This is a genomic window from Pelagerythrobacter aerophilus, from assembly GCF_003581645.1.
GTDB classification, from domain to species: Bacteria; Pseudomonadota; Alphaproteobacteria; order Sphingomonadales; family Sphingomonadaceae; genus Pelagerythrobacter; species Pelagerythrobacter aerophilus.
In genome coordinates this window covers 111352-168793 of the sequence record NZ_QXFK01000019.1, presented here as the reverse complement: position 1 = coordinate 168793, position 57442 = coordinate 111352, and the positions used below count along the sequence as shown (strand labels likewise).

Here is a 57442-nt window from a genome sequence, read left to right as displayed (position 1 = left end):
GGGGCATAGGCGGCGGTCACCATCAGCATGATCGCGAGAATGATCGCGACGACGAGCGGACGGTTGATCTTGGCCGGATCGGCTTCGCTCGGATAGCCGGCGGCGAGCAGCTCTGCGCCGATGCGCTGCTCGAAAGCGCCGATCGCGGTTTTCAGTTCCGCGCCCGACAACGTGTCGGGGTCGGGCGCAACAACCACCGTATCGCCGATGCGGACCTCGGCGGTCGCGCCGGCCGATGCCTCGACATTATCGTAGTTGATGCCGTTCTTCGCCAGATAGGCCTTGGCGATATCGCAGCTCGTCTTGTCGAAAGTGTTGTTGCCGACCGGATCGAACTGGAACGAGCACGTGTCCTCGTGCGCGACGACGGTGACCGGCGCGTTGCGCACCGCGTCGGCAAGATCGGGATTGGCCGCGTGGGTCAGCGCCTTGAACAGAGGGAAGAATGTCAGCACCGCGAGCACGCAGGCGGTCATGATGATCTTCTTGCGGCCGATCTTGTCGCTCAGCCAGCCGAAGAAGACGAAAGTGGGCGTGGCCAGGATCAGCGCGATGACCAGCAGCACGTTCGACGTCGCCGGATCGACGTCGGCGATCCGTTCCAGATAGAACAGCGTGTAGAACTGCCCGGTATAGCCGATTACCCCTTGCCCCGCGGCCGCGCCGAACAGTGCGAGAAGCACGTACTTGAGGTTGCCCCAGCGCGCGAACGCCTCGGTCAGCGGCGCTTTCGAGGTCTTCCCTTCGTCCTTCATCTTCTGGAACACCGGGCTTTCGGCGAGTTGCAGGCGGATCCACAGCGAGATCGCGAGCAGGAAGATCGAGAGCAGGAACGGGATCCGCCAGCCCCAGTCGGCGAAGGCGTCCTCGCCCATCAGCGCGCGCAGGCCGATCACCAGCAGAAGCGCGGCGAACAGGCCGATCGTCGCCGTGGTCTGGATGAAGCTGGTGAAGAAGCCGCGTTTCCCTTTCGGCGCATGCTCGGCAACGTAGGTCGCCGCGCCGCCATACTCACCGCCGACGGCGAGGCCCTGAAGCAGCCGGAGGAAGACGAGGAGAACCGGCGCCGCGACGCCGATCGCGGCGTAGCTGGGCAGCAGGCCGACCGAGAAGGTCGAGAGACCCATGAGCACCATCGTCACGAGGAAGGTGTTCTTGCGCCCGACGAGGTCGCCGATCCGCCCGAAGACGACCGAGCCGAGCGGCCGGATCGCAAAGCCCGCGGCGAAGGCGGCGAGCGCGAGGATGAAGGCGGTGGTCTCGTTGACGCCGGAGAAGAACTGCGCGGAAATATAGCTCGCGAGCAGGCCGTAGAGGTAGAAGTCGAACCACTCGAACATCGTGCCGAGCGAGGATGCGACGATGACCTTCACCTCGCTCTGCTTGATGTCCTGTTCCGCTGCGGCGGACGTGCCCTGCGCACTCATGCGATCCTCTCCTCCATCCTTCGCCTGGCGGGTGTTTCCCGCTCTTCCGGCTGTTCGTTCGTCGCGGCGAGGGCCGCCAGCGGGCGGCCTCGCGGCGAGTGTGTTCTAGTGCGCCACTGCCACGGCGTCGCCGCCGCATCCCGCGCTGGCGATCTCGCGCTCGGCCTGGGTGAACCCGTAGGCGGGGACGATCTCCCTCGCGCGATCGGCGATACGACCCCATTCGTTCGCTACGCGCGCCGCCGCGTCGTCCGCGGCGCCAATCTGGACGCCCGCCGTGAGCGTGACGTTGGCAGCGGCAAAGTGACCCGCCCCCGCGCACAGGATCGCGCGAGTCGGCGCGTCCTCGCTCACCAGATGCACGAGCCCGGGGCTGACGAGGGCCGGATCGAGGCACGCGAGGGCGTCTTCCGACAGCACCCCGCCGGTCATCTGCGTCGCGGCTGTCGGCGCGAGACAGTTGACGCGGATGCCGTATTTCTCGCCCTCGATCGCGAGCGTCTGCATGAGGCCGACAAGCGCCATCTTGGCCGCGCCGTAGTTCGCCTGCCCGAAATTGCCGTAGAGACCCGACGAGGACGTGGTCATTACGATCCGGCCGTACTTCTGCTCTCGCATCGCTTCCCACACCGCCTTGGTGCAGATCGCGGCGCCCATCAGGTGGACGTCGACCACTAGCCGGAAATCGTCGAGATCCATCTTGGCGAAGCTGCGGTCGCGCAGGATGCCGGCGTTGTTGACCAGAATGTCGATGCGGCCCCAGGGGTCCAGCGTATCCGCCACCATCGCAGCGACAGCGGCCTCGTCTGTCACCGAGCCGGCGAACGCCATGGCCTCGCCGCCTGCGTCAAGGATTTCCTGCACCACGGCATCGGCGGCGTCGCGATCGAGGTCGTTGACGACGACTTTCGCGCCCTGGCGAGCGAACTCGAGCGCATGGCAACGGCCCAGCCCGCCGCCCGATCCGGTGACGATGGCAACGCGGTCCTGCAGCTTTGCACCGATGGTCAACGCGTTCTCCTCCCTTTCTTATTAACTCTCACGCGAGTTAATAACGTGGTCATGCTTCCGTGGGAAGTCTTTTTGCGCCGCCGCGTTCAGTCGGCGGCGCTTCCCGTGTTCTTCGGCGTGCAAATGGCGTTGAAGCCGGCGGCCATGAACGTCGCCATGCGCTCCTTCACCGCGACGAAGTCCTCCGAATTGCAGAGCCCGCCCGAAAGCTTGTCGATGCGTCCCGTGCGCGCGAGCGTCAGCATCAGCGCGCCGGTGACGAAGTGGTAGCCCCAGAACACGTCGACCTTGTCGGCTTCGGGCAGGGCGCGGTTGATGATGTCGATCAGCCGCAGCACGACCGGATCGAAATGCTCGTCCATCATTTCCGCGCCCCATTGCGGGGTATTGGCGACCTGCGAGGCGAGGGCGCCGTAATTGCGCCAGCCTTCGCCGCCGTTGATGTAGAGGTCGAGGTCGGTGTCGAGGAACGTGTGCAGTGCACCTTCGACCGTCAGATTGCCCGCGTTTGCGCGCTCGTAGTCGTCGAGCGCCTTCATCCGGCGCTCGTTGGTCACCGCCGCCCGGCGCGCGAAGACCGCGTCGAACAGCTTCTGCTTGTCGTCGAAATAGTAGTTGAGCAGCGTGTGATGCACGCCGACCCGCTTGGCGACGTCCTTCAGGGTCACACCGTAGAGGCCGTGACGCGAGAAGAGGTATTCGGCCGCGTCGAGGATCTGCTCGGTTGTTTCCGCCCTGCGTTCCGCCTTGGATTGCGGTTTACTTCGCGGTTTTCTGGCTGCCGGCAAGTTTGCGCCCCCTTCAGGTCTGGCCGCGTACGCGGCCGCAAGATCGACGTGGTCGGTCATGCCCTGCTATATTCGGTTCTCAAGCGCAACTTGTCGATCTTGCCGGTCGCGGCGAGCGGCATCCGCGGCAGGCGGACCACTTCGTCGGGGATCCACCAGTTGGCGACCTGCCCCCGCAAGGGGGAGACGAGGTCGTCGTCGCTCAAGCTTGCATCCTCGCGCAGTTCGACCAGCAGCAACGGTCGCTCGCCCCATTTGGGATCGCTTCGCCCGATCACCGCAGCCAGCGCCACGTCGGGCAGGGCGGCGACCAGCGCTTCGATCTCCGCCGGATTGATCCACTCGCCGCCCGATTTGATCAGATCCTTCGAACGCCCGGTGATCTGAAGATTGCCCTGCTCGTCGATCGCCGCGAGATCGCCGGTGCAGAACCAGCCGCTTCGCGTCGCAGGCTCGCGCTCGCCGAAGTAACGTTCCACCACCGAGGGCCCGCGCACCCACAGGTGCCCTTCGGCGCCGCGCTGTTCCGCCAGCGGCTCGCCGGTGTGATCGGTCAGCAGGAGATCCATGCCCTGCGCGGGCTTGCCCGACAGCGCCGGATTGCGCTCCGGAGCGCCGGGCGTGGTGGCGGTGCCCAGCGGGGAGATCTCGGTCATGCCCCAGGTGGTCTGCACCTCGACGCCGCGCGCCTCGATCCGCGCCATCAGCGCCGGCGGCATGGGCGCGCCGCCGACCATGACCCGCTTGAGCGACGGCACCTCGGCGCCTGTCTCGTCCAGGTGATCGAACAGGCCCAGCCAGACGGTCGGAACGCCGACGGCGATCGTCACGCCTTCGTCGGCGATCAACCGTGCGAGGCTCGCTCCGTCGGCATGCCGCCCGGGCAGGACCAGCTTGGCACCGGTGGCCGGCGCGGCGAAGGGCAGGCCCCAGGCGCTGGCGTGGAACATCGGCACGACCGGCATGACCACATCGCGCGAGGTTATCCCGGCGACGTCCGCCTGCAACTGCCGCAGCGTGTGAAGATAGTTGCCGCGGTGGGTATAGGTGACGCCCTTGGGTGCGCCGGTCGTGCCCGAGGTGAAGCACAGGCCGCACGGCGCGTTCTCGTCGAATCCGCCCCAGACCGCGTCCTCATGCGCAGTTTCCAGCGCGTCTTCGAGCGGGCGTCCAAGGTCCGCCGCTTCCCCATCGATCACGAGCACGTGGTGCAGGCTCGGGGCGTGGTGCACGATTTCGCTCGCGAGGGGAGCGAGGTCGGCACTGGCGATCAGGATCGCTGCTTCGGACTGTCCCACCATCCACGCAAGCTGCTCGGCCGTCAGGCGCGGATTGAGCGTGTGGCAGACCGCGCCCATACCCATGATCGCATACCAGCTTTCGAGATGCGCCTGCGTGTTCCAGGCCAGCGTCGCGATCCGATCCCCGCGCCGCGCGCCAAGCTGCGCGAGCACGGCCGAGACGCGATTCGCGCGTCGCCTGAGTTCGGCGTAGCCGATCCGGCGCGTCGAGCCGTGGTCGAGTGCGGTCACGACCTCTGTGGCCGGATGCCACTTCGCAGCGTGGTCGAGGAACTTGTCGAGGGTAAGGGCGAAATCCTGCATCGCGCCGTCTGTCATCGGCATTGCGGCGCCTTTGCCGGCAGCGGTGGAGAGATCACACCCACATTCCAGTTCCATTGCTGATCGCCTGCGGCGCGGCGGCGGCAGACGGTTTCCTCGTAAAGTTCGTAGCGATCGCCCAGCACGTCGTTCACGACGAACGGTTTGCGATCGAACACCATGTAGGCCTCATCGTCGCCGAACCTCGGCCAGCCGGGCCGGCCTTCCGCGTGGGGCACTCCGCTCCGCGCGAACGATATCCAGTAATCGACCATCGCGTCGGACAGCGTGCGCTGCTCCTCGGTCCGCGGGATGCGCGGCCAGTTGTCCGTGGTTTCCCAGATCGTGCCGAACATGAACGGTATCTCGGAGGCGTGGAACGCGTGGAGCCCCGCTTCGTCGGCCGCCGGGTAGCCGTGATCGAACAGATAGAGATAGGCCGGCGCGCCGATCGCTGCCTGCTTCCGCCCGATCCGCTCGGCGGTCCAGCCGTAGAGAGCGTCGCGCGTGGCGGCGAGCATGCTCTCGTCGATCGTGTCGGAGGGGTAGATTGCCAGGAAGCGGTCGGCGAGATCGCCATAGGCAGCGCGCACTTTCGCCTCGTACTCCTCGGCATCGGCCGGTGCCGGCGGCAGCAGGCGGCGCAGCGAGCGGATTTCGCCGCTGTTGAATCCCGCCAGCACGGGCACGGGCGCCTGTTCGCCGCGGTCGAAGCTCTCGGCGATCTGGTGGGGGATGACCTTGCCGTCGACCGTGCCCCAGGTCGGGTATCCCGCAGCGGTCGCTTTCGCGACGAGTTCGCGCGGACCGAGCGCGCGCAAGTCGGCAAGATCGTCTGCCTCGAGCTTCTCCTCCAGCCAGAGACCGAGCGATTCCGCCGATGGATGACCGTGCTCCGCCTCCTTCAACGCCGGGGTGGAGATCATGTACGAGCTTTGCATGACCGCCTTGTCGAACAGCTCGCGTGCGAGCGGCGAGGTCATCAGGTACATGACGCTGAGCGCCCCGGCGGATTCCCCGGCGATCGTCACATTGTCGGGATCGCCGCCGAAGGCCGCGATGTTGCGCTCGATCCAGCGCAGCGCCTCGATCTGGTCGAGAAAGCCGTAGTTGCCCGAGATGTCCTGCTCGGACTCGGCGCTCAGCTCAGGATGCGCAAGGAAACCGAGTACGCCCAGGCGATAGTTGAGCGAAACGACGACCACGCCCTCTTCGGCCAGATGCGCGCCGTCGTACATGCCGAAGCTGCTTGCCCCGGCGACCAGTGCGCCGCCGTGAATCCACACCAGGACCGGTGCGTTCGCCGCGTCGTCTGGCGCCCAGACGTTGAGGGTGAGGCAATCTTCGCTCATCTTGCCGAGTTCCTCGGCGTAGATGTTGTTGGCGGCCCCGCGCGCTTCGGGCTGGAAGCAGGGCGGGCCGAACGCCCTCGCATCCCGCACGCCTTCCCAATGCGCCTTTGCGACCGGCGGTTGCCAGCGCCGCTCCCCTACCGGGGCTTCGGCGTAGGGGATACCGCGGAAGATCGCGATCCCATCCTCCTGCGTGCCGCGAACGATACCCGCCTCCGCCCTGACCACCGGCGGCTCTCCGGCCTGGGCCGATGCCGCCAGCACCGTGCCGGCAACCCCCGCCAGCACGCCGGCCGCGCGCGTCAGAGCCGCTCTCGCCCGGATGCGAGCCGCGATCATGCCTGCACCTCTCGTCTGTTCCTCGTGCATACGATCAGAAATCGATGCCGAGTCGAACGCCGAAGGTGCGGGGCCGCAGCCTCGCGTATCGTGCGTCGAGGAACGCTTCGGGATGGACGTAAGTGATCGCGTTGTTGTCGAACACGTTCTCGACATAGGCAGTCAGCGAGACCTGGCCGAGATCGGCACCGGCGACGAAGTTGGCCACGGTGTAAGCCTCGGTGAAATCGTAGGTCGGATTGATCACGTCGGGCTGGCCGGCGACGTTCGGGAACAGCCCGGGGAATTTGCCGACATGTGCGACATTCCCCGAGACGAACGCGTCGGCGTTTGCGCCCAGCGCGAAGTCGTAACGAACGGTGGCCGAACCCTGGAAGTGCGGCGAGGCGAGCTGGATGCCTTCTTCTGCGCCGGACATCGCAGCTTCGGCGGGGGTCAGTTCGGTCACCTCCGAATCGTTGAACGAGCCGTTCAGCGAGAAGCTGAGGCCGCGGACGGGGCGTGCGGCGAGTTCGAACTCGATGCCCTTGCTCACCGCCGCGCCGATGTTGGTCGCGAACTGGACCTGATCGGAGAGGCGGTTGGCCTGCACCTGAATGTCGCGCCAGTCGATGTAGTAGAGCGCGACCGCGGCCGTCAGTTTGCCGCCGAGCCAATTGCCCTTGAGCCCAACCTCGTAGTTGGTGAGGCTATCCGAATCCGCGCCATCGGGAATGATGATGTCGGTCGGATCGGCAACGCTTCCCAAACCTGCGCGAGCATTCACGACGGGTGAGCGGAAGCCGGTGGCGATGGTGGCATAGGCAGTCAGCGATTCCGACGGCTTGTACGATGCGCTGGCCTTGTAGGAGACCTTGTTCGCCTTGACTTTGAGCCCTTCGGCCGGGGCAATCGGCACGACAGTGATGGGCACGTCCTCCACACCGCCGAGCGCCAGTGCGAGATAGTTGCTGTTGTAGCCCCAGTCCTCGGTGAACGACTGGACTTCGGTGGTCGTGTAGCGGAGCCCGCCAGTCAGCCAGAAATTGTCGGAGAAGCGGTAGGTCAGCTCGCCGAACCCTGCCATCTCCGTCTGGTTGGTGTGTCCGCCGAAGCGCTGGTAGTACTCGTCATCGAGCCCCGTCAGGCCGCGCTCTTCGAGGAATTCGATCGACGAGCGGTAGTTGTAATCCACGTCGCGCCGCTTGTCGTAGAAGAAGCCGCCGACGATCCAGTCGAACCGGCCTCCGCCCGCCGAGGCGAGACGCACTTCCTGCACGAAGATGTCGTCGTAGGCCAGGGCGTCGAGTGCGAAGGGAATGGTCTGGGCAAATGTGCCCGCGAGATCGACGATGAAGGTCTGGTCGAAGGTGGAAAGGGTCGACGAACTGGTGAGGTTCGCGAAGCCGAGATCGTAGTCGAGCGTGAAGTTGTAGCTCGTCAGCTTCGCATGAAACAGGTCCGGCCCCTCGCTGAGACGCACGAACTCACCGCGATCCGGGTTCACCAGCCCTGAGTCGCGCGGCTTGCTGTTCTCGTGCATCACCATTGCGCGCATCGAGAGACGGTCGGTCGGGTCCCATTGCAGCATGGCGCGTCCGCCGGCCGACTCCAGCGTATTCGCGTTGTCCCGCCCGGTGCCGATATTATCGACCCAACCGTCTTCGTGCCGGTAGAAACCGACCGCGCGGAAGGCGAGCTTGTCCTCGACCAGCGGGACGTTGATCATCCCGTTGTAGCGTTTGCGGAACGAGTCATTGCCGGTCAGGCCGTAGTCGACCAGCAGCTTGCCTTCGAACTGGCTGGCATCGGGGCTCTTGGTCAGGATGCGTACCGCGCCGGCGAGCGAGTTGGAGCCGAACAGCGTGCCCTGCGGGCCGCGCAGGAATTCGACCCGCTCGACATCGAACAGGGTAGGATCGAGGATCGTCGAGTTGCCGTTGGCAGAGATCGGCAGTTCGTCGATGTAGATCGCGACGGTGCCCTGCAGGTTCGCGCCGTAGCCGTTGGTGGCGATGCCGCGCGCGGTGAAGTTGTTGAAGTTGGCAGTCGGCTTGTTGACGACGACGCCCGGCGTCTCGCGCGCGAGCCCTTCGTAGCCGACGATGCCTTTCTCCGTTAGCTCTTCCTGCTGGTAGGCGGTAACGCTGAGCGGGACGTCCTGCAGGCTCTGCTCGCGCCGGGTCGCGGTGACGATGATGACGCCGCTGTCGGTATTCTCTTCGGCGGCTGGCGCCGACGCCTCCTGGTCCGCGGTGTCCTGTGCAAAGGCCACGCCGGGCAAACCCGCAACCGCCACCGCCGACGCGGAAGCAAACAGCCATCCCTTCATCATCACTCTCCCGTCCTGTCGCACCCTTCACGAGGTGCTTGTGTGGCGCGCAAACTATCTCCGAACGGCCCGATGTCAATATTCACTATCGTGAGTGTGAATAAAAAAGGTGACGTGCTCGGTGGTGTACGGAAGGCGGGGCCGGCGCAGCGAGAAACCCTTTGCAATCGCGCCTCCGCTCCGCGATCGCGCACCGCAATGGTCGACGAGATTCTCTCTCCCTGCCGCAATGTCTGCCGCGTCTCCGCAGCAGGCGACCTGTGCGAAGGGTGTGGGCGAACGCTGGAAGAAATCGGCCGCTGGGCGGCGGCAAGCGACGCGGAAAAGCGGCGGATCGTCTCAGCCGCGCGCGAGCGGCTTAGGGAGTCGGTTCGACCGGAATCCCGGCATCGGCCGGGCGAGGGCGGAACGTGATATCGAGCGGAGTCAGGTGCCCATCCTCGCGCACGCGGATGCGGACCACGCCCTGCAGCTTGGGATCCGCGAGCTGGCGCTGAAGCTCCGCAGCGCGTTCCTGCGAGACGTAGAGGCGGCCGCTCGCCAGTCCGCCTTCGGGATCGTTCCAGCCGCCGCTCGCCCGGACGGAATGCACGCAGGCTTCCTCTTCCGGTAGATGCACGCGCGTCAGATTGGGCGCGCGCCCCTCGAGGCACAGCATCCGCTCGCCGGAGAGGTCGGCCGACCCGCCTTCGAGACCCGGCCAATCGTAGGTGTAGATCACGTAATGGCCGCGCAGCAGGTCGCGCGGATCGTAGCCGCCGATCGGGACGAGCCATTCGGTGCCCCGCTGCGCCGCTCGGTGCGTCGTAGCCCAGCTCGTGGCGAGGCCGGCGAGCGGGAGCGCCAGCGCCAGGGTCAGAGCGAGTCGGCGTTTCATGGCGCGGTCTCCTCGGGCGGAGCAAGCCGGCGCGAGACCCGCACCGCGATCCATGCCACCGCGAGGATCAGCAGCCCGGCAGCGATCAGCCCTGCGCCGCTGGTCAGCAGATCGCTAGCCAGTTCGAAGCTGAGGATCACCAGACGCACGGCGATCACGGCGACGGCGAGCTGGAAGATCCGCCGCCACCCCGCCTGGAGCGCAGCGAACGCGACGCCGACCCACAGCGCCATGAACAGGATCGCGCCGCCGAGCATGCTTCCGTCGACGAGATGCGCCGCGAGCAGCACGAGCGCCGCCCCGCCGATGACGCAGCCGGCGGCACGTCCCGAGGTGCTGCGGCGGGCAGCGATTACCAGAGCGGCTGCGCCAAGGCCGATGGCAGCCTGCACGATCTGCGTCCCGAGCGCGAGGAAACGCTCCGTCTCGCCGTCGAAGTCGTCGAGCCCGCTTGCGGTCGCGATCAGCGAGGCACAGCCCAGCGCGTAGGCGAAGCCGAGCTGCTCAAGGCGCCGCCAGAAGTCCGTCCGCCTGCCGCGCCCGCGCATCCACGCGCCCAGCGGGGCGAGCAGCACGGGCAGGGCGGTCGCAATTCCTATGACGAGCCCGGGACGCTGCCCCCGGTCGAGGCCGAATAGCGGCCGCGTCGGGTCGGCGAAATCCCAGCAGGCGTAGACGAGCACGACGGCGAGCAAGGCGGCGGCAAGCCAGCTCGATCCGCGCAGCAGGACCACCGGCGCGAACAGCGCAAGCCACAGAGCAAGCGGCTGCCACAGGGGCGAGCTCGTCTGATAGACCTGACCCAGATGCCCGAAGAAGGTGAGCCCAAGCACCGCGAACACGAACAGCAGGGCCTCATGCGCCCAGGGCCGTTCGGAAAGCAGCACCCCGCCCCGCCACCAGAGCGCCGCGGCCAACAGGGCGAGCAGCGCGAAATGGGCCGCGAGCCGCACCGTTCCCGGTATCGCCTCCCAGTTGGCGGCAACGACCGAGACGAGGCCCAGACCGATCGCCAGCGCGCCGATCCCAACCACCGCCCACAGCGCGAGAGGCCGCGAATGTTCCGCTTCGTAGGCGCGGATCGACGCCGTGGTTCCAGCATCAATCAGCCCGGCCTCCTGCCAGGCGGCGAGTTTGCGTTCGATCATCCGGAAGCGACGCTACTTCGAGCTCAGATATCGGGCAAGCGCTGTTCGGCGAAACCCCAGCCGGCGAGCGCCTTCGATTCCGCCCGCTTGTGCAGCGCCTTGGCGTCGGAGATCGAGAACGGCTGCGCATTCGCGAAGTCGTCCAGTTCCTTCCAGGAGATCGGCACGGCGACCGGTGCACCCGCCCGCGCGCGGGCGGAATAGGGCACGACTGCGGTGCTGCCCCGCTGGTTGCGCAGATAGTCGATGAAGATCTTCCCCTTGCGCTTGGCCTTGCTCATCGTTGCGACGAAGCGCTCGGGTTCGGCCATGCTCAACGCCTCGGCGAAGCGCTTGGAGAAGTCCTTGTGCTCATCCCACGAATGGCCGGGGGTGAGGGGGACCACGACGTGCACCCCTTTGCCGCCCGAAAGCATGGCGAAGCTCGTGAGGCCGAGGTCGGCGAGCTTCTTGCGAATGTCCTTGGCAGCCTGCTTGACGTCGCCGAAATCGAGCCCTTCGTCCGGGTCGAGATCGAACACCATTCGGTCGGGTTGCTCTACCTCGGTGCTGCGCGCGCCCCAGCCGTGAAACTCTATCGTGCCCATCTGCACGCAGGCGAGCAGGCCCGCGGCATCTTCGACATAGAGATAATCCTCGGTCCCCCCCTTCTTTTCGGCGATCGGCACGTGATGAACGTGCGGTCCGAACGAGCCGGAATCGTGCTTCTGGAAAAAGCACTTCCGTGCCCGCCCCTGTGGGCAGCGGACCAGGCTGACCGGGCGGAACGCCGCGAAGGGGAGCATCAGCGGCGCGATGTCGGCGTAGTAGTCGGCGAGGTCGCCCTTGGTCTGGCCACCATCGGGGAAGATCACCCGGTTGCGGCTGGAGATCTTCACCGCGTCCGCCACGTCCTCCTGCGGAGCCTCGTCCGGTTCCTCCGGCGTCACCTCCTCGGCGGGCTTGTCGCTTCGCAGGCCGAGGAAGCTCGCATGGCGCACGTTCCCTTCGGCGGTGAATTCGGCGAAGGCGATCTCCGCGACCAGTTCGGGCTTGAGCCAGGTGACCCCGCGCGCCGACACCCTGTCGACTTCGGCGGCCGCTTTCTTGCGCTCCAGCCGCGCCATTTTCTGCGCCAGATCGGCCAACGCGTCCTGGTTGAAGCCAGTGCCGACATTGCCCTTGTAGACGAGTTCGCCGTCTTCATGCTGCGCCAGCAGGAGCGAAGAGAAGGGCCGCGCCTTGGCGCTCGACTTCTTCCAGCCGATGATCACGAATTCCTGCCGCAGCGTGCACTTGACCTTGACCCAGTTTCGCGTCCGCGTGCTGCGATAGGGGGAGTCCACCGCCTTCGAGATGATCCCCTCCTGCTTCGCCTGGCACATGGCGCGGTAGAGCTTCTCGCCCGCGCCAATCACGTGGTCGGCGACATGGATCGGCGGCTGGGCGTTCCTGAGCAGCGCCTCCAGCCGCTCCTTGCGCTCGATGTTCGGGAGTTTGGCGAGGTTCTCTCCCTCGACTTCGAGCAAGTCGAATGCGTGGAAGGTCAGCGCATCGCCCTCCCCTTGCGAGCCGTGCCCGCGCTTGAGGACTTTCTGAAGCGACGAGAAATCGGGATTGCCGTCCTTCCCGTAGGCGACGATCTCGCCGTCGATCAGGCATGACGGAAGGTCCAGCGCTGCGAAGTGCGCGACCAGCGGGGCGAACTTCTCGCTCCAGTCCTTGCCGCTGCGGGTATAGACGCGCACGTCCTCCCCCGCCGCGGCGATCAGCGCGCGGTAGCCGTCGAACTTGATCTCGTGCATCCAGCCGTTGCCGGTCGGCACCGCATCGACCAGCGTGGCGAGCTGGGGCGGACGGAACTTCGGCGGCTTTTCGGCAGCGGCCTTGCGCCTGGGCTTGGCCTTGCGGGCGTTGTGCTTGGCTGCCTTCTCCATCTCGCTGGCGAAGGCCTTGCCCTTCTTCCCCTTCAGCGAGTGCTCGCTTTTCACATCGGCGGCGATCTCCGCCATGGATCGGCCGGTGAGGACGCTGGTCAATTCCCGCTCGACCAGCGGATCGCCTTCCTCGGCATATTCGTCGGCCACCTTGCGCAGCAGCCAGTTCTCGCGCTTCTCCCCGGGCCGTTTCTTCATGCGCACGAGCAGCCATTCGCCGTTCATGCGCTCGCCCCGAAGCGTGAAGTGAAGATGGCCCTTGTCGATGTCCTTCCAGCTCTTGCCCTCGACGGGCGCCCAGGTGCCCCGATCCCACAGCATGACCGTGCCGCCGCCATATTCGCCCTTGGGGATCGTGCCTTCGAATTCGGCATAGGACATCGGGTGGTCCTCGGTCCGGACCGCCAGACGTTTGATGTCGGGGTCGGGCGAGGGCCCCTTGGTCACCGCCCAGGACTTGAGCACGCCGTCCGCCTCCAGCCGGAAATCCCAGTGAAGCCGCGTGGCGTCGTGCTTCTGGACGATGAAGCGGTTGCCGCCGGTGCTGCTCTCGCGCTTGCCCGCAGGTTCCGCCGTGCGGGCGAAATCCCGCTTGCGGTTGTATTCGGTGAGCGGATCACGCTTCGCCATCGCGCGGCTCCCGTTTCCTGCCGAGCACACGGCCGTCGTCCTTGTCCTCGACCAGCCGCAGCAGCGTGAGCAGGAGGAGGCTGACGATCGCGGCGACCACTACCAGCGGCCACTGGGCCGCGCCGCAGGCGATGCCGATCACCGCGGCCACCCACAGGTGGGCGGCCGTGGTCAGATTATGGACCTGCCCTCTACTGAACACGATCAGGCCGGCCCCGATGATGCCCACAAAGGCGCCGGTGGCCTCGAATATGCGCAGCGGGTCCATCCTGGTACCGTCGAGCTGGCCGTAGAGTGCGATGATCGAGACGGTCATCGCCGCTGCGGCGAAGCAGATCAGCGCATGTGTGCGCATGCCGGCCTCGTGGCCGCGCAGTTCGCGGTCGAGGCCGAGGAGAATGCCGAGAATCGCGGCCGCGCCCAGGCGCGACAGCAGATCCCAATCCATCCAGTGGATCAGAACGGGGTCGTTGAGCTCCATCAAGCGCGCTTCCTCGCCTTGGAGCTGGAGGATTTCTTGGCTGAAGCTTTCTTCGATGAACTCTCTGCCGCCGGCTTGTCTTCCTTCACCGACTTCTTGAGCGCGGCCATCAGATCGATGACGTTGGACTTGCCGGACGGCGCCGGTTCCTCGACATCTTCCAGTACCTTCTTGCCCTTCGCCTTGGCCTTCTTGTCGATCAGCTTGCGGATCGCATCGACGTAGCGATCGCGGAACTCGCCCGCGTCGAAGGGCGCGCTCTTCTTGTCGATCAGCGTGCCCGCAAGCTCGAGCATCTCCTTGTCGGGCTTGCTGTCGGGAATGTCCTTGAAATAGGTCTGCGCGCGGCGGACCTCGTCCTCGTAACGCAGCGTTTCGAGCACGATGCCCTTGCCGCAGGGCTTGAGGCTGACGAGCGTCTCGCGTCCCCGCACCGACAATTGCCCGAGCGCAACTTTCTTCTTCTGCCGCAATGCCTCTCGCAGAACGACGAAGGCTTCCTCGGCGAGCTCGTCCTGTGGCACGACGAAATAGGGCTTCTCGAAGTAGAACACGTCGATCTCGTCCGCATCGACGAACTGGACCAGTTCCAGCGTCTTGCGGCTCTCGATCTTGACCGCCTCGATCTCGTCTTCCTCAAGCAGGACATAGTTCCCTTTCGAGATCTCGTAGCCCTTGACGATGTCGTCGCGGTCTATCGGACCAAGGCCCTGCACGACTTTCTCGTACTTGATCGGCTTTCCGCTCGGTTCATGGATCTGGCGGAAGGATATCGAGGCACCGCTCTTGGTCGCGGCGTAGACTTCGACGGGTATCGAGACCAGCGCCAGCCTGATCTGCCCCTGCCAATAGGCGCGTGCCGCCATCGTTCTTGTCCCCTTTCGCGCCGATTCAGCGCTTGGCGCGGGGATTCGTTTCCGGGCATGCGAAAAGGGCGCCGTCTCCGGAGAGACGGCGCCCCTACTTTGGCGCCGGTGAAACCGGGGTTATTCGAACTCGTCGCCGGTCATCGCGGTGTGCTGCGTCGCCGCTTCGAGGTTCCTGGCCATGGCGTCGCTGGGCGAAGGGACCAGACCGATCTTCGCGAGCGGGCCGTCCTTGCCCCAGCTACGGGTCCACTCGGCGATGAATTCCTTCAGGCCGGGAATCGCGTCGAGATGCGCCTTCTTGACGTAGACGTAGAGCGGGCGCGCACCCGGATACTCGAAGCTCGAGATGTTCTCGTAAGTCGGTTCGACTCCGTTCATCGGCAGGCCCTGGACCTTGCCCGCGTTCTCTTCGAGATAGGAGTAACCGAATACGCCGACCGCCTTGGGATTGTTGCCGATCTTCTGGACGATCAGGTTGTCCTGCTCGCCCTGGTCGACATAGGCGCCGTCCGAACGGACTTCGGTGCAGATCTGGGTGTGACGATCCTCGTCGCTTTCCTTGAGCTGGTCCATCGCCGGATTGGCGTCGCAGCCGACCTCGAGCACCAGTTCCTTGAGCGCGTCGCGCGTGCCCGAGGTGGACGGCGGGCCATAGACCAGGATCGGCTCGGCCGGCAGCGAGGGGTCGACGTCGGCCCAGGTCTTCGCCGTCTGCTCTTCGCCGTAAGGCTGCGCGGCGAGCGCCTTGTAGACGATCTCGGGCGTCAGGTTCATCACGATGCCGCCCTGCGCGGAGGCGAAGGCGATCCCGTCGAGGCCGACCTGCAGCTCGATCACGTCTTCCACGCCGTTCGCCTGGCAGGTTTCGAACTCGCTCTTCTTCATCCGGCGCGAGGCATTGGCGATATCGGGCGTCGTCGGCCCCACGCCCGCGCAGAACAGCGCGATGCCGCCGCCGGTGCCCGTCGATTCGATCAGCGGCGATTTGAAGTCCGGGTTCGAGCGGGCGAAGTTTTCCGCGACCACCTTGGCGAACGGATAGACGGTCGAAGAGCCGACGGCGCGGATCGAGTCGCGCGTGCCCCCGGCACCCGGTGCGTCGCAGGCGGAAAGCGAAAGCGCCGCCGCGGCGGCAAGGCATAAAGAGATGGTGGTACGCATAGTCTTACCCCTCGGGTTTCAGGATCGCATCGCCGATATGGGCGATCTGTGACAAGTGCATGACAAGCAAGGTCACGTGCTCAGAAATCGATCTGCGCGCGCACGCCGAAGGCGTCGACGCCGTACGACGTATCGCCGCCCGCGGCAGGGATGGTCGCATTGTCATACTGCATGCGGCCGTAGTTCATCATCAACCGTGTATAGTCGGTCGGCGTCCAGACCAGCGAGACGGCATAGCCGTTCTGCGTTCCGCCGACGATTCCGGCATCGGTGAGGTCGAGATAGTCGTAGCGCAGGTTCACCTGCACCGCGCCGAAGCCGCCCTCGCCGACCGGATTGGCCGGCTTCACGCGGTCGAACGTGCCGCGCTTGTAGCCGCGCGTGTCCCCTTCGGTGAGGAACATGCCGACTTCGGCATAGCCGCCGAAGAACGTCGGGTCCGCCAGCGCGCCGGGCCGGTTTGCCTTCTGCCAGAAACCCTCGGCCGCAGCGTGGAAGGGGCCGGCGATGGCGGCGGTTTCCAGCCCCAGGCCGAGTTCGCTCGCCGCGCCGAATTCGTCGGTGTCGATGAAGCGATCGTCGGTGAAGTGGAGAAATGGTCGCTGGCGGTAACGCAGCGTCGTTCCGGCTTCGTAGTCGGCGTAGTGAACCGAGCCGCCGAGATGAAGCTGCGTTCCGCCCAGCTTCGGCATGAAGACCGCGCGCCCGTCCGCGCTCCAGTTCTCGTTCGACAGGTCGTCCACGTTGTCGCTGAACAGGCCGCCCTGGACCAACCAGTCGCGGCCCGCATATTGCGCCGAGAGACCGACGCGCCGCTCGAACCCGAAGGCATCGGTGAAGGCGGCGCGTTCCATCGTGGAGATGAAACGGCTGCTGGTCAGCTCCTCCAGACCCTGGAAACCGTTGTGCTGCCCGGCGGAGATCGTCAGCCCGCCGGTGCCGTAGGTGAGGATTGCGTCCGAGAGCTCGACTTCGTTGCCTGCGAAGTCGGCTTCGAACTTGTAGCCGAAGCCGCCGGGCATATCGCCCTCGACACCCAGACGCGCGCGGCGGATCTCGTTGCCGAAGCCGTCGTCGGCCCCGGTCGAATCCGGCGCGCCGATCACGCCGGCATCGATCTGCAGGCGGCCGCGCGGCTTGAAGCTCCAACCACTTTCGGTTTCGATCACGGGCGCACCCTTCCAGGTGATCCTGGTTTCATCGCCGCGCTCCGTTTCCAGCGGCGCTGCCGCGGGTGGGGCCGATTCGGCGGGTTCCGCCTCTGCCGCGGCCAGATCCGCTTCGAGCGCGGCGATACGCGCGGCCATGCGCGCCATCTCCGCCCGCATCGCGGCTAGTTCGTTCTGCATGGCGGCATCGTGGTCTTGCGCCATGGCGGGCGCGGCGGTGCCGATCGCTATCGCCAGTGCGGAAACGCGAAGCGCGTGTTTCATTTGGGTTACCTGTAGCTGACAGTTGTTCGACTGATGGATGACGCCGCTATGCCGTTTGTGTGACAGGCCAATGACAGTGCTCTGTGAATGCGTCGCCCGGCTCGATCGATCGGGGGAAGACAGCGCGCCGCGCGGTAGTTACAGACGCAACGGTGTCGGCAATGAGGAGTTTCATCCATGCGCATCGGCTGCCCCACGGAAATCAAGAATCATGAATACCGCGTCGGCCTGACGCCGGAAAGCACGCGCGAGCTGGTCGCGCACGGGCACGAGGTCTGGATCGAGAGCGGGGCGGGCAACGGGATCGGCGCCGATGATGCCGAGTATCGTCAGGCCGGCGCCGTTATCAAGGACGGGCCGGAGGCGATCTTTGCCGAGTGCGAGATGATCGTGAAGGTCAAGGAGCCGCAGGCGCAGGAGCGTGCACGGCTGCACGAAGGGCAGGTGCTCTACACCTACCTGCACCTTGCGCCTGACGCGCCCCAGACCGCCGATCTGGTCAAGAGCGGCGTGACGGCGATCGCTTACGAAACGGTAACCGGACCCAACGGTTCGCTCCCGCTGCTGAAGCCGATGAGCCAGGTTGCCGGTCGCATGAGCATCCAGGCGGGCGCCACCGCGCTGGAGAAAGCGCACGGCGGGCGCGGCGTGCTGCTCGGCGGTGTGCCGGGCGTGCTTCCGGGCAAGGTCCTCGTCATCGGCGGCGGCGTGGTTGGCTTCAACGCCGCGCAGATGGCAGTCGGGCTGGGTGCGGACACGACGATCCTCGACCGTGATCCGGCGGTGCTCGAGCGGGTCGGCATCCACTTCGAAAGCCGGGCCAAGACGCGCTTTTCGAACAAGGCGAACCTTGAGGATGCGGTCTGCGAGGCCGACCTGGTGATCGGTGCCGTGCTGATCCCCGGCGCCGCCGCGCCGAAGCTGGTCACGCGCGAGATGCTCAAGTGCATGCAGCCCGGCGCGGTGCTGGTCGACGTCGCGATCGACCAGGGCGGCTGTTTCGAGACGAGCCGCCCGACCACGCATGCGGAGCCCACTTACGTGATCGACGACGTGGTGCATTACTGCGTCGCCAACATGCCCGGTGCGGTTGCGCGCACCAGCACCTATGCGCTCAACAACGTCACGCTTCCGCATGCCTTGCAGATTGCCGAACTGGGCTGGAAGGAAGCGATGCGCCGCGATCCGCATCTCGCCGAAGGGCTCAACGTCCACGCCGGTCAGGTGACCTACAAGGCGGTGGCGGATGAGCTGGGGTACGAGTACCGGCCGATTGGCGAAGTGCTGGGCTAGCGCCGATTCGGGCCTCGCTGCGCGGGCGTTTAAGGCGAAGATAATAATTATTGCATAGCGCGCGGAGCATGGCTCGACATGCGCTCCGGGGACTGCTGGCGATTGTAGCCGCCGCGCTGGCGCTGCTCGCCGCGTCCGCCGCCCACGCGCAGCCGATCGCCCCCGCGTGCCAGGCCACGGCGACGCTGTCGTCCGATCCCGCAGGCGCCGGAGCGACGGCGCCGCACTGGCGCTGCGACGGGAGCATTGCCGACTACCGCGCGCCGCGCGCGCTGCTTCGCTTCGACCTTCCGCAGACGGGAGAGCCGCCGGCCTACTTCACGACGCGGGCGAGCACCTTTGGCCACATCGTCGTCTCGGTGGTGGATCGCGGAGGCGCAGTGCGCAGCGTGCGGTATGGCATGAGCGATGCGGAGCTGATCGGGAGCGGGCTGAACTTCGTTCTGCCACTGCCCCGGATCACCGAGAGTTCGGATCACGTCGTTGTCGCGATCGACGGGGCGTGGGTCGCGCCGGTCGTGTCGGACGGACGCCTCGTCACCTCGCCGGACGATGTGCGCTGGCCGCTCGAGACGATGCTCGCGCTGGCCGCTATCTGCGGCCTCCTGTGCATGCCGCTGCTGTTCGACCTCGCCTTCTACCGCATCCTCAAGGCGCCGTTCCTGCTCTGGCACCTCCTGTCCGTCCTGGGCATGTTGGCGTTGACGCTGGTTTCCTCGGGGCTGGTGCTGCACCTTGCCGACCTGACGCTATGGCAGGTCTCCCTGCTTCTGCCGCTGACGTCATCGATCGGAGTCGGCGCCGCAGCAGTGTTCGCCGCCGACTTGTTCGAGAAGGGATGCCTGCCCCAACGCACGCGCCGGCTCCTGCGCTGCTTCGCCGGGATCACCGCGGCGACTTCGCTCGTCCAGGCCACCAGACTGCCCATGCTCCGCGAGTTCGGTTCGGATGTCTTCTACTTCGCGTTCGTGCCGCTGATCGCGCTGTTCTCCCTGGCGCTGGGGCAGGCGGCCCTCCGCGGTAGCCGTGCTGCGCGGTATCAGTTCGTCGCCTGCATGCCGATATGGGCGATCGCGCTGGAGCGGATATTCACCAACCTCGGCTTCGGCGATGCCCCGCATGACCAGATCTTCGCCTTCAGCGCAGCGGTCGCGTTCCAACTGGTCGTCACCTCGCTCGGCGCGGCGGACCGTTTCATGATCCTCAAGCACGAGCGTGACCGCGCCCGCGAGCAGTCGCTCGCGATGGAAGCCATGGCCGAGCGCGACCCGCTCACCGGCCTGCTCAACCGCCGCGCGATCGAAGCGCGTTTCGCCGAGCTCCAGCGGCAGGGCTTCGATACGATGGCGCTGATCGATCTCGATCACTTCAAGCGCGTGAACGACACGCACGGCCACCAGGTGGGCGATGAGGTGCTGCGCGTCTGCGCCCGTGTGCTCCGCGCGGACGGCGACCGGGACGCGATCGCGTTGCGGCTCGGCGGCGAGGAATTCATGGTCCTGCTACGCGGTTCGGGAACGCGGCAGCGGGCCGAGCACTTGCGCCGCGCGATCACCCAGCGCGTCGCGGCCGATCTCGAAGGTCTCGACGCCCCCGTCACTGCGAGCATGGGCGTGATCGAGGTGCCGGCCGCGGGGCTGGAAGGCACGAGCTTTGCGGACCTCTACGCCCGGGCGGACAAGCTGCTCTACGAAGCGAAGGAAGCGGGCCGCAATCGCACGATGCACGAACGCCTTACCCTGTTCGGCGGCGGCGAGCGCGTGCACCGCGCGGCTGTCGCCTGATCTAGAGCGGATTCCCGTCGCGGTCGCGATAGATGTCGCGGCGGCCGACGTGGTTGGCCGGTCCGACCAGCCCGTCTTCCTCCATCCGTTCGATCCACTTGGCGGCCGTGTTGTAGCCGACGCCCATCTGGCGCTGGAGCCACGAACCGCTGGCCTTCTGGTTCTCGAACACGATCTGGCACGCCTGGCGGTACTTGCGTTCGTCCGGATTGTCGCTCGCGGTCAGTTCATCGTCGAAGCTGAAGCCGCCGTCTTCCGGTTCCTCGGTCACGGCATCGACGTATTCGGGCTTGCCCTGCGCGCGCCAGTGGTCGGCGACCGCCTCGACTTCCTCGTCTGACACGAACGGGCCGTGCACGCGCTTCATCGCGCCCGACGACGGCTTGTAGAGCATGTCGCCCTTGCCCAGGAGCTGCTCCGCACCCTGCTCGCCCAGGATCGTGCGGCTGTCGATCCGGCTGGTGACGTGGAAGCTGATCCGCGTCGGCAGGTTGGCCTTGATCACGCCGGTGATGACGTCGACCGAGGGGCGCTGCGTCGCCATGATCAGGTGGATGCCCGCGGCGCGGCTCTTCTGGCTGAGGCGCTGGATCAACACCTCGATCTCCTTGCCGACCGTGACCATGAGATCGGCGAGCTCGTCGACGATCAGCACGATCTGCGGCAGCGGCGTATAGTCGAGCTGCTCTTCCTCGTAGAGCTCCTCGCCGGTCTCGGGGTCGAACCCGGTCTGCACGCGCCGGCCGAGCGGCTTGCCCTTGGCGATCGCGGCCTTCACGCGCTCGTTGAACGAGTTGATGTTGCGCGAGTTGATCGAGCTCATCATGCGGTAGCGCCGCTCCATCTCCTCGACCGCCCACTTGAGTGCGCGGACCGACTTGTGCGGCTCCGTCACCACCGGGGAAAGCAGGTGCGGGATGTCGTCGTAGCTCTTGAGTTCGAGCACCTTGGGATCGACCAGGATCATCCGGCACTCTTCGGGCGTGAAGCGGTAGAGCAGGCTGAGCAGGATGCAGTTGAGGCCGACCGACTTGCCCGAACCGGTGGTGCCCGCCACGAGCAAGTGCGGCATCGCGGCGAGATCGGCGACGATCGGCTCGCCCGCGATATCCTTGCCGAGGATGATCGGCAGGTTGCCCTTGGCATTCGCGAATGCCTCGCACGCGGCGAGTTCCTTGAACGCGACCGTCTGGCGATGCGCGTTGGGCAGTTCGATGCCCATCACGGTCTTGCCCGGGATCGGGCTGACGCGGGCACTGATCGCGCTCATGTTGCGCGCAATGTCCTCGGCCAGGCCGACCACCCGGCTGGCCTTGATGCCGGGTGCGGGTTCGAGCTCGTACATCGTCACCACCGGCCCGGTGCGGACCGCGGTGATCTCGCCCTTGACGTTGAAGTCGTCGAGCACCGTTTCGAGCAGGCGCGCGTTGCGCTCCAGCGCAAGCTTGTCGAGCTTGGGGCCCTTGTCGGCGGGCGGTTCTTCGAGAATGTCGAGGCTGGGCAGCTCGTAGGCGGCGAACATGTCGCGCTGCGCGGGCTTGGCGGGCGTGGCCTTCCTCGGCGGCGCGGTGCGTTCTGCGATTTCGGGGCTGCGGCGAGGGGGGGAGGCGGTCTGCTCCGCGCCCTCGTCGTCATCGGTGGAAGGCCTGGCTTTCGCCTGCCGCCGCTGTTTCGGCAGGAAGGGAATGTCGGCCTGCTTCAGGGCGGGCGCGCGCTTGAGGAACAGCGGCAGGGTCAGCAGGGCGCGCCAGTCGATCGCGAACACGCGGGTCAGCAGCGCAACGCCCAGCGCAAGGCTGGCCAGTGCGATACCGAGGATCGCCCAGCCCTGGGCGCCTTCCGGCAGGCGGCTGGCGATCCCCTCGACGGCGGCCGCGCCGAGCAGGCCGCTGATCCCTCCCATCGAGGCAGGCAGCGCCCAGCCGGGCCCTTCGAACGCGAGCGCCAGCACGGTGGATAGCAGCACCATCGCCAGCAGCAGCATGCCGACCGGACGCAGCCAGTGCGTGTCGGTGTCGCGGTCCTCCTCCTCGACATCGCGCCACAGTTTGCGCGCGCCGATGTAGAGCAGCGGGAGCAGGAGCACCGCGCTGAGGCCGAACAGGAACAGCGCACGCTCCGCCGCCCAGGCGCCGCTCGCGCCCATCCAGTTGGCGATGTCCGTGCCCGAAGCGGCCGTCGAGGGGCTCGGGTCGGTATGCGTATAGCTGACCAGCGACAGCGTGAGGAACACGGCGGTCGCAAACAGCACGGCCGCGCCCACCATCTGCGCGGCGCGGCGCAGCGAGCGGCGCAATGCAGCGCGCCAGTCGGCTGTCGGCGATTTCCCGATTGCACGGGTGGCCATCGTCGTTCCCCTACTTCCCGTGAGTGCGGGCATCATGCGCCCGAGCGGACTCCTGCGTCAAGAATCCTGCGGCAGAGTGCGTATTTAACCGATATGGTTCGTTTTGTCAAGAGGGAACGCAGCCCCCTTCGTGATGCCCCTTCACCCGTCAGGAAAGCCCGTCGATCGCCGCCCAGCGCGGCCAATCGAGTTCCCGCGCGCGCGCCGCGGTCATTCCGCCGAGCGCGATCACCGGCATTCGGGCAAGCGCCGCCAGCGCGCGAAATCGCTCAGGGCCCAGCGCCGGTGCATCCGGGTGCGAGCGTGTGGCGAAGACGGGCGAGAGCATCACGGCGTCGGCGCCGATCGCATTGGCTGCCTCGATCTCGGCGCGGTCGTGCGCGGTGGCGATCCGCAGCCTCGGCCCGCCGGGTCCGATGCAGCCGGCCGGGCCGTAGAGGCCGTCCGCGCGCCAGCGTTCCGCTTCGCCGGCGCTGCCCGAAAGGATCGCCGCGTGCCCGCATCCCCGAGCGACCTGCGCCAGTTCCTCGAACCGCCGCCGCCTGGCGTCGGATGCGAGGTGATAGTGGCGGAAAACGAACCCCGAGCCTCGCGGCAGCGCGCGCAGCGCCTGCTCGAGCCGCGCATCGTTACGCGCGTCGGAGAGCAGCCACAGGTCGGGCAGGGGGGCAGGACGGGTCTGGCGTCGGGGCACGTGGACGCTATAGCGCGGCACGATGGAAAACCCAGAGACCCCGCTCGAACAGGTCCGCGCGAACATCGCGAAGGCGTGCAAGGTGGCGCGGCGCAAGCCCGACGACGTCACGCTCGTCGCGGTGAGCAAGACGCACCCGGCCGGCGCCATCGAACCGCTGCTGCGGCAGGGGCAGCGCGCGTTCGGAGAGAACCGCGTGCAGGAGGCGCAGGGCAAGTGGCCTGCACTCCGCGAGGCGAACCCGGCGGTGCAGCTCCACCTCATCGGGCAGCTTCAGTCGAACAAAGCGGACGAGGCCGTCGCGCTGTTCGACGTCATTCACTCGCTCGACCGCTCCAGCCTGGTGAAGGCGCTTGCCAGGGCCATGGACAAGGCGGACAAGCGCGTGTCGTGCTTCGTCCAGGTGAACATCGGGAGCGAGGAGCAGAAGGGCGGCTGTCCGATCGGCGAACTGCCGCAACTGCTGAAGCAGGCTGGCGAGGCCGATATCCCGGTCGCCGGCCTGATGTGCATTCCGCCGCTGGAGATCGAACCCGCCCCGTTTTTCGCCCTGCTCGACAAGCTGGCGCGCGACCACGGGCTGGACGGGCGCAGCATGGGCATGAGTGGCGATTACGAGACCGCCATCATGCTCGGCGCGACCCACGTGCGGGTGGGCACGGCGCTGTTCGGCACGCGCACGTAATGAAATGAAAAAGGGGCGCCCGAGAGCGCCCCTTCCTTCGTTCGTATCTTTGCTGCGCGTCAGAACTCGCCGCGCACCGTGATGCCGTAGGTCCGCGGCTCGGCGAGGAAGGCCGAGTAGGTCTGCTGTTCGGCAATGAACGGGGTGTTGAACGCGACCTGGGTGTAGTTCTTGTCGAACAGGTTCTGCACCCACCCTTCGATCGAGAAGCGATCGGCGATATTGGTTATCCCGACGCGGCCGTTGACGACGACGTAGCTGTCCTGCTCCTTGCCGTAGAGCAGGTCTGAGCCAGTGTTGTAATCGTCCGACAGGCGCGCGTTGAAGAACACGAGGCCACGCATCCCGCTCGAACCCAGCTCTGGCGTCCACGAGATCGACGAGGTCGCGACCCACTCCGGCGCGTTCGACATGTTGTCGCCCGGCAGGAGGCGCAGCGCCGGATCGAGCGGCGCACCGCTGTCGTCGCCGATCAGGTTGTCCTCGTAGCTCGTGTCGGAATAGGTCACGCCCAGGGTAACCGCGAGATCGCGGGCGGGGTTGAGCGAGCCTTCGATCTCGATGCCCTGCGCGACCACGCCCGGCTGCACGTTCTCGGGCGTGCAGGCGCCAGTCGCCGCGCTCCCATCGCGATCTGCTCCGCCGAGATCTTCCGAGCAGGCGTTGATGTTCTGGACCAGGAAGACCGAGCCGTTGAACGTGTTGAGCTGGAAGTTGGAGAACTCCTGCCGGAATGCGGCGACGCTCAGCCCGAATTCGCGGGTCGAGTACTTGGCGCCGATTTCGAACGCGTCGACCGTTTCCTCGTCGAACTGAAGCGCGCCGACGTCGATGGTGTCCGGGTCAAACAGAACCGGATTGGAAAGCGCCGAACGGTCGAGATTGAACCCGCCGGCCTTGTAGCCGCGCGAGTACGAGCCGTAGAGAAGGAGGTCCGGTGTCGGCTTCCAGCTCAGCACGGCGGTGCCGGTGAACTCGTCCTCGTCACGCGTGTCGCTGAGCGTTACCCCGTCGAGTTCCGAGGTCGAGTTGCCTTGGCACGAAAGCGAGATGATCCCGCCTGCCAGAGGGGCCAGCGCCGGCACGCCGAGCAGCCCGCCGAGAAGCGCGCGGTTCGTAGGGCAAACCGTGTTGTCGTTGCCGAACGCCGCATCGAAGTCCTTCGTTTCATTGGTGTAACGAAGGCCGAGAGTGAGATCGACCGTGTCGGTGACGTGGAAGATGTTATGCGTGAAGAGCGCGAAGTTCTTGCTCTTCTGATTGTAGACGTCGCCCGTCCCGCCAAGGTCGTTGAGTTGGGCGAGGTTGTCGAGACCAGCGAAGATGAGAGGCGTCGCCGGCCCGAAGGCACCGGCGCCGCCGTTCGCTGCGAGCAATACGGCGCGGCCGCCGGCGCTGAGACACCCGCTGCTGGTAGGCGAAGCGAGGGCCGGGTTGACCGCGTTGACCACACGGCACGGCGCGAACGCGCCGTAGTCCTCGCCGAACCGGAGATTGTCCCGCACCCGCAGCTTCTCGTTGGCGTAGAAACCGCCGACCAGCCAGTCGAGCCTGTCGTCGAACGCGCTGCCCTGGAGCCGCAGTTCCTGGGTAAAGGTCTTGAATGCGCGTGCCCCGGCGAAATCGCCCGGCTCACGGTAAAGGATGTCGAGCTGGGTGTAGTCGGTGTCCGACCCCTGCGTGTTGGAATATTCGCGATAGGCGGTGATCGACGTGAGGGTGACGTTCCCGAGCTCCCAGTTGAGCTCGCCCGAGATACCGTAATCCTCGGTCTCGCCCGCGTAGCTCCGCCCGGGGGTGACATAGATGTCGCGGTTGAACGTGCCTTGGGTCAGCGCCCGCGGATCCTGGCCGAGCGCGAGAAGGATCGGAATGATCGGGTTCTCGGTGCTCGTCAGCGCGGGTGTGCTCGTCCCCGGATAGTCGAACTTCGCCTCGGCCGAAGTGGCCGGCAGATCGTCGCTCAAACGCGCGAGCGGTGCGAAGTCGGTCTGCACGAAGGTCGAGGCGCAGCACGCCTCGTCCTTTTTCGAGTAGTCGCCGACCAGGCGGAAGCTGAGCGTGTCGCTCGGTTCGAACAGGAGCTGTCCGCGCACGAGGTAGCGGTCGCGATTGTTGACGGTCGTGTCGTTGTTGACGTCGTTGTAGAACCCGTCACGCTTGAAATAGACGCCGTCGACGCGCGCCGCAACCGTCTGGCCCAGCGGCACGTTTATCCCGCCTTCGACGCGGATCGCATCGTAGTTGCCGTAGGTGAAAGCGCCGTAGCCGCTCATCTCGAACTCGGGCGGGGCGGTGTAGATGCTGATCAGGCCGGCGGAGGCGTTGCGGCCGCCCAGCGTGCCCTGCGGCCCGCGCAGGATCTCGATCCGGTCGATCGGGCCGAGCTCGCTCAGCGCATTGCCCGAGCGCGAGCGGTAGACGCCGTCGACGAACACCGCGACCGAGCTTTCGAGGCCCGGGTTGTCGCCGACTGTGCCGATGCCGCGGATACGCGCCGAGCCGTTGGCCTCGTTGCCGGTGGAGGAGACGAGCAGCGAAGGGGCCACCTGGTTCAACTCGCGAATGTCGTTGGTGCCCGACTTCTCCAGCAATTCGCCGGAAACGGCCGAGACGGCGACCGGAACGTCGGCCAGCGACTGCTGGCGCCCTTGCGCGGTGACGACGATGACCGGGCCGGTCGCCTCGGACGCAGCTTCGGTTTCCGCGGCCGGTTCCTGAGCGCCGGCGTCCTGCGCGAGTGCCGCCTGGGGAAGCAATGCAATGCTTGCCCCGGCGAGGGCGAGCGCACGAAAGGATATCGTATTCTTCATGTTGTTCTCCTCCACCAAAACTTGACGCTTTCGTTAACGTGAGCAGGGGCTGGAGGAAACATCGTTTCCACGAACGACCGAATTCGGTCGCTCTGTGTTGCATTCACGTCGCTTCCAGCTCGGCCTGCCGCCGGTCGCTCGCGGCATCTAGGAGCGCGCTCTCGATCGCGGTGATGCGCTCGGTCGCCTCGACTTTCTCCCCCAGCAGATCGGTCACGTAGAACGTGTCCGCTGCACGCTCGCCGTAGGCGGTAACGTGCGCGGAGTGGACGACCAGCTGACAATCGAACAAGGCGCGGGCGAGCCGGTTGAGCAACGCGGGCCGGTCGCGCGCGTTGACCTCGACCACGGTGAAGCGGTTCGACGCCTTGTTGTCGACGATCACCCGCGGGCGCACGTCGAACGCCTTGGCGCGGCTGTGCGACAGCGGCCGCTTGGCCAGACGCGGGACCAGTTCGATGCGGTTGGCGAGCGCGTCGCCGATCGCGGTCTCGATCCGTCGGAGTTGCTCGGTTTCGTAGAACGGCTGGCCGTGCGGGTCCTGGACGAGAAAATTGTCGACCGCCCAGCCGGCGCGGGTGGTGTGAATGCGCGCGTCGATGATGTTCGCGCCCGCCAGATGGATCCCCCCCGCGATACGGTAGAAGAGACCCGGGTGGTCCGCCGCGATCACGCTCACCAGCGTCGCCCCGCGCGAGGGATAGACCTCGCAATGCACCGACAGGTCGTGCTGTTTGCGCCGTGCGGCAACGAACTGGCGCAAGTTGAGCGCGATGATGTCCTCGGGCTCCGCGATCCAGTAGGGATCGCCGAAATCCGCGGCATATTGCCCGACGAGTTCGGCATCCGCGCCCAGAAGCTCGCCGACGGCCTCTTTCTTCGCGGCCACCCGCTCCGTACGGCCGTGCCGCATATGGCCGAGCCGCAGGCGCTCGTGCGCCGCGTCGTAGAGCTCGCCGAGCAACTGCCGCTTCCAGCTGTTCCAGGTGCCAGGGCCGACCGCGCGGATGTCGACCGCGGTCAGGATCAGCAGGTGTTGAAGCCGCTCGACGCTCTGCACCTCGGCAACGAAGTCCTCGATCGTCTTGGGATCGGTCAGGTCGCGCTTGAAGGCGGTCGCGCTCATCAGCAGGTGCTGGCGCACGAGCCAGGCGACGAGGTCGGTCTCGTTCTCGCTCAGCCCGAACCGCGGGCACAACTCGCGCGCGACGCCTTCGCCGAGCACCGAATGGTCGCCCCCGCGCCCTTTCGCGATATCGTGCAGCAGGACTGCGACATAGGCGGCCCGGCGCGAGGCCAGCTTGTGGATCAGCCGCGTAGAGCGTGGATGATCTTCGGCCAGTTCACCCTTTTCGATCCGGCTCAGCAGCCCGATCGCGCGGATCGTGTGCTCGTCCACCGTGTAGTGGTGGTACATGTCGAACTGCATCTGCGCGTTGACCTTGCCGAAGTCGGGCACGAAGCGGCCGAATACGCCGGCCTCGTTCATCCAGCGCAGCGCGGTTTCGGGGTCGTTGCGCCCTGCGAGGAGCTCGAGGAACAGCGCATTGGCGCGCGGGTCGTCGCGCACCTCGGCGGTGATGAGGCGCGAATCGCGATCGGCCTGACGCATGGTCGCGGGCTCGATTTCGAATCCCTCGGCCTCCGCGATCCGGAAGATTTCGATCAGCCGCACCGGATCCTTGCGGAACCAGTCGTCGTGCGGCGCACCGATGCGGCCTCCGAACACGCGATAGCCTTTGAGGCTGCGGGGGCGGGCCTTGAATCCGGCGAGTAGGCCCTTGCGCGCGTGCTTTTGTGCGAACTGCTCATCGATATGGGCAAGGAACACGCCCGTCAGGCTGCCGACCCGTTTGGCCTGGAGGAAGTAGAACTGCATGAACCGCTCGACCTGGCTCTTGCCCGGGCGGTCGACGAAGTTCATCCGCATGGCGACCTGCCGCTGGAGATCGAAGGTCAGCCGGTCCTCGGCGCGGCCGGTGATCATGTGCAGGTGGCAGCGCACCGCCAGCATGAAGCCTTCGGCGCGGCGGAAGCTGCGATATTCCGGCGCGGTCAGCAGGCCGACGTCGACCAGCTCCGCTGCGCTCCTGACCTTGTGAATGTATTTCCCGAGCCAGTAGAGCGTCTGCAGGTCGCGCAGGCCGCCCTTGCCGTCCTTGACGTTGGGTTCGACGACGTAGCGGCTATCACCCATGCGCTTGTGGCGCGCGTTGCGCTCCGCCAGCTTTTCGGCGACGAACTGGCGCTCGGTGCCGTTCACCACTTCCGCCCAGAAGCGCCGACGCGCTTCGTCGTAGAGCGCCTGGTCGCCCCAGACGTAGCGTCCTTCGAGCAGCGCGGTGCGGATGGTGACGTCTTCCTTGGCCATGCGCACCATGTCGTCGGGGGTGCGGCTGGAGTGGCCGACTTTCAGCCCCAGGTCCCACAGCAAGTAGAGCATGGCTTCGATGACCTGCTCGCACCACGGTGCGCGGCGGGTGGGGGTGAGGAAGGCGATGTCGACGTCCGAATGCGGCGCCATCTCGGCCCGGCCGTAGCCACCGACCGCGAGGATCGCGAGCCGTTCCCCTTCCGAACGATTGCCGACCGGATAGACGTGCTCCACCACGTAGTCGTGGATCAGCCGCACCATCTGGTCGATCAGGAAGGCATGGCCCGCGACGCATTCATGGCCGGCGTGAGGTTTGGCCTCGAGCCGCCGGCGCAGTTCCTCGCGGCCCTTGTCCAGAGCATCGCGGAGGGCTTCGACCACCCCGTTGCGGGCGTCCGCCCCCCGATCCTCCACCAGCCCGGCGATTGTTTCAGCCAGGGCGCGCCGGTCGAGGATCGCGCGCTGCTTGGGGACGCGGACCTGGTTCAAGCGTCGAGCAGCTCCTTTCCGAACGCCGCGCGCACCGCACGCTTGTCGATTTTCTGCGTGCCGAGCCGGGGCAGCGGCTCCTCCGCCTGCCAGATGCGTTCCGGGATCTTGAACGGTGCGAGCCGGCCGGTGAGGAATTCCCGCAGGTCCTCGGGCGTCAGGGTGCAACCGTCCTTGCAATAGTAAACCGCCGCGGGAACTTCTCCGAACCGCGGATCGGGCAACCCGAAAACCGAGCATTCGGCAACGGCATCGTGCCCGTAGATCGCCTGCTCGACGTCGATGCACGAGATGTTCTCACCGCCGCGGATGATGATGTCCTTCTTCCGGTCGACGATGAAAAGATAATCGTCCTCGTCGAGGTAGCCCAGATCGCCGGTGCGGAAATAGCCGTCATCGAAGAACGCGGCGGCTGTCGACGCGTCGTCCTTCCAGTAGCCGCGGAAGTTCGCGATCGAGCGGATGCAGATCTCGCCCACCGCGCCCTGCGGCTGCGGGCGTCCGTCGTCGTCGAGAATGGCAAGATCGACCAGCGGCCGGCTGGGGCGCCCGGTCGAACCGGGCTTGGCCATGTAGTTCTCGTTGAAGTTGCCGCAGCCCACGCCGTTGGTCTCGGTCAGGCCATAGCCGAGCAGCGGGAAGCCTTCGGGGAAGGCCTCCTTGATCTTGGTCACGTGGTCGACCGGACGCGGCGCGCCGCCGGCGGCGAAGCTCTTGCAGGCGGTGAGGTCGAATTTATCCCGCTCGGGATGCGTCGCGATCTCGTAGCTCATCAATGGCACGCCGACGAAGTAGCTGACCTTCTCCTCCTCCATCAGGCGCATGGCCTCGCGTGCGTCCCACTTCGGCATCAGGACCAGCTTGCGCGCGATGGCGTAGCTCTGGAGATAGAGCGGGACTTCGCCGGTGACGTGGAACAGCGGCACGGCGATCAGCGCGCAAGCTTGCCCGGCCGGCGCGTCGCCACGCTCGGTGAGAAGCTGCGCGGCCATCGCGCTCTGCGAGACGTAGCTCATCGTGCCGTGGACGACGCCCCGATGGTCGGACCACGCGCCTTTCGCCTTGCCGGTCGAGCCCGAGGTGTAGAGGATCGTCGCGAGGTCGTCCGGCCCCAGTTCACCGAGCATGCGCATGGCGACGTCGCCTTCGCCCCAGATCGGCGCAAGCCCTTCGGACGGCGGCAGATCGTGTGAGATCGTGACGATCGTGGCCGGGTGATCGGTCCCGTCCAGCCGCCGCGCCCGCTCCTCGTCGGCCAGGACGAGCGAGCACTCGGCGATGCGCACGCCGTAGGCGAGTTCCTCGCCCGTCCAGAACCCGTTCAGCAGGGTGGCGCAGCCGCCGCCCATGATCACGCCCATGTAAGCGACGATCCAGTTGGCCGAATTGCGCGCGGCGATGCCGATGCGGTCGCCCTTCTTCATCCCGTGCTGTTGGACCAGACCGGCGGCGACATGGCTCGCGGCCGCCCAGCATTCGCCGAAGGTCAGTCTGCCGCCGGCGTCGACGAGGAAGGGCAGGTCCTTATGCTCGTTGCAGTAATGCGCGAAATAGTGCGCGAGCGTCGGCGGCGCGTTCTTGAACGCGGGGATCGTGCGGCCGAACTGTTCGAACGGCTCGGTCTCGAACGGCATACCCGGCCCGGTCAGCACGTCCATGATCCGCTCGAGATCGTCGTCCAGCTCGCTCGGCATTCGTTTTCTCTCCTCTCGCCATTGGCCTCGCGGTTCGGCTGCGATAAAATCGCTCCGGCCGCCTGAACGCAGGGTTTAACCCCGTCTCGCTCTATGCCAAAAGCCGCGCGAATTCCCGCGCGGCGGGAGCTTTTGATAAGGGGTTCGCCTAGTGCTGTCACTACTTGCCGCCACGGCAAGCGTTGCCGATCCGATCCAATGGGCGGAGCTGGGCCTGACGCCGGGAATCGATCTCGGCTTCTTCACGCTGCGCTGGTATTCGCTCGCCTATCTCGCGGGCATCGTGCTGGGCTACTGGCACTTGTCGAAGATGATCAAGGCGCCCGGCGCCCCGATGGCGCAGCGCCATGCCGACGACCTGTTCTTCTACTGCACGCTCGGCATCATCATCGGCGGGCGGATCGGCTATGCGACGTTCTACGAGCCGTCTCTGTGGACCAGCCTCAGGTTCTTCCAGTTGTGGACCGGCGGGATGAGCTTCCACGGCGGACTGGCCGGTGTGCTGGTGGCGATCGGGTTCGTGTCGTGGCGGGGAGAGCTCTCATTCCTGCGCGTCGCCGACTACATCGCGGTCAACGTGCCTTTCGGCATGATGTTCGGTCGCCTGGCCAACTTCGTAAACGGGGAGCTCTGGGGCCGCCCGTCCGACGTTCCGTGGGCGATGGTGTTCCCGGGCGCCGGACCGCTTCCGCGCCATCCCTCTCAGCTCTACGAAGCGGCGCTCGAAGGGGCGCTGCTGGTGATCGTGCTGTTGTTCCTGTTCTGGCGCACGCGGGCACGCTACCGCCCCGGGCTGCTGGTCGGCGTTTTCACTGCCGGCATTGCGCTCGCCCGCTTCACGGTCGAATTCTTCCGTGAGCCGGATGCGCAGCTCGCCGAATTTGCGGCGGACACCGGCCTGTCGATGGGGCAGTGGCTGACGATTCCGCTGATCGTGCTGGGCGTTGCGGTAACCGTGCGCGCACTGGCGCGGCCGCCGCTCGCGAGCGGCCAGGCGGCATCCGGAGCGGCATGACCGCCGCTCGCGACGGCGACCTTGCGGCGATCTTCCGCCGGCTGATCCGCAATACGGGCCCCATCTCGCTCTCGCAGTTCATGGGCGAGAGCAACGCCCGCTATTACGCCAACCGCGACCCCCTCGGCAGCGAGGGCGACTTCGTCACGGCGCCCGAGATCAGCCAGATGTTCGGCGAGCTCATCGGGTTGTGGCTGGCCGACATGTGGATCCGGGCAGGTCGCGAGGAGCCGGTGCTCTATGTCGAGCTCGGCCCGGGCCGCGGCACGCTGGCGAAAGACGCACTGCGGGCGGGTAAGCGCTACGGGTTCGCGCCGGAAGTGCATCTGGTAGAGGCCTCGACCGCGCTTCGTGAAGTGCAGGAGGACGCCGTGCCGGGCGCGATCTGGCATGCCGATCTTTCGACCGTGCCGCAGGATGCGCCGATGTTGCTGGTGGGCAACGAGTTTCTCGATGCGCTGCCGGTACGCCAGCTCGTCCGCACCGCCGCAGGCTGGCGCGAACGGATGGTCGGGCTGGATGGCGACAGCTTCGTCTTCGGCGCCGGCGCCCAGCCGATGGATGCCGCGGTCCCGGACGAATGGCGCGAGGCGCCGCAAGGTACCCTGCTGGAAACCAATCCCGGTGCGGCCGCGGTCGTTTACGAGATTGCCGGGCGGCTTGCCGAACAGGGCGGGGCGGCACTGCTCATCGACTACGGCAGCGACGAGGTACGCGCCGGATCGACGCTCCAGGCCGTCCGCGCCCATACCAAGATCGATCCCTTCGCCGCGCCGGGGGAGGCGGACCTCACCGCGCACGTCGACTTCGCGACCCTCGCACGGATCGCGCAATCGCGCGGTGTGCGGCACCTGGGGACGGTGACGCAAGGAGACTGGCTGCGCGCCCTCGGCATCGACGTCCGCGCACGGACGCTCGCCGCACGCGCGCCGCACTACGCCGAGGATATCGAGGTCGCGAAACAGCGGCTGGTCGCGAAAGACCAGATGGGCGAGCTGTTCAAGGTCATGGGCCTGGCGGCACCCGCCTGGCCCGACGGCGGCGGCTTCGGGGCGGATTAGGCGATATACCTATATCTTACTTAGTCTTACCTAATACTTTGATCCGCTCCCTCAATTTACATCCGCAGCGGGAATCCTGCCGGGCGGGACTATCGTTATCGGCCGCCGCTGATGATCAACACGGGCATCTTCATCCTGCCCGACAAGCTGTGGCCGGGGGCCGAGGAGATCGGATGGCTGGAGAACCTCAAGATCTCGCTCGACATCGAGAACCTTCTCGACACCTATCGCAGGGTGACGCTGGGCGATGGCAGCGTGCCGCCCGGCTTCAGCCGGCACCAGATCGATCCGCTCGGGCGGACGGTGGAACTGTCGGTGCGGAAAAGGTTCTAGGGCATGAACGCCCAGGCCCGCGCCGCCGTCAGCCGATGGCCGGGGGAATGCCCGAGGGGATCAGGAACAGCGGAAGGATGCGCGCGATCAGGTCACGCATCGCGTCGTCGTCCTGATCGAGCATCTCGCGCACATGCGGGCCGATCAGAGCGTCACCGAAGGCGCTGACCGCCATCATCAGCACCGCGGCGCGGACGCGTTCGGGCGCCGCATCGTCGGTGGACTGTCCGACGATCGCTTCGACCAATGCGCGCACCGCCTCGCGCACGGGTTCGAGCTGCTTCACATCGCCCGATAGGATGATCCACGCGGCGAGCTGTCCGGCGCCGCCCTTGTCGAACGCGTCGAACACTTTGTCCGCCACCGTCCGCGGCGCCGCCGCATCGGTCTTGAGCAGTTCCACCACGTTGTCGAGCGCCGAGGTCAGATCGCGGATCATCGATCCCATCAGGGCCGACTGCAGGCTCGCTGCCGATCCGAAGTGATGCAACACGTTGGCATGCGACATGCCGATCTCGCCGCCCACGTTCGCCAGCGTGACCGCCGCAGGGCCCTTGTCGAGGAGCAACTTGCGTGCCGCGACGAGCGCTTCGTCGCGGACCTCGTCGCCCATTCGCTTGCGCCGCCGGACCCGTTCCTCCTTCGGCTGTGCCATTCCCGTCCTCCATATGCGGCCCTGCCGCCTTCGTAGAGATACCACATACAGATGTGCGAAGGCGCGTCACCCCAGATCGTCGCCTGCGGCACCTCTATCCTTCGAATGTTATTTATACTGACATCAATGTCAATTAAGGAGGGGCGACAATCAGGAGGATTCGACAATGCCCTCAGCCCGAACCCCCCGAAGATATCGCGATTCACAAGCGCAACTGGAAATTCGGCCGGAACGAGCCCGCCCACCGCTGGTGGCACGGTGGAGATCCCGGGCGCACCGCATTCTTCAATGCGCTGTCATCGACCTTTCCCGTGGGCGAGAAGTTCTTCATGACCACGGTGCGCCATTACCGTGACGACGCGCCCGAGGCGCTGCGCGCGCAGATCGACGATTTCGTCTATCAGGAATCGATGCACACGCGCGAGCACGTGTTCTTCAACAAGCAGGCGCGCGATGCGGGATACGATATTCGCCCGGCGGAGGATCGCGCGGCACGCACGATCGCCTGGGCCAAGCGCCGCAAGCCCGTGATGCAACTCGCGGCGACCTGCGCGCTCGAACACTTCACCGCGACCCTGGCCAATGCCGTTCTCTCGAACCCCGAACATCTCGCCGGCGCAGAACCGGAGGCGCAGCGCATGTGGCGCTGGCATGCGATCGAGGAGATCGAGCACAAGGCCGTCGCCTACGACACCTGGCTTCATGCCACGCGCACGTTTCCCCGGTGGCGGCGCTGGCTCGGGCGCTCGTTCGCGATGGCGGCAGCGACGGTGCGGTTCCACTATGTGATCTTTCGCAACACCGCCGGCTTGCTCGAACAGGACGGCAGGAACGACTTCGCCACCTGGCGCAAACTGCTACACTATCTCTACGTTCGGCCCGGCGCGATGCGCCTGCTGGTGAGCAGCGCCATCGGCTATATGCGTCCGGGCTTCCACCCGTGGCAGCATGACGACCGCGCTCTCGTCGCCAAGGCGCTCGATACGCTCACGCCGCCGGCCGATGCGGAACTCGCGTCGTGAGAGCGGCGATGGTCATGTTCGCCCTGCTGCTCTCGGCAGCCGCGCCGGCGATGGCGGCGGACGGCAGCCGCATCCTGGGCGTCTGGGCGACCGGCAGCGAAGGCGGCCGGGTCGAGATCTACCGCTGCGGCGAGGCCTTGTGCGGCAAGATCGTCGACGCGACCCGGCTGCGTGCCAATCCAGACCTGCGCGACGTGCGCAATCCCGACCGCTCGCTCAGGGATCGCAAGCTCAAGGGGCTGGTGGTGTTGCGCGGCTTCACCGGCGGTCCTGCCGAATGGAAGGGCGGCCCCGTTTACGACCCGGAATCGGGCGACGGAGCCGCCAACGGCTATCTGACCCTGCGCCGCGACGGCAAGCTCGAGGTCAAGGGCTGCGTCGCCGCGATCTTCTGCCGCACCAAGGTCTGGACCCGCGTGCGCTGATCCTTTGAGAGCTCCTCACAAGGGACGAAAGTCGCATCCGTCCCTTGCGCGCCCGCGACGCCCATGGGTGCCGCGGGCGCCTTTTTATGCAGAAGCAGGCGAAAGTCTCCTCAGCGCAGCCGACCTGTTCCGAAGCTGATGCCCTGCATGGCGCTCAGCCGAGGATGGCGACGCTGCGCAGGATCAGGCGGACCAGCTCGGTCTGGCGGCTGACGCCCACCTTGGCGAAGATCCGCTTGGAATAGGAGCGCACGGTGCTTTCGGTCAGACCGAGTTCCTCGGCCGCTTCCGTCAGCGAGAACCCTTGGGTGAGCAGGGCGGCGAGGCCGGCTTCGGAGGGCGAGAGGTCGAACAGCGCGGCGATCAGCTGCTCGAACGTAGCACCCGGCGCCGGGTCGGTCGCATAGACGATCGCCCCGGGGCTGGCGTCGATCGGCGCCGCACGCTCGCGCTCGATAGCGCGCACCAGAATGCCGAGACCCTCGTTGGCGGGATCGGCGCAGCGGAAGGCGCGGACGAGACCGGCCCCCGTGCTTTCGATCCGGCTCAGCAGCGCTTCCTTCAAGATCCGCTCGAACTTGCGCGAGTCGGTTCGACCCCCGACCGCGAGATGCCGATCGGCGAGGCGAAAGGTCTCTCCCCGATCGATCTTGGCCTCGGCCGCCTTGTTCATTCGCAGCACGCGGCCTCGACCGTCGAGAATGAAGGTCGCGATGGTGAGGCGGTCGAGGGTGGAGGTGAGAACGCCGATCTGGCTCTCGTCGCGCTGGATGCGCGAGAACAGCTCCAGCGCGATCTGCACATGCGGCCGCAGCGCCGCCATCAGCGCCTTGTGCCGCGCCGTGAAGCGAAAGCTTTCGGAATGGGAGACAAGGCCGAGATTGCACTCGATCCCACCCGGCTCCGCGACATACATGCCGAGCGCCTGCGCGATGCCGTAAGGCTTCATGACCTCCAGGTAGAACTCGTCACGCTCCAGCCCCTCGCGCGGGGCGACTTCCTCGAGCAGGAGGATCTCGCCGGTGCGCTTCAGCGCATTGCTCATCGGATCGAGGTCACCCAGCGCAGCCTGGCGCGAGTGAATCGTGCGCGCCACTTCCGGATCGACCGCTGGAGGCTCCGCCCACAGCGTGACCGACGCAAGACCCTTGCGGCTGAGCTGGAGCGAGATCGCCGCGTTGTCGCACCCCGCCGTCTCCGCCAGCGCGCGCAGGAAGGCGCGCCAGGGTTCGAGCTCGATCGGGCCGCGATAGAGCGTTGCCAGCAGCTCGGGATCGAGTGCCATTGTTTCGGTCTTCGCTCGCGCCGTCATCCGCCGCCATCCTGTGCGAGAGCCAGGAAGGCAGGAATCTCGCCTCCGCCGTGCAGCTCGATCGCCGCGCCCGAGACGTAGGCAGCCTCCGCCGAGGCGAGCCAGGCCACGCAGGCGGCGACATCGTCCCCGCGCGCCATGCGCTTCATCGGCAGCGTGGCACCGAGCCGCGCGACGCCTTCCGCACCGCCGTAGTGCTCCACCTGATCGGGATTCTCGACCAGGCCGATCACGATCGCATTGACTCGAACGTCCGGCCCCCATTCCATCGCCAGCCCTTTGGTCGCGCTGATCAGCCCCGCCTTCGCCGCGCCGTAGGCGACGGTACCCGGCGCCGCGCGCAGACCGGAGATGCTGGCGATATTGACCACCGATCCGCCCGCATCGCGCAAGGCGCCGTGGGCGGCGCGCGCGAGGACGAGCGGCGCAGTCAGATTGAGGGCGATCACTTTCTCGAGCAACTCGGGTGAGGAGTCCGCGACCGGCGCCGCCGGCGTCCCCCCCGCATTGTTGACCAGCAGGTCGAGACGCCCGAAACGCCGGGTTGCCATCGCCACCAGCGCCTCGACAGCGGCGGGATCGCGCACGTCAGTGGGCAGGAACAGCGCCTTTCTCCCGCCGGCGGCGACCGGCTCGGCGGGTGCGCGGCGCGCGCAGACGGCGACCTGCCATCCGTCGGTCAGCAGCCGTTCGGCAATCGCGCGCCCGATGCCGCGCGTTCCTCCGCTGATCAGTGCGACGCGTTCGCTCATGTTCGTGCCTGGTCCTCTCTCACCTCGTCTGGAGCCTATCCCCGGAGACCGCAAGTCGCCGTCACCAAATGGGGGTATCGGCCGATCCTCCCCGGTCGCATCTCTCGGGTCGGGAAGAGAGGATCGAACGACCGGCCATGCCGACGATTGACAAGACGATGGACGCCGCTGCGGTGGTCTCCCGGTTGCGGAGCGGGATGACGCTTGGCATCGGCGGCTGGGGTCCGCGCCGCAAGCCGATGGCTCTGGTACGCGAAATCCTCCGCTCCGATCTCAAGGACCTAACGCTGGTCTCTTACGGCGGCCCCGATGTCGGCATGCTGTGCGCGGCGGGCAAAGTGAAGAAGCTGATCTTCGCCTTCGTCTCGCTCGACGAAATCCCGCTCGAGCCCTGGTTCCGCAAGAGCCGCGAAGCCGGCGCGATCGAGGTGCTGGAGCTCGACGAGGGCATGTTCCAGTGGGGTCTCAAGGCCGCGGCGTTCTCCGTGCCGTTCCTGCCGACGCGGGTCGGGCTGGGGACCGATCTGCTCGAACTGGGCGGACTCGAGACGGTCACCTCTCCCTATGGCGACGGCGAGGTCCTGGTCGCCATGCCGGCACTGAAGCTCGATGCCGCTCTGATCCACGTCCACCGGGCGGACCGGCGCGGCAACGTCCAGGCGCTCGGGCCCGACACCTATTACGACGAATGGTTCGCCAAGGCGGCGGACGAGTGCTTCGTCTCCTGCGAGGAGCTGGTCGATGCGATGGAGGCTTCCTACCCGCAGGACGTCAGGGCTAACCTCTTCGAACGGTGCTTCGTGACCGGCGTCGCCGAAACGCCGGGCGGGGCGTACCCGACGACCATGCCGCCCGCCTACGGCTGGGACACGGGCTGGCTGAAGAAATACGCCGCCGCGGCCAAGGATCCGGGGGACTGGAGTGCCGTCGCCGAATGGGCGGTCGGTGCGAGCGAGGCGGACTATCTCGCTACCGTTGGCGGACCCGAGGGAGTGGCGGCGCTGCCGCTGCCGGTGTTCTGATGGGCGTTTCGCTGGCAGAACTGTGCATCGTCGCCTGCGCGGAAGCGTTCCGCACGAGCCGCGAGATCATCGCCACCGGAATCGGACCGATCCCGCGCCTCGGCGCGGGCCTGGCCAAGCTGACCCATTCGCCGGGCCTGATGATGACCGACGGCGAGGCATTCCTGGTCGAGCAGCCGGTGCCGCTTGGTGCGCAGGGTGAGGAGCGTCCGGCGCCCGCCGGATACCTCCCGTTCTCCCGCTTCTTCGACAGCGCTGTGTGGACCGGACGGCGGCACGCGATGGTCACGCCGACGCAGATCGACCGCTTCGGGCAAACCAACCTCTCGGCGCTCGGCGGCACGCATGCGCAGCCCAAGGTGCAGATGCTCGGCGCGCGGGGCTTTCCCGGCAACGGCATCTATCATCCGAACTCGATGTTCATTCCCGTTCATTCGACGCGCGTGTTCGTCGCGGGCGAAGTCGATCGGGTGTCCAGCCCCGGGTACAACCCGGCGCGGCGCTTGCCGGGCGGAAACTACAGCGGCATCGACCTGCGCCGGATCGTCACCGACCTTTGCGTCATGGATTTCGGCGGCCCCGATCACGCGATCCGTGTGACCTCGCTGCACCCCGGGGTGACCTTCGCGCAGGTGCGAGAGGCGACCGGCTTCGAACTGATCGATACCGTGGAAGGCGAGACGCCGTTGCCGGGGGAGGAGCAACTGGCGTTGATCGCCCGGCTCGACCCGAACGGTGTCCGCGCGCGGGTGTTCAAGGACAATCCTCCGGCAGAAAGGGGCGCGTCATGACCGAGCCCGGCAACGACGGCCTCGAGCCGCCGACCCCCAGCGAGCACGTCTACGAGACCGGCGAGCCGGTCCTCTACGAAGCGGCCGGCGGGATCGCGCGCGTCACGCTCAACCGCCCGCGCTACCACAACGTCCAGAACAGCCAGATGACTTACGCGCTGGACGATGCCTTCCGCCGCGCGGTGGACGACGATGCGGTCAAGGTGATCGTGCTCAAGTCCGACGCCAAGCACTTCAGCGCGGGGCATGACATCGGCTCGCCGGGGCGGGACTTCCACGCGAGCGTCGACCGGCGGCTCATGTGGTACGACCACGCCAACAAGGCCGGCGCCGAAAAGGCCTATATCCGCGAGCAGGAACAGTACCTCGGGATGTGCAAGCGCTGGCGGGACATTCCCAAGCCGACGATCGCGCAGGTCCACGGCGGCTGCATCGCGGGCGGGCTGATGCTCGCCTGGGTCTGCGACCTGATCGTGGCGTCGGACGACGCGTTCTTCCAGGACCCGGTGCTGCAGATGGGCTTCCCGGGCCTCGAATACTTCGCCCATTGCCACGAGCTCAACGTGCGGATCGCCAAGGAATTCCTGTTCCTGGGCGAGCGGATGAGCGCGCAGCGGGCTTACGAGATGGGTATGGTCAACCGGGTCGTGGCCCGCGCCGATCTGGAGGCCGAAGTCGCCCGCATTGCCGGCCGCGTTGCAGAGCAGCCTCGGCTGGCGCTCCAGCTCGCCAAACAGGCGTGCAACCACATGGAAACGCTGGCGGGCAAGAACGCCGGGATCGACGCGGCCTTCGGCTATCACCACTTCGCTCACGCCAACAACACGCTGGTCAAGGGCGACTACATCGCCGGGTTCGACGGCAAGACAATGGCCGAGAAGAACAAGCGGCAGACGGGCGAGGATTGACGCTTGGCCGATCAGCTCGCCACTCCGCTGACCGAACTGCTCGGGTGTCGCCTGCCGGTGGTGCAGACCGCGATGGGCTGGATCGCGACGCCGCGGCTCGTGGCGGCCAGCAGCAACGCAGGGGCGTTCGGTTTTCTGGCGGGCGCGGTGATGAAGCCGGCCGAACTGGCAGACGCGATCGCGGAAACCGCCCGGCTCACGCCGCACCGGTTCGGGGTCAACTTCCACAGCTTCCAGCCCGGCGCGCGCGAGATCGTCGAGGTGATCCTCGCGAATAGCGAACGCGTCGGCGCGGTGAGCTTCGGGCGCGGGCCCGACGCCGGAATGATCGCGCGCTTCAACGAGGCCGGAATCGTCTGCATGCCGACCGTCGGAGCGGTGAAGCACGCCGAGAAGATGGTTGCGCTCGGGTGCCGGGCGATCACCGTCCAGGGCGGCGAGGGCGGCGGCCATACCGGCTCGGTCGCGACCACGGTGCTGTTGCCTCAGGTGCTCGACGCGGTGGATGTGCCGGTCGCGGCGGCGGGCGGGTTCGCCGACGGGCGCGGTCTGGCAGCGGCGTTCGCGTGGGGGGCGAGCGGCATCGCCATGGGCTCGCGCTTCATGATGACGGCCGACAGCCCGGTGCCCGATGCGGTCAAGGCCGCTTATGCGCGTGCTGGGACGAGCGACATCTTCGTCACCGACCGTATCGACGGCATTCCCCAGCGAATGATCCGCAATCCGATGCTCGATCGGATCGAGAGCGGCGGCGCGCTCGGCAAATGGAGCCGCGGGCTTACCGCCGCTCTGGCCATGAAGCGGGCGACAGGGGCAAGCTGGGGCGAATTGCTCGCCAGTGCCCGCGCGATGCGGAGCGAGGGGGGCAAGTCCCTCCCCGAAGCCATGCTCGCCGCCGCCGCGCCCGTGCTGCTGCAGAAGGCCGTGGTCGAAGGCGACGCGGTCAATGGTCTGATGGCTTCGGGCCAGGTCGCCGGACGGCTCGAGGATCTGCCGACCTGCGCCGAGCTTCTCGCCCGGATCGAAACCGAAGCGCGCGAGCGGATCGCGGCGCTCGCCGGCCGTCCGGCCGCCATCAAGGGAGCTGCGTGATGCCCATCGGTTGGTCCGTGGAAGAGCGCATTGCCGAAGTCGTCTTCGACGTGCCGCCGGTCAATGCGTTCGATTCCGCGACCTGGCTGAAGCTGCCGGGCATTATCGGCTCTCTGGCCGCGCGGCAGGACGTGCACTGTATCCTGATCCGTGCCGAGGGACGGGGTTTCTGCGGGGGCGTCGACATCAAGGAAATGCAGGCGCACCCCGAGCGGATCACCGATCTCAACCGCGGCAACTATCAGACATTCAAGGCGATCCGCTCGGCCGAGATTCCGGTCGTCAGCGCGGTGCACAGTTTCGTAATCGGCGGCGGGATCGGCATCTGCGGCGCTTCCGATACAGTGATCGCCGCCGAGGACGCCTATTTCTCGCTGCCAGAGATCGACCGCGGGGCGATGGGCGGGGCGAGTCACCTGTCGCGGATGCTGCCGCTGCACAAGGTGCGCGCGGCGTTCTTCACCGGCGGCAAGATTCCGGCCGAGGAAGCCTGGCGCCTTGGCGCGATCGAGAAAGTCGTCCCGCGCGAAGAGTTGAAGGCGGAGGCGCGCGTCTTCTGCGCCACGATCGCATCCAAGAGCCGGAAGGCGCTGATGATCGCCAAGGAAGCGCTGAATGGGCTGGAGGAGCGCGACGTCGACCGCGGCTACCGCTGGGAACAGGGCTTCACGCTGGAAATGTACATGCATGAGGACAGCCAGAAGTCGCGCGACGCGTTCGTCGAGACCGGCGGGACAGCGAAGTTCTGATGGATCTCGCCTACTCTCCCCGGCAGCAGGCTTTCCGGCAGGAGGTGCGCGAGTGGCTTGCCGCGCACGCCCCGGCCGAGCGGCTGGTCACGCTCGAGCGCAAGGACGGCTTCGACCAGCACGTCGCCTGGGAGCGCGAACTCGCGAGCGGCAACTGGGGCATGGTCACCTGGCCCACAGAATACGGCGGGCGCGGGCTTGACCTGATCGAGTGGCTGATCTTCGAGGAGGAATACTGGGCCGCCGGCGCGCCGCTGCGGGCGAACCAGAACGGCATCTTCCTGCTCGGCCCGACGATCATGGAATTCGGTTCGGACGAGCAGAAGACGCGCTTTCTGCCGCCGATGGCCAGGGGCGAGGTGATCTGGGCGCAGGCCTGGTCGGAGCCTGGCGCCGGCAGCGACATGGCGGCGATCAAGACCACCGCGCGGCGAGACGGCGATCATTACGTCATCAACGGGCAGAAGACCTGGTCGAGCCGCGCGAGCTTTGCCGACTGGGGTTTCGGCCTGTTCCGCACCGAGGAAGGGAGCCAGCGGCACAAGGGCCTCTCGTTCCTGCTGTTCGACCTGAACGCGCCGGGCATCACCCGCCGCCCGATCCGCCAGCTTCACGGCGACCCGGGCTTTGCCGAGCTGTTCTTCGACGACGTTCGCGTGCCCGTAGGGAACCGCATCGCGGGCGAAGGCGAGGGCTGGAAGGTGGCGATGGCGACCGCGGGCTTCGAACGCGGGCTGATGCTGCGCTCGCCCGGCCGTTTCCAGGCGACCGCCGCGCGGCTCGTGGCGCTGCTGCGTGAGGCGGGGGACAATGCCTCGCCGGGGCTGCGGGAGGAGGTCGTGCGGCTGTGGATGGGCGCGCAGGCCTACGCCTACAACACCTATCAGGTCGCGGCGCGGATTATGGCCGGCGGCTCGATAGGCGCCGAGGCGAGCCTGAACAAGATCTTCTGGTCCGAACTCGACCGCGCGATGCACCGCGCGGCGATGCACCTGCTGGGCCCCGCCGCCGAACTGCAGACCCTGCCCGATGGCCGCGCGAACGAATGGCTCGAGGGCTACATCTTCTCGCTCTCCGGCCCGATCTACGCCGGCTCGAACGAAATCCAGCGCAATATCACCGCCGAGCGCCTGCTCGGCCTGCCGCGCGTGGGAGCGGGCTGATGGATTTCAGGCTTCCACCGGAAAGCGTCGAACTGGCGGAGGCCGTGCGCGCGTACCTTGCCGGCACGCACGGGCCGGACGTGCTGCGGCAGCTCGACGCCGGCGGTAACCGCGATCTGCGCATCTGGCAGGGCCTCGTCGAAATGGGCCTGACCGGACTGCTCGTGCCCGAGAGCGAGGGCGGGTTGGGCATGACGCTGCTGGGCGGCGCCCTGATCGCCCGCGAATGCGGCCGAGCGTGCCTGGCCGAGCCGCTGGTCGACACCGCGCTGGTCGCAGTGCCGTGGCTGATCGCGCGCGGGGAGACCGGTGACCTCGCGGCAATCGCGGCGGGCGAGAAGCTCGTCGCCCTGCCGCACGCGGTGAACCCGTGGATCGCCGACGGGGAGGGGGACGAGCTTGCCAGTGTCGACCCCCTGCGCAACCTCGTCGCCGCGCCCGAGGACGCCAGCGACGATCCTCTGTTGCTCGATCTCGGCGCGCTGATGAGCGCGGCGCAGCTCGTCGGGTTGGCGGAGGCCATGCTCGATCAGGCGGTTGCCTATGCGCAGGTGCGCGAGCAGTTCGGCCATGCGATCGGCGGGTTCCAGGCGATCAAGCACAAGCTGGCCGACGTCGCCGTAGCGCTCGAGTTCGTGCGCCCAGTGCTCTGGCGCGCGGCGCGGGCGATGGACGACGGGCTGGCGAGCGCGCCGCTGCACGTCAGCCACGCCAAATATGCCGCGACCGATGCCGCCTACCTCGCTGCCGAAAGCGCGATCCAGGTGCACGGCGCGATGGGCTATACCTACGAGGTCGATCTCCACTTCTGGATGAAGCGCGCATGGGCGCTCGCCGGCGCCTGGGGCGACCGCAATTTCCACTATCACAGGATCGAGGACGCCGCGCTCGGCGGCGTGCACTCCCTCGGCCCGCAGCACACGTTCGCCTGAGGAGCCTGATGGCCGAAGCCTATATCATCGACGCAGTCCGTACCCCCATCGGGCGCAAGAAGGGTTCGCTGGCGCAAGTGCATCCGGCCGATCTCGCCGCGCACCCGCTGCGCGCGCTGGTCGAGCGGACGGGCATCGACGCGAACGCGGTCGACGACTGCGTGTGGGGCTGCTGCGACACGATCGGCCCGCAGGCCGGGGACATCGGCCGCACGGCGTGGCTCGTCGCCGGCCTGCCCCAGCACGTGCCGGGCACGACGGTGGACCGCCAGTGCGGCTCCAGTCAGCAAGCAGTGCATTTCGCTGCGCAGGGCGTGATGAGTGGCACGCAGGATCTCGTCGTGGCGGGCGGAAGCCAGGCGATGAACGCGATCCCGATCTCCGCCGCGATGTTCGCCGGGCAGCCGTACGGCTTCGACAATCCGTTCAACACCGCGCGCGGCTGGGTCGAGCGCTACGGCGACGGCGTTCTCAACCAGATCAACTCGGCCGAGATGATCGCCGAGAAGTGGAACATCTCGCGCGAGGCGATGGAGCGGTTCGCGCTCGCCAGCCACGAGCGTGCGCAGGCGGCATGGGACAACAGCTGGTTCGATGCCGAGGTGGCGCCGCTGGAGGGGCTCGGACGCGACGAGACGATCCGCCCGAACACGACGCTGGAAGGGCTCGCCGCGCTCAATCCGGTACAGGAAGGCGGGCGCGTCACCGCAGGGGTCGCGAGCCAGAACTGCGACGGCGCAGCCGCGCTGCTGATCGCCTCCGAACGGGCGGTGAAGGACCACGGCCTCACGCCGCGCGCCCGCATCCATCACATTTCGGTGCGGGCGGACGATCCGGTGTGGATGCTCACTGCACCGATCCCGGCGACCAGGCACGCTTTGCAGAAGGCGGGAATGACGGTCGCGGACATCGACCTGTTCGAATGCAACGAGGCCTTCGCCAGCATCCCGATGGCCTGGATGCAGGAACTCGGCATTCCGCACGAGAAGGTCAACGTCCAGGGCGGCGCGATCGCACTCGGCCATCCGCTGGGCGCCACGGGCGCACGGCTGATGACCACACTGCTCGGCGCGCTGGAGCGCACCGGCGGCCGCTACGGCCTGCAGACCATGTGCGAGGGCGGCGGCCAGGCCAACGTCACGATTATCGAGAGGCTTTGACGAATGGGGATCTGCGACGGCAGGACTGTGATCATCACCGGCGCGGCGCGCGGGCTGGGCCGCGCCTATGCGCTGGCCTTCGCCGCCGAGGGGGCCAATGTCCTCGTCAACGACATCGGCGCCTCGCTGGGCGGCGAAGGGCGTGACACGTCGGCCGCAGACGCCGTGGTCGAGGAAATCCGCGCGGCCGGCGGGAAAGCCGTCGCCAACTACGACGACGTGACCGACTGGGATGCGGCCAGGCGGATCGTCGAGGCTGCGGTGAGCGAATTCGGCGACCTCCACGTGGTGGTCAACAACGCCGGGATCGTGCGCGACCGGATGTTCGTCTCCGCCACGCTCGACGAATGGGACGCGACGATGCACGTGCATCTGCGCGGGCACTTCTGCGTCAGCCGTCACGCGGTCGACTACTGGAGGGCCAAGGCGAAGGCGGGCGAAGCGCCTGACGCGCGGATCATCAACACGACCAGCGGCGCGGGGCTGCAGGGCTCCATCGCGCAGGCCGCCTATTCGACGGCCAAGGGCGGGATCGCCACGCTCACGCTGGTTCAGGCGGCCGAGCTCGGCCGCTACGGCATTACCGCCAATGCGCTCGCCCCGGCCGCACGCACGCGGATGACCGAGCAGGCCTTCGCGGAGAAGATGGCGACCGAGGGCGATGCCTTCGACACCATGGACCCGGCGAACGTCGCACCCGCCGTCGTCTGGCTCGGCAGCGCGCACAGCGCGAAGGTGACGGGCTGCGTGTTCGAGCTCGAGGGCGGGAAGATCATGCTCGAAGACGGCTGGCGCGAAGGGCCATTCGTCGACAAAGGGACGCGGTGGGTGCCGGACGACGTCGGTGAGGCGGTCGACCGGCTGCTCGCCGAACGCGTGCCGCCCCGCAAGGTCTGGGGCACCTGAGATGGCATTCGCGCTCGACGAGCAGCAGCAGATGATCGCCGAGACGGCGGCGGCGTTCTTCGCGGAGAATGCGACCAGTGAGCGCACCCGCGCGGCGATGGCGAACGGCATCGATCGCGATCTCTGGCGCGGTTATTGCCGCGAACTCGGCTTTGGCGGCCTCATGGTGCCCGAAGATCTCGGCGGCGCGGGGCTCGGCCATGTGGAGCTGGCGATCGTCGCCGAGCAGGCGGGCCGCACCTTGGCGGCGATCCCGCTGCTGGGGCACGCGATGGCGACCGCCGCCTTGCTCGCGAGCGGTGATCGGGCGGCGATCGATGTGCACCTTCCGGCGATGATGGCGGGGGACCGGATCGTCGCGGCGGGCGAGCGAGGGGGCGAGGGCATGCTCGTGCCGCACGCGGCACAGTGCGATCTACTCCTCCTGCTCTGCGAAGGCGGTTCGCACCTGATCGATGCGAGCGCGGCGACGGTCGAGCCGCTGAAGTCGCTCGATGAGACCCGTCCGCTAGCGCGGGTCCTCGCGCTCGCCGGCGATCCGCTCCCCGGTGGAGCGGCGCTGTGTGAGGCCGCCCGCGCGACCGGTGTCCTGTGCCTTGCGGCCGAAGCCCTCGGCGGCGCGCAGGAGGCGCTCGACCGCACCGTCGCCTTTGCGCACGAGCGCGAGCAGTTCGGTCGGCCGGTGGGCTCGTTCCAGGCCTACAAGCACCGCCTCGCGGACCGCGCGGTCGAGATCGAGCAGGCGCGTTCCGCCGTATGGTGGGCGGCCTGCGCGCTCGATGAGGGGCACGAAACCCGCGCGCTCGCGCTGCATGCCGCCAAAAGCTTCTGCGCCGATACCTACCTGCGCGTCGCGGGCGACATGATCCAGCTCCACGGCGGCATCGGTTTCACCTGGGAGCACGATGCGCACCTGTTCTTCAAGCGCGCGCGCGCCATTGCGAACATGCTCGGCGACGGGCCGCATCACCGCGAGCGTGTTGCACGTATCATGCTGGATGAAGCGGCATGAAGCTGGGGTTCTCCGACATGGAAGAGGCCTTCCGCCGCGAGTGCGCGAGCTGGTTCGAAGACCAGATGGCCGGCGAGTTCGCCGACATCCGCGGGATCGCCAATCTCGTCGACAAGCCCGAGCGCCGCAAGGCGTGGGAGCGGCGGCTGGCCGAGCATCGCTATTCGTGCATCGGCTGGCCGATCGCCTGGGGCGGGCGCGACGCCACGCTCAACGAGCAGGTCATCTTCGCCGAGGAATATGCCCGCGCCGGCGCGCCGAACCGGCTCAACCACATGGGCGTCGAGCTGCTCGGACCGACGTTGCTGGCGCTGGGCAGTTCGGAGCAGAAGGCGCGCTTCCTGCCCGCGATCGCCGAGGGCACGGCGATCTGGTGTCAGGGCTATTCCGAACCCGGCGCCGGCTCCGACCTCGCCGCCATCCGCACCCGCGCGCGGCGTGACGGCGACGAGTGGGTCGTCGAGGGGCAGAAGATCTGGACCAGCCTGGCCCAGTTCGCCGACATGATCTTCGTGCTCGCCAGGACCGAGGATGGGACCAGCGGGCGCGAGGGGCTGAGCTTCCTCCTCGTCGATCTCGACCAGCCCGGCATCGAAATCCGCCCGATCCGCCAGATCAATGGGGAGGCCGAATTCAACGAAGTGTTCTTCGACGGCGCGCGCTGCCCGGTGGCGAACATGGTCGGCGCCGAGGGAGAGGGATGGACGGTCTCCACCACGCTGCTCTCGTTCGAACGGGGCATCTCGACCCTCGGCCAGCAGATGCAGTTCCGCAACGAACTCGACGCGGTGATCGCCGCCGCCAAGCGCAACGGCAAGGCGGCCGACCCGGTGTTCCGCCAGCGGCTTGCCGAGGCCGAGATCGGCCTGCGGCTGATGCGCTACGGCGCGCTTCGCATGCTGGCCGACGGAAAGGGCGGCGCGCTCGCGGGCGCGGCGCTGACCTACAAGATCCAGTGGGCGAGCTGGCGCCGCGCGCTCGGCGAGCTGGCGATGGACGTGCTCGGGCAGGAAGGCGAGGTCGCGCCCGTCGATGCCGAGGCATGGCCGCTGCTCGCCAACCTCTATCTCTATTCGCGCGCCGACACGATCTACGGCGGCACCAACCAGATCCAGCGCAACCTGATCGCCGAGCGCGGGCTGGGCCTGCCGCGCGAGCCGAGGGGGAACGCATGAGCCTGGCGCCGACCTATCCGCCCGGGCGCAACCTGCTTGCCGGCAAGACCGTGCTCGTCACCGCCGCCGCTGGCACGGGCATCGGCTACGCGGTCGCGAAACGCGCGGTCGAGGAAGGCGCTCGGGTGATGATCAGCGACTGGCACGAGCGGCGCCTCGGCGAAGCGGCGACGCGGATCGCCGAGGAGACGGGAAGCGAGCGGCCGGCGACGTTCGTCTGCGACGTGTCCGATCAGGCGCAGGTCGACGCGTTGCGCGATGCGGCCGAGGCCGAGCTGGGCGCGGTCGACGTGCTGATCAACAACGCGGGCCTCGGCGGTGAAACGCCGGTCGTCGACATGACGGATGACGAGTGGCAGCGCGTGCTCGACGTCACGCTCAATTCGGTCTTCCGCATGACGCGCGCGTTCCTCCCTGGAATGTACGCGCGCAAGGCGGGGGCGATCGTCAACAATGCCTCGGTCCTCGGCTGGCGGGCGCAGAAGGGGCAGGCGCACTACGCGGCGGCGAAGGCGGGGGTCATGGCTTTCACGCGCTGCTCCGCGCTCGAGGCGGCCGAGCACGGCGTGCGGATCAACGCCGTCGCGCCGTCGATCGCGATGCACGCCTTTCTCGCCAAAGTGACCAGCGACGAACTGCTCGCAGAACTGTCCGCGCGCGAGGCTTTCGGGCGTCCGGCGGAAGTGTGGGAAGTCGCCAACGTCATGCTGTTCCTCGCCTCCGATCTCGCCAGCTACATGACCGGCGAAGTCGTCCCCGTGTCGAGCCAGCGCGCATGAGCGGGCCGCGGATCTTCGCCCGCCCCGCCGACCTTCTCGGCAGCGAAGGCACTCGGCTGGGCCCAACCGCATGGCTCGCGATCGAGCAGGACCGGGTCGATGCTTTCGCCGAGGTGACCGGTGATCACCAATGGATCCACGTCGATGTCGAGCGCGCGAAAGCGGGCCCTTTCGGCGGGACGATCGCGCACGGTTACCTGACCGTGTCGCTGGTCAACCACTTCCTGCCCGAGTTGATCGAGGTGCGCGGGTTCGCCCATGCGGTGAATGTCGGGGCCGACAGGCTGCGCTATCTCGCCCCGGTGCGGGTCGGCAGCCGCATTCGGGCGACCGGCGAGATCCTGAAGGTCGAGGAGATCAAGGGCGCCATCCAGTCGACCGTGCGCGTGACGGTGGAGATCGAAGGCGGCGACCGGCCCGCCTGCATGATCGACACGATCAGCCGCTACTATCCCGAAGAAGGGGGCGCCGGATGATCGACCCGCTGCCTCCGACCGTTCCGCATCTCGTTGCCGCGGCCGCCCGGACCTGGGGCTCGCGCACTGCGCTCGTCGAAGGGGAGGTGCGCTGGTCGTTCGCGGACCTCGATCGTGAATGCCGCACCGCGGCCTCGGCCATGCTCGCAAGCGGCGTGGGCGAGGGCGACCGGGTCGCGATCTGGGCGTCCAATGGCCGCAACTGGATCGTCGCCGCGGTCGGGGCGATGACGACCGGCGCGGCGATCGTGCCACTCAACACCCGCCTCAAGGGACGCGAGGCGGGGGAGATGCTTCGGCGCACCTCGGCCAAAGTGCTCGTCACCTGCGGGAACTTTCTCGGCACCGACTATCCGGCACTGCTGGCGGAGGAGGACCTTCCCGCACTGGAGCGAACGGTGCTGCTCGATTCCGACTGGCAGGCGTTCGTCGCTGAGGGGAAAGGCGCAGAGGATCCGTCGATCGACGAGGCACTGAGCCGCCTGACCGCAGCACATGTCTCCGACATCATGTTCACCAGCGGGACCACCGGCGCGCCGAAGGGTGTGGTCTCGACCCACGACCGGATCGTGCCGATGTTCGCCGACTGGGGCCGGCAGATGGGGCTGACCAGCGACGACCGCTACCTCATCATCAATCCCTTCTTCCATAGCTTCGGCTTCAAGGCGGGCTGGGTCGCGGCGCTGATCGCCGGCGCACCGATCTATCCGCTGGCGACGTTCGACATTCCGCGGGTGATCGAACTGATCGAGCGGGAGCGCATCTCGTTCCTGCCCGGCCCGCCGACGATCTATCAGTCGCTGCTGGCGGCGAAGGCGAAGAGGGATTTCGACACTTCCTCGCTGCGCGGCGCAGCGACCGGCGCGGCCAGCGTGCCGCCCGAACTGGTCCGCCGGATGCGCAGCGAGCTCGGCCTGGCCGACACCGTCACCGCCTATGGCATGACCGAGTGCGCCACGATCACCTCGTGCCGCCGCGGCGACGATGCGGCGCTGATCGCGGAAAGCTGCGGTCGTCCGTTGCCCGGGCTGGAACTGCGCATCGCCGACGAGGAGGGGAACCCGGTCGCACAGGGCGACGCCGGCGAGGTCCAGGTGCGCGGCTACGGTGTGATGCTCGGCTATCTCGACGACCCGCAGGCGACCGCCGAAGCGATCGATCCGGACGGCTGGCTCTCCACCGGCGACATCGGCTGGCTCGGCCCGGAAGGGTATCTGCGGATCACCGACCGCAAGAAGGACATGTTCATCTCGGGCGGGTTCAACGTCTATCCGGCCGAAGTGGAGCACCTGCTCGCCGAACACCCGGCGATCGCGCAGGCCGCGGTGATCGGCGTTCCCGACGAGCGCATGGGCGAGGTCGGCAAGGCCTTCGTCGTGCTCCGTCCGGGCCAGGCACTGGCGGAACATGAACTGGCCGAGTGGGCGCGCGGGTGCATGGCGAACTACAAGGTTCCGCGGGCCTTCGCCTTCGTCGAGAGCCTGCCGCACAACGCCTCCGGCAAAGTGACGAAGGAGGCGCTGCGCGATGCCTAGCTTCCTCCCGCGCTCACCGATCCAGGCATTCGCCACCTTCAAGGACAGTGTGGCCACGCTGTCCGTCTTATCCATTGCGTGTGGCCGACTATCGTCATCGACAAAGCTGTGCGCGAACGCGTGCACGATAAGGGAGAGGTTTTCATGAAACGCACGAAGACGGCGCTGATGCTTGCGGCATCGGCACTCGCTTGCTCACCCGCGCTTGCGGCGGCCCAGGACACGGCAGCCACGCCGGAAGAAGCGGAAACCGCCAGCGCGCCTGCAGCCGGCGGCGACGAGATCGTGGTCACCGCGCAGCGCCGCGAGGAGCGGCTGGTCGACGTTCCGATCTCGGTCAGTGCGGTCAATCAGGCGGCGCTCGACCGCGCGCAGGTCCGCACGGTCAGCGACATCGCGACTGTCGTGCCGAACATCCAGATCAACGAGACGATCGGCAACACCTACGGCCCGCTGATCACGATCCGCGGCCTCTCGCCGTCTGCAGACACCAGCCTCGCGCGCGACCAGCCCGTGGGTCTCTACATCGACGGCGTGCCGATCGGGAAGTCGACCGGCGCAGCGTTCGACATCGTCGATCTCGAACGGGTCGAGGTCCTGCGCGGCCCGCAGGGGACGCTCTACGGCAAGAACACCATCGGCGGCGCGGTGAACCTCATCACCCAGAAGCCGAGCGGCGAGTTCGGCGGGCAGGTGTCGGCCAGTTACGGAACCTACGACAATTTCGTGGGCAAGATGGTGGTCGACCTGCCCGAGGTCGCCGGTTTCAGCCTCAAGCTGAGCGGTGTGACCAAGCAGTACGGCGGATACTACCGCAACTCTGCGACTGGCGACAATTTCGGCGAGCAGGATCTGTGGGCCGGCCGGGTCGACCTGCAATGGCAGCCGGCGGACAGCTTCAGCGCGCTCTACAGCTACGACATTTCCAACAGCAAGGGCACGCCGAGCCAGCTCGCCCTGCTGGCGGTGACGGGCGCTGGACCCGTTGCCTTCATCAATGGCCTCTTGGCGCCGTACGTGGTCGATGGGCGAACCCGCACGACCGGCTCCAACAGCGCGCTGCAGAGCGACTTCGAGACCACCGGCCACGCGCTCACGCTCCAGTGGGAGCCTGGGCTGGGCGATCTCACGCTGAAGTCGATCACCGCGCGCCGCACGGCCAAGACCCGCTCGATGAGCGACTTCGACGGCACGCCGATCGATCTGCTGCGCTTCACGCTGAACAACGATTACGAGCAGTTCACGCAGGAAGTGCAGGCGCTCGGGACCGTCGGCGACTTCAAGTACACGCTCGGGTTCTTCTACCTCGACGATAACTACGACGTGTACAACCCGCGCTGGAATTTCCAGTTCGGTGGCAACGAGGTGTTCGACATTTCCGAGCGGGGTGGCGAGAGCACGTCCTATGCCGGCTACGGCCAGCTTGCCTGGACTCCGTCGGCGCTCGACGGGCGGCTGACGGTGTCGGCCGGCGCGCGCTACAGCCACGAGGAGAAGTCGGCCTACGAACTGCTGCTGGCGAATTCCGCTTATGCGGCCAATCCGGCGAGCCCGAGCTCGGGTGTCTTCGTGCGCGACGAAAACGGCAATCCGGTCACCCGCAGCGGCCAGCCTGCGGCGGGCGCACGGCCGGGGGCCGGCGGCCTCGGCTACACCGACCTCATTCCGCTGACCAACAGCGGGACGTGGAAGAAGTTCACGCCTGAATTCAACATCCTGTACAAGATACAGCCGAGCTTCTCGGTCTATGCGCGCTATGCCACGGGCTTCAAGAGCGGCGGCATCAACGATACCGCGGCGACCAATGCGGCGTTCCTGACGCCCTACGACCCGGAAAACCTGACGTCGTACGAAGCCGGTCTCAAGTATGCCGGGTGGAACGGCCGCGTGCAGCTCAACGCGGCAGTCTATCACTCGATCTACAAGGACTTCCAGGCCGGCGTGTTCGTGCCGACGCTGGTCACCACGAACATCATCAACGCGGGCGAAGCCCAGTTCACGGGCTTCGAGATCGACGGTGCGCTGCGTCCGACCGACTCGCTGACGATCAACTTCGGCGGCGGCTATGTCGATGCGCGGTACACCGACTTCGTCCTGCCCGACGGGACCGACGTGACCGATGAATACGTGCTATCGCGGGTGCCCAAGTGGAACTGGCAGCTCGGTGCGGTCCATCGGGCCGACGTCGGCTTCGCGACGCTGGAAACGAGTGCGAACTACTCGTGGCGCTCGTCACAGTATGCCAGCATCGTCGCCGATCCCTTGTCCAAGATGCCCTCCTACGGACTGCTGAATGCCCGCATCGCGCTGACCGACATCGAGCTCGGCGACGGCTCGACGCTGGAACTGGCGGCCTGGGGCAAGAACCTGACCGACAAGGAATATCTCGTCAGCGCGATCAACCTGTCGGTCCTGACGGTGGGGCAGTTCGGCGAGCCACGTTCGGCCGGCGTCGAAGCACGCGTCAAGTTCTGATCCGGCAAAGGAGCTGACCTTGGAAGACGTGTCGTTCACGCGTGGGCGGCACGTCTTCGCCTTCCTCGGCGTCGTCACGTTCCTGACGGCGATCGGGAATATCGGGCTGGTGTCCGTCATGCCCACGATCGGGCGGGCGGTGGGCATGCCCGACTATCTCGTTGCGAGCGTGTTCTCGCTGTCTGCGCTGACCTGGGCGGTCAGCTCGCCATTCTGGACCCGGCACGTCGCGGGCGCGGGGCCGAACCGCTACATTCGCGCGGGGCTGGTCGGCTTTCTGCTGTCGATGGCAGGCTGCGGCGGTGCGGTCGCATTCGGGCTTGCCGGACTGATCACGCCGTTCGCCTGCTTTCTCGGCTTCTTCGTGCTGCGCGCGGTGTTCGGCTTTCTTGGCTCCGCCTCGGCGATCGCGACCCAGTCGTTGATCGCGCATGCGACCGCCGGGGAGCAGCGCACCCGCGTGCTCACCGGGCTGGCCGGGGCGCTGAGCCTCGGCACGATCGTCGGGCCTGCGGTGGCGCCGTTCGCGATCGTGGAGCCTTTAGGCCTCACCGGACCCATGGTGCTGTTCGCCGCGCTCGGCGCCCTGGCGCTGGCGGGGACCTATGTCTTCCTTCCGAGCGGAGCGGACGCCGCGGCGCCTTCGGCGGCGCGCACGGGTTCGGACAACTCGATCCTCTCTGTCTGGCGCGGGCGGGGAAGCGGGCCGGCGCTCAGCTTCGGGCTGCTGCTTTGCAGCGCGCAGGCGATCAACCTCTACACGATCGGCTTCGTCCTGCTCGATCGCGTGCGGGGCGGCCCGCTTGCGGCGCAGGACAGCATCGGCATGACCATGACCCTGGGCGCGGCGATGGCGCTGGTGGCGCAATGGGGCCTGCCGCGGATCATGCGGCCGGTGCCGATGCGGATGATGCTGATCGGGACCGCATTGTCGCTCGTGGGCAACCTGATCGCGCTTCTCGATCCGAGCGAACTGGCGGCTTCGACCGGGTTCGTCGTCGCCTGCTTCGGCTATGGCCAGGCACGGCCGGGGTTCAGCGCCGCGGCCTCGCTGGGCGGCACCGATGCGGAGCAGGTCGCGATCGCCTCGGCGACATCGTTCATTGCAGGGGCCTCGATCATGCTCCCGCCGGTGGTCGCCGCGGCCGCCTACGAGGGCTGGGCTGGGGCACCGTTCGCGCTGGCGATCGGCTTGCTGGTGCTGGGCCTCGGCGTGCTCGCAGCAGGGTCTATTGTCTTTCGCGAGCGATAAACAGTTTGCTGCGGGGCGCTTTATCGCGGGCCCGGGGCGGCCTTATCCTCTCTGCCTGATTTCGAAGATGAATGCGCGCGCCCGCCGAGGCGCGGCACGGATTGTGGAGACGGATCAATGGATCGCTACCTGGTAATTTCCTCCGATGGACACGTGGGTCTGCCGCCGGAACGCTACCGCGAATATCTCGACAGCAAGTATCACGCGCTGTTCGACGAGACGGTGCAGAAGGAGATCAAGGCCCGCGAGGAACACGAGAAGCGCTTCCTGATCGACGACTTCAACAACAAATGGCGCGCCAAGGTCGGCGACGGCCTCGAAGGCGCGTGGGACGGCACGATCCGCAACCGCATCCTCGACGGCGACGGCGTCGCGGCCGAAGTTCTGTTTCCCGATGGCATCACGGAGCGCAACGCCCCGCCGTTCGGCGCCGACATCGGCCTGCGCCCCAGCGCCGACCGGGCGGAGCTCCAGTGGGCGGGCGCGCGTGCGCACAATCGCTGGCTCGCCGAATTCTGCCAGGACGATCCCCACCGCCGCATCGGCCTGGCGGTCATCCCCGCGCTCTACGATCTCGACGAGACGATGAAGGAGATCCGCTGGGCGGCCGACAACGGGCTGAAGGGCGTGTTCTTCCCCGCCTTCACCGAAGGCTTCGACATGTACAACCACACCAAGTACCACAAGGTGTGGGCGATGCTGGAGGAGATGAGCCTCCCGCTGCATTTCCACTCGGGCGCGGCGCCGGGCTACGACACCACCCAGCCGGGCTGGATCGGCACCTACCTGTGCGAATTCGCCTTCTGGATGACCCGCCCGCTCTGGGGCATGACCTTTGGCGGGGTGTTCGAGGAGTATCCGAAGCTCAAGGTCTGCTTCACCGAGGCCGGCGGCGAATTCTGGTTCCCGTGGATCATGCAGCTCATGGATATCCGCGCCTCGGCCAAGCACACGAGCGGCAAACTCGGCGACTACTATGCCAACATGAGCATGAAGCCGAGCGAGTACTTCGCGCGCAACGTGTGGGTTGGCTGCTCGGCGCTGCCGGACGAGGAAACGACGCAGTCGTACTACGACATCGGCATCGACCGGATCCTCTGGGGCACCGACTATCCGCATCCTGAAGGCACCTGGCCGAACACTGCGGAAAAGATGTTCGCCAGCCTCGGCGGCCTGCCCGACGACCATATCCAGAAGATGCTCGGGACCAACGCGCTCGAGGTCTACGATCTCGACGAGAAGGCGCTGTGGGACATCGCCGCGAAGATCGGGCCCCGGCGCGAGTCGTTCATCAAGGAAGCGGCCGAGTAAGCCAAGCTGGCCACCAAGTCCGGACCGATTGTTTTCCCGGGCGGCGATGCTAAGCGTCGCCGCACGGGAGAACGCATGTCCAACTGGCGCGGCATCGAAGAATTTCTGGCGGTCGTACGCCACGGCAGCTTCACTGCTGCCGGCGAGAAGCTGGGCGTCTCCAAGTCCTTCGTCAGCAAGACCGTGCAGGAACTGGAGCAACGCCTGGGCGTGCAGCTTCTCGTGCGCACCACCCGGCGGTTGTCGCTGACGGGCGCGGGCAAGAGCTTCTACGCCGAATGCTCTGAGCTGCAGGACCGGCTCGAACAGGTGGAGCGCCGGGTCGCTCGCTACAGTTCCGAGCCGGTCGGGCGCCTGCGGGTAGGGCTGAGCGACATCTTCGGCTCCGACTTCATGTCGATGATGCTCGCCGAGTTCAGCCGCGAGAACCCGGCCGTCGTGATCGAGGCGATCGCCTATCTCGACGAGAACGAGATCTCGCAGGAGCAGTACGACGTCGTCATCCGCTACGGCAATCTGCCCAGCTCGAGCCTGCGCGCCCGCATGTTCGGGTACTTGTCATACTGCCTCTGCGCCTCGCCCGACTATGTCGAGCGCAAGGGCTGGCCCTCC

48 protein-coding genes (2 of these 48 running past the window's edge) are annotated in these 57442 nt (G+C 67.0%); 27 read left to right on the top strand and 21 right to left on the bottom strand.

The features are described from left to right. The 6 genes from D2V04_RS14585 to D2V04_RS14560 form a co-directional block, all read right to left on the bottom strand. A protein-coding gene (locus D2V04_RS14585) for an MFS transporter (protein WP_119514452.1) crosses the window boundary here: on the bottom strand, positions 1–1427 show its 5' portion. It extends 241 nt beyond the left edge of the window; 1427 of the gene's 1668 nt are visible here — the first part of the coding sequence; it begins with the start codon at positions 1425–1427; its stop codon lies beyond the left edge, outside the window. A 105-nt stretch (positions 1428–1532) separates the two neighbouring features. Next, the gene (locus tag D2V04_RS14580; RefSeq protein WP_119514891.1) at positions 1533–2432 is read right to left on the bottom strand and encodes an SDR family NAD(P)-dependent oxidoreductase; all 900 of its coding nucleotides are present in this window, start codon (positions 2430–2432) and stop codon (positions 1533–1535) included. Positions 2433–2524: 92 nt separating this feature from the next. Next, positions 2525–3286 carry a TetR/AcrR family transcriptional regulator gene (locus D2V04_RS14575; protein WP_119514451.1) on the bottom strand — a complete coding sequence of 254 codons (762 nt, stop codon included), beginning with the start codon at positions 3284–3286 and terminating at the stop codon, positions 2525–2527. Continuing rightward, on the bottom strand, positions 3283–4845 hold the full coding sequence (locus tag D2V04_RS14570) for a long-chain-fatty-acid--CoA ligase (RefSeq protein WP_119514889.1): 1563 nt from the start codon (positions 4843–4845) through the stop codon (positions 3283–3285). The genes D2V04_RS14575 and D2V04_RS14570 overlap by 4 nt, the downstream gene beginning before the upstream one ends. Further along, positions 4842–6518, bottom strand: a complete 1677-nt coding sequence (locus D2V04_RS14565; RefSeq protein WP_119514890.1) for a carboxylesterase/lipase family protein — start codon at positions 6516–6518, stop codon at positions 4842–4844. Before D2V04_RS14565 ends, D2V04_RS14570 begins: the two co-directional genes overlap by 4 nt. Before the next feature lie 34 nt (positions 6519–6552). After that, the gene (locus D2V04_RS14560) at positions 6553–8829 is read right to left on the bottom strand and encodes a TonB-dependent receptor (RefSeq protein WP_119514888.1); all 2277 of its coding nucleotides are present in this window, start codon (positions 8827–8829) and stop codon (positions 6553–6555) included. Positions 8830–8901: 72 nt separating this feature from the next. Here D2V04_RS14560 and D2V04_RS18440 point away from each other — a divergent pair, with 72 nt between their 5' ends. Next, positions 8902–9243, top strand: coding sequence for a DUF1289 domain-containing protein (locus tag D2V04_RS18440; RefSeq protein ID WP_407672130.1), 342 nt, complete (start codon positions 8902–8904; stop codon positions 9241–9243). On the opposite strand, the gene D2V04_RS14550 is transcribed toward D2V04_RS18440, so the two are convergent. The 7 genes from D2V04_RS14550 to D2V04_RS14520 form a co-directional block, all read right to left on the bottom strand. Beyond that, positions 9188–9706, bottom strand: coding sequence for a GDYXXLXY domain-containing protein (locus tag D2V04_RS14550; protein ID WP_182849769.1), 519 nt, complete (start codon positions 9704–9706; stop codon positions 9188–9190). The two genes, D2V04_RS18440 and D2V04_RS14550, sit on opposite strands and share 56 nt — an antisense overlap. Further along, positions 9703–10854, bottom strand: coding sequence for a DUF2157 domain-containing protein (locus tag D2V04_RS14545; RefSeq protein WP_119514448.1), 1152 nt, complete (start codon positions 10852–10854; stop codon positions 9703–9705). The genes D2V04_RS14550 and D2V04_RS14545 overlap by 4 nt, the downstream gene beginning before the upstream one ends. Positions 10855–10877: 23 nt before the next feature. After that, the gene (gene ligD, locus D2V04_RS14540; RefSeq protein WP_119514447.1) at positions 10878–13400 is read right to left on the bottom strand and encodes a DNA ligase D; all 2523 of its coding nucleotides are present in this window, start codon (positions 13398–13400) and stop codon (positions 10878–10880) included. After that, positions 13387–13881, bottom strand: a complete 495-nt coding sequence (locus D2V04_RS14535; RefSeq protein ID WP_119514446.1) for an MgtC/SapB family protein — start codon at positions 13879–13881, stop codon at positions 13387–13389. The genes ligD and D2V04_RS14535 overlap by 14 nt, the downstream gene beginning before the upstream one ends. Continuing rightward, a complete protein-coding gene (gene ku / locus D2V04_RS14530; protein WP_119514445.1) occupies positions 13881–14747 on the bottom strand; it encodes a non-homologous end joining protein Ku in 867 nt (288 codons plus the stop codon). The genes D2V04_RS14535 and ku overlap by 1 nt, the downstream gene beginning before the upstream one ends. A 120-nt stretch (positions 14748–14867) precedes the next feature. Further along, a complete protein-coding gene (locus D2V04_RS14525; protein ID WP_119514444.1) occupies positions 14868–15911 on the bottom strand; it encodes a substrate-binding domain-containing protein in 1044 nt (347 codons plus the stop codon). Between the two features lie 80 nt (positions 15912–15991). Continuing rightward, positions 15992–17344: an OprO/OprP family phosphate-selective porin gene (locus tag D2V04_RS14520; RefSeq protein WP_119514443.1), complete on the bottom strand. Its 1353-nt coding sequence runs from the start codon at positions 17342–17344 to the stop codon at positions 15992–15994. 177 nt (positions 17345–17521) lie between these two features. Here D2V04_RS14520 and ald point away from each other — a divergent pair, with 177 nt between their 5' ends. Further along, on the top strand, positions 17522–18637 hold the full coding sequence (gene ald, locus D2V04_RS14515; protein WP_119514442.1) for an alanine dehydrogenase: 1116 nt from the start codon (positions 17522–17524) through the stop codon (positions 18635–18637). Between the two features lie 68 nt (positions 18638–18705). Next, positions 18706–20421, top strand: a complete 1716-nt coding sequence (locus tag D2V04_RS14510) for a sensor domain-containing diguanylate cyclase (RefSeq protein ID WP_119514441.1) — start codon at positions 18706–18708, stop codon at positions 20419–20421. A 1-nt stretch (position 20422) separates the two neighbouring features. On the opposite strand, the gene D2V04_RS14505 is transcribed toward D2V04_RS14510, so the two are convergent. Together D2V04_RS14505 and D2V04_RS14500 are read right to left on the bottom strand one after the other, a co-directional pair. Then, on the bottom strand, positions 20423–22768 hold the full coding sequence (locus D2V04_RS14505; protein WP_119514440.1) for a DNA translocase FtsK: 2346 nt from the start codon (positions 22766–22768) through the stop codon (positions 20423–20425). 148 nt (positions 22769–22916) lie between these two features. After that, entirely contained in the window at positions 22917–23483 is a 567-nt protein-coding gene (locus D2V04_RS14500) for a thiamine phosphate synthase (RefSeq protein WP_228766468.1), read from the bottom strand. A 1-nt stretch (position 23484) separates the two neighbouring features. Here D2V04_RS14500 and D2V04_RS14495 point away from each other — a divergent pair, with 1 nt between their 5' ends. Continuing rightward, positions 23485–24147, top strand: a complete 663-nt coding sequence (locus D2V04_RS14495) for a YggS family pyridoxal phosphate-dependent enzyme (RefSeq protein WP_119514439.1) — start codon at positions 23485–23487, stop codon at positions 24145–24147. A 59-nt stretch (positions 24148–24206) separates the two neighbouring features. On the opposite strand, the gene D2V04_RS14490 is transcribed toward D2V04_RS14495, so the two are convergent. From D2V04_RS14490 to D2V04_RS14480, 3 genes are all read right to left on the bottom strand, one after another. Then, entirely contained in the window at positions 24207–26960 is a 2754-nt protein-coding gene (locus D2V04_RS14490; RefSeq protein WP_119514886.1) for a TonB-dependent receptor, read from the bottom strand. A 103-nt stretch (positions 26961–27063) separates the two neighbouring features. Continuing rightward, positions 27064–29823 carry a [protein-PII] uridylyltransferase gene (locus D2V04_RS14485; protein ID WP_119514438.1) on the bottom strand — a complete coding sequence of 920 codons (2760 nt, stop codon included), beginning with the start codon at positions 29821–29823 and terminating at the stop codon, positions 27064–27066. Further along, positions 29820–31517 carry a class I adenylate-forming enzyme family protein gene (locus tag D2V04_RS14480; protein WP_119514437.1) on the bottom strand — a complete coding sequence of 566 codons (1698 nt, stop codon included), beginning with the start codon at positions 31515–31517 and terminating at the stop codon, positions 29820–29822. Before D2V04_RS14480 ends, D2V04_RS14485 begins: the two co-directional genes overlap by 4 nt. Positions 31518–31668: 151 nt before the next feature. Here D2V04_RS14480 and lgt point away from each other — a divergent pair, with 151 nt between their 5' ends. The 3 genes from lgt (at position 31669) to D2V04_RS14465 (ending at position 33926) form a co-directional block, all read left to right on the top strand. Then, on the top strand, positions 31669–32532 hold the full coding sequence (gene lgt, locus D2V04_RS14475) for a prolipoprotein diacylglyceryl transferase (protein ID WP_119514436.1): 864 nt from the start codon (positions 31669–31671) through the stop codon (positions 32530–32532). Continuing rightward, on the top strand, positions 32529–33593 hold the full coding sequence (locus D2V04_RS14470) for a class I SAM-dependent methyltransferase (RefSeq protein ID WP_119514435.1): 1065 nt from the start codon (positions 32529–32531) through the stop codon (positions 33591–33593). Before lgt ends, D2V04_RS14470 begins: the two co-directional genes overlap by 4 nt. 111 nt (positions 33594–33704) lie before the next feature. Further along, on the top strand, positions 33705–33926 hold the full coding sequence (locus tag D2V04_RS14465; RefSeq protein ID WP_119514434.1) for a hypothetical protein: 222 nt from the start codon (positions 33705–33707) through the stop codon (positions 33924–33926). A gap of 28 nt (positions 33927–33954) precedes the next feature. Here the strand turns inward: D2V04_RS14465 and D2V04_RS14460 are convergent, their stop codons facing one another. Next, entirely contained in the window at positions 33955–34581 is a 627-nt protein-coding gene (locus D2V04_RS14460) for a TetR/AcrR family transcriptional regulator (RefSeq protein ID WP_119514433.1), read from the bottom strand. A 149-nt stretch (positions 34582–34730) separates the two neighbouring features. On the opposite strand from D2V04_RS14460, the gene D2V04_RS14455 reads away from it, so the two are divergent. Both D2V04_RS14455 and D2V04_RS14450 read left to right on the top strand, forming a co-directional pair. Next, complete coding sequence (locus tag D2V04_RS14455) at positions 34731–35603, top strand: metal-dependent hydrolase (RefSeq protein WP_324186935.1); 873 nt, start codon at positions 34731–34733, stop codon at positions 35601–35603. After that, the gene (locus D2V04_RS14450) at positions 35600–36028 is read left to right on the top strand and encodes a DUF2147 domain-containing protein (RefSeq protein WP_228766467.1); all 429 of its coding nucleotides are present in this window, start codon (positions 35600–35602) and stop codon (positions 36026–36028) included. The genes D2V04_RS14455 and D2V04_RS14450 overlap by 4 nt, the downstream gene beginning before the upstream one ends. Before the next feature lie 154 nt (positions 36029–36182). Here D2V04_RS14450 and D2V04_RS14445 read toward each other — a convergent pair whose 3' ends face one another. Further along, positions 36183–37340 (bottom strand): helix-turn-helix transcriptional regulator, encoded by a 1158-nt coding sequence (locus D2V04_RS14445; protein WP_119514430.1) that lies wholly within the window; start codon positions 37338–37340, stop codon positions 36183–36185. Beyond that, on the bottom strand, positions 37337–38092 hold the full coding sequence (locus tag D2V04_RS14440) for an SDR family oxidoreductase (RefSeq protein ID WP_119514429.1): 756 nt from the start codon (positions 38090–38092) through the stop codon (positions 37337–37339). The genes D2V04_RS14445 and D2V04_RS14440 overlap by 4 nt, the downstream gene beginning before the upstream one ends. 137 nt (positions 38093–38229) lie before the next feature. Between D2V04_RS14440 and D2V04_RS14435 the strand changes: the two genes are divergently transcribed. The 18 genes from D2V04_RS14435 to D2V04_RS14350 all read left to right on the top strand — a co-directional run. Further along, on the top strand, positions 38230–39114 hold the full coding sequence (locus D2V04_RS14435; protein WP_119514428.1) for a CoA transferase subunit A: 885 nt from the start codon (positions 38230–38232) through the stop codon (positions 39112–39114). Then, positions 39114–39905 carry a CoA-transferase subunit beta gene (locus D2V04_RS14430; protein ID WP_119514427.1) on the top strand — a complete coding sequence of 264 codons (792 nt, stop codon included), beginning with the start codon at positions 39114–39116 and terminating at the stop codon, positions 39903–39905. Before D2V04_RS14435 ends, D2V04_RS14430 begins: the two co-directional genes overlap by 1 nt. Further along, positions 39902–40813: an enoyl-CoA hydratase gene (locus D2V04_RS14425; protein WP_119514426.1), complete on the top strand. Its 912-nt coding sequence runs from the start codon at positions 39902–39904 to the stop codon at positions 40811–40813. Before D2V04_RS14430 ends, D2V04_RS14425 begins: the two co-directional genes overlap by 4 nt. Before the next feature lie 3 nt (positions 40814–40816). Then, complete coding sequence (locus D2V04_RS14420) at positions 40817–41905, top strand: NAD(P)H-dependent flavin oxidoreductase (protein ID WP_119514425.1); 1089 nt, start codon at positions 40817–40819, stop codon at positions 41903–41905. After that, complete coding sequence (locus tag D2V04_RS14415) at positions 41905–42654, top strand: enoyl-CoA hydratase family protein (RefSeq protein ID WP_119514424.1); 750 nt, start codon at positions 41905–41907, stop codon at positions 42652–42654. Before D2V04_RS14420 ends, D2V04_RS14415 begins: the two co-directional genes overlap by 1 nt. Further along, positions 42654–43817: an acyl-CoA dehydrogenase family protein gene (locus D2V04_RS14410; protein ID WP_119514423.1), complete on the top strand. Its 1164-nt coding sequence runs from the start codon at positions 42654–42656 to the stop codon at positions 43815–43817. The genes D2V04_RS14415 and D2V04_RS14410 overlap by 1 nt, the downstream gene beginning before the upstream one ends. Beyond that, positions 43817–44749: an acyl-CoA dehydrogenase family protein gene (locus tag D2V04_RS14405; RefSeq protein ID WP_119514422.1), complete on the top strand. Its 933-nt coding sequence runs from the start codon at positions 43817–43819 to the stop codon at positions 44747–44749. Before D2V04_RS14410 ends, D2V04_RS14405 begins: the two co-directional genes overlap by 1 nt. 8 nt (positions 44750–44757) lie before the next feature. Beyond that, complete coding sequence (locus D2V04_RS14400; RefSeq protein ID WP_119514421.1) at positions 44758–45909, top strand: acetyl-CoA C-acetyltransferase; 1152 nt, start codon at positions 44758–44760, stop codon at positions 45907–45909. Between the two features lie 3 nt (positions 45910–45912). Next, a complete protein-coding gene (locus D2V04_RS14395; protein WP_119514420.1) occupies positions 45913–46815 on the top strand; it encodes an SDR family oxidoreductase in 903 nt (300 codons plus the stop codon). 1 nt (position 46816) lies between these two features. Beyond that, entirely contained in the window at positions 46817–47827 is a 1011-nt protein-coding gene (locus D2V04_RS14390) for an acyl-CoA dehydrogenase family protein (RefSeq protein WP_119514419.1), read from the top strand. Next, positions 47824–49002: an acyl-CoA dehydrogenase family protein gene (locus tag D2V04_RS14385; RefSeq protein WP_119514418.1), complete on the top strand. Its 1179-nt coding sequence runs from the start codon at positions 47824–47826 to the stop codon at positions 49000–49002. Before D2V04_RS14390 ends, D2V04_RS14385 begins: the two co-directional genes overlap by 4 nt. Beyond that, a complete protein-coding gene (locus D2V04_RS14380; protein WP_119514417.1) occupies positions 48999–49781 on the top strand; it encodes an SDR family oxidoreductase in 783 nt (260 codons plus the stop codon). The genes D2V04_RS14385 and D2V04_RS14380 overlap by 4 nt, the downstream gene beginning before the upstream one ends. Beyond that, complete coding sequence (locus D2V04_RS14375; protein WP_119514416.1) at positions 49778–50257, top strand: MaoC family dehydratase; 480 nt, start codon at positions 49778–49780, stop codon at positions 50255–50257. Before D2V04_RS14380 ends, D2V04_RS14375 begins: the two co-directional genes overlap by 4 nt. Beyond that, the gene (locus tag D2V04_RS14370) at positions 50254–51792 is read left to right on the top strand and encodes a FadD3 family acyl-CoA ligase (protein WP_119514415.1); all 1539 of its coding nucleotides are present in this window, start codon (positions 50254–50256) and stop codon (positions 51790–51792) included. The genes D2V04_RS14375 and D2V04_RS14370 overlap by 4 nt, the downstream gene beginning before the upstream one ends. A gap of 144 nt (positions 51793–51936) precedes the next feature. Continuing rightward, positions 51937–54267, top strand: a complete 2331-nt coding sequence (locus D2V04_RS14365) for a TonB-dependent receptor (protein ID WP_228766466.1) — start codon at positions 51937–51939, stop codon at positions 54265–54267. A 28-nt stretch (positions 54268–54295) separates the two neighbouring features. Next, positions 54296–55519, top strand: coding sequence for an MFS transporter (locus D2V04_RS14360; RefSeq protein WP_228766510.1), 1224 nt, complete (start codon positions 54296–54298; stop codon positions 55517–55519). 117 nt (positions 55520–55636) lie between these two features. Further along, positions 55637–56830, top strand: coding sequence for an amidohydrolase family protein (locus D2V04_RS14355; protein ID WP_119514413.1), 1194 nt, complete (start codon positions 55637–55639; stop codon positions 56828–56830). 75 nt (positions 56831–56905) lie between these two features. Further along, positions 56906–57442, top strand: the 5' portion of a protein-coding gene (locus D2V04_RS14350) for a LysR family transcriptional regulator (RefSeq protein ID WP_119514412.1). 369 nt of this gene lie beyond the right edge of the window; only the first 537 of its 906 coding nucleotides appear in the window; its start codon is at positions 56906–56908; its stop codon lies beyond the right edge, outside the window.

Excerpts from the sequence above, each read along its gene's own strand:
- D2V04_RS14495 (WP_119514439.1), top strand. The coding sequence starts at position 23,485 with ATGGAAAACCCAGAGACCCCGCTCGAACAGGTCCGCGCGAACATCGCG.
- D2V04_RS14395 (WP_119514420.1), top strand. The coding sequence starts at position 45,913 with ATGGGGATCTGCGACGGCAGGACTGTGATCATCACCGGCGCGGCGCGC.
- D2V04_RS14565 (WP_119514890.1), bottom strand. The coding sequence starts at position 6,518 with ATGATCGCGGCTCGCATCCGGGCGAGAGCGGCTCTGACGCGCGCGGCC.
- D2V04_RS14465 (WP_119514434.1), top strand. The coding sequence starts at position 33,705 with ATGATCAACACGGGCATCTTCATCCTGCCCGACAAGCTGTGGCCGGGG.
- D2V04_RS14490 (WP_119514886.1), bottom strand. The coding sequence starts at position 26,960 with ATGAAGAATACGATATCCTTTCGTGCGCTCGCCCTCGCCGGGGCAAGC.
- D2V04_RS14415 (WP_119514424.1), top strand. The coding sequence starts at position 41,905 with ATGCCCATCGGTTGGTCCGTGGAAGAGCGCATTGCCGAAGTCGTCTTC.
- D2V04_RS14405 (WP_119514422.1), top strand. The coding sequence starts at position 43,817 with ATGGATTTCAGGCTTCCACCGGAAAGCGTCGAACTGGCGGAGGCCGTG.
- D2V04_RS14545 (WP_119514448.1), bottom strand. The coding sequence starts at position 10,854 with ATGATCGAACGCAAACTCGCCGCCTGGCAGGAGGCCGGGCTGATTGAT.
- D2V04_RS14570 (WP_119514889.1), bottom strand. The coding sequence starts at position 4,845 with ATGACAGACGGCGCGATGCAGGATTTCGCCCTTACCCTCGACAAGTTC.
- D2V04_RS14410 (WP_119514423.1), top strand. The coding sequence starts at position 42,654 with ATGGATCTCGCCTACTCTCCCCGGCAGCAGGCTTTCCGGCAGGAGGTG.
- D2V04_RS14560 (WP_119514888.1), bottom strand. The coding sequence starts at position 8,829 with ATGAAGGGATGGCTGTTTGCTTCCGCGTCGGCGGTGGCGGTTGCGGGT.
- D2V04_RS14525 (WP_119514444.1), bottom strand. The coding sequence starts at position 15,911 with ATGCGTACCACCATCTCTTTATGCCTTGCCGCCGCGGCGGCGCTTTCG.
- D2V04_RS14400 (WP_119514421.1), top strand. The coding sequence starts at position 44,758 with ATGGCCGAAGCCTATATCATCGACGCAGTCCGTACCCCCATCGGGCGC.
- D2V04_RS14435 (WP_119514428.1), top strand. The coding sequence starts at position 38,230 with ATGCCGACGATTGACAAGACGATGGACGCCGCTGCGGTGGTCTCCCGG.
- D2V04_RS14390 (WP_119514419.1), top strand. The coding sequence starts at position 46,817 with ATGGCATTCGCGCTCGACGAGCAGCAGCAGATGATCGCCGAGACGGCG.
- D2V04_RS14550 (WP_182849769.1), bottom strand. The coding sequence starts at position 9,706 with ATGAAACGCCGACTCGCTCTGACCCTGGCGCTGGCGCTCCCGCTCGCC.
- ku (WP_119514445.1), bottom strand. The coding sequence starts at position 14,747 with ATGGCGGCACGCGCCTATTGGCAGGGGCAGATCAGGCTGGCGCTGGTC.
- D2V04_RS14480 (WP_119514437.1), bottom strand. The coding sequence starts at position 31,517 with ATGCCGAGCGAGCTGGACGACGATCTCGAGCGGATCATGGACGTGCTG.
- D2V04_RS14370 (WP_119514415.1), top strand. The coding sequence starts at position 50,254 with ATGATCGACCCGCTGCCTCCGACCGTTCCGCATCTCGTTGCCGCGGCC.
- D2V04_RS14470 (WP_119514435.1), top strand. The coding sequence starts at position 32,529 with ATGACCGCCGCTCGCGACGGCGACCTTGCGGCGATCTTCCGCCGGCTG.
- D2V04_RS18440 (WP_407672130.1), top strand. The coding sequence starts at position 8,902 with ATGTCAATATTCACTATCGTGAGTGTGAATAAAAAAGGTGACGTGCTC.
- D2V04_RS14385 (WP_119514418.1), top strand. The coding sequence starts at position 47,824 with ATGAAGCTGGGGTTCTCCGACATGGAAGAGGCCTTCCGCCGCGAGTGC.
- D2V04_RS14505 (WP_119514440.1), bottom strand. The coding sequence starts at position 22,768 with ATGGCCACCCGTGCAATCGGGAAATCGCCGACAGCCGACTGGCGCGCT.
- D2V04_RS14430 (WP_119514427.1), top strand. The coding sequence starts at position 39,114 with ATGGGCGTTTCGCTGGCAGAACTGTGCATCGTCGCCTGCGCGGAAGCG.
- ald (WP_119514442.1), top strand. The coding sequence starts at position 17,522 with ATGCGCATCGGCTGCCCCACGGAAATCAAGAATCATGAATACCGCGTC.
- D2V04_RS14425 (WP_119514426.1), top strand. The coding sequence starts at position 39,902 with ATGACCGAGCCCGGCAACGACGGCCTCGAGCCGCCGACCCCCAGCGAG.
- D2V04_RS14510 (WP_119514441.1), top strand. The coding sequence starts at position 18,706 with ATGGCTCGACATGCGCTCCGGGGACTGCTGGCGATTGTAGCCGCCGCG.
- D2V04_RS14460 (WP_119514433.1), bottom strand. The coding sequence starts at position 34,581 with ATGGCACAGCCGAAGGAGGAACGGGTCCGGCGGCGCAAGCGAATGGGC.
- D2V04_RS14365 (WP_228766466.1), top strand. The coding sequence starts at position 51,937 with ATGAAACGCACGAAGACGGCGCTGATGCTTGCGGCATCGGCACTCGCT.
- D2V04_RS14440 (WP_119514429.1), bottom strand. The coding sequence starts at position 38,092 with ATGAGCGAACGCGTCGCACTGATCAGCGGAGGAACGCGCGGCATCGGG.
- ligD (WP_119514447.1), bottom strand. The coding sequence starts at position 13,400 with ATGGCGAAGCGTGATCCGCTCACCGAATACAACCGCAAGCGGGATTTC.
- D2V04_RS14380 (WP_119514417.1), top strand. The coding sequence starts at position 48,999 with ATGAGCCTGGCGCCGACCTATCCGCCCGGGCGCAACCTGCTTGCCGGC.
- D2V04_RS14575 (WP_119514451.1), bottom strand. The coding sequence starts at position 3,286 with ATGACCGACCACGTCGATCTTGCGGCCGCGTACGCGGCCAGACCTGAA.
- D2V04_RS14355 (WP_119514413.1), top strand. The coding sequence starts at position 55,637 with ATGGATCGCTACCTGGTAATTTCCTCCGATGGACACGTGGGTCTGCCG.
- D2V04_RS14375 (WP_119514416.1), top strand. The coding sequence starts at position 49,778 with ATGAGCGGGCCGCGGATCTTCGCCCGCCCCGCCGACCTTCTCGGCAGC.
- D2V04_RS14520 (WP_119514443.1), bottom strand. The coding sequence starts at position 17,344 with ATGAAACACGCGCTTCGCGTTTCCGCACTGGCGATAGCGATCGGCACC.
- D2V04_RS14535 (WP_119514446.1), bottom strand. The coding sequence starts at position 13,881 with ATGGAGCTCAACGACCCCGTTCTGATCCACTGGATGGATTGGGATCTG.
- D2V04_RS14445 (WP_119514430.1), bottom strand. The coding sequence starts at position 37,340 with ATGACGGCGCGAGCGAAGACCGAAACAATGGCACTCGATCCCGAGCTG.